The organism is Streptomyces sp. NPDC055243 (assembly GCF_044544025.1).
Classification (GTDB): Bacteria; Actinomycetota; Actinomycetes; order Streptomycetales; family Streptomycetaceae; genus Streptomyces.
In genome coordinates, this window is the sequence record NZ_JBITWR010000026.1 from 1 (window position 1) to 55,191 (window position 55,191).

The 55,191-nt window shown below is 70.3% G+C and carries 53 protein-coding genes and 2 pseudogenes (1 of these 55 only partly in view); 26 read left to right on the plus strand and 29 right to left on the minus strand.

Going from position 1 to position 55,191, the window contains the following annotated elements:
• Positions 1 to 158: 158 nt before the first annotated feature.
• From ACIGXX_RS41760 to ACIGXX_RS41770, 3 genes are read right to left on the minus strand one after another with little or no spacing between them, the layout of a single operon-like run.
• Positions 159 to 1,349, minus strand: a complete 1,191-nt coding sequence (locus tag ACIGXX_RS41760; protein ID WP_351163150.1) for a dipeptidase — start codon at positions 1,347 to 1,349, stop codon at positions 159 to 161.
• Between the two features lie 5 nt (positions 1,350 to 1,354).
• A complete protein-coding gene (gene purE / locus ACIGXX_RS41765) occupies positions 1,355 to 1,888 on the minus strand; it encodes a 5-(carboxyamino)imidazole ribonucleotide mutase (protein ID WP_351163147.1) in 534 nt (177 codons plus the stop codon).
• Complete coding sequence (locus ACIGXX_RS41770; RefSeq protein WP_351163285.1) at positions 1,885 to 3,084, minus strand: 5-(carboxyamino)imidazole ribonucleotide synthase; 1,200 nt, start codon at positions 3,082 to 3,084, stop codon at positions 1,885 to 1,887. Before ACIGXX_RS41770 ends, purE begins: the two co-directional genes overlap by 4 nt.
• Positions 3,085 to 3,242: 158 nt before the next feature.
• Here ACIGXX_RS41770 and ACIGXX_RS41775 point away from each other — a divergent pair, with 158 nt between their 5' ends.
• Positions 3,243 to 3,791 (plus strand): GtrA family protein, encoded by a 549-nt coding sequence (locus tag ACIGXX_RS41775; protein WP_351163143.1) that lies wholly within the window; start codon positions 3,243 to 3,245, stop codon positions 3,789 to 3,791.
• Here the strand turns inward: ACIGXX_RS41775 and ACIGXX_RS41780 are convergent.
• Together ACIGXX_RS41780 and ACIGXX_RS41785 are read right to left on the minus strand one after the other, a co-directional pair.
• Positions 3,788 to 5,065, minus strand: a complete 1,278-nt coding sequence (locus tag ACIGXX_RS41780; protein ID WP_351163141.1) for an ATP-binding protein — start codon at positions 5,063 to 5,065, stop codon at positions 3,788 to 3,790. The two genes, ACIGXX_RS41775 and ACIGXX_RS41780, sit on opposite strands and share 4 nt — an antisense overlap.
• A gap of 172 nt (positions 5,066 to 5,237) precedes the next feature.
• Positions 5,238 to 5,915: a response regulator transcription factor gene (locus ACIGXX_RS41785; protein ID WP_351163139.1), complete on the minus strand. Its 678-nt coding sequence runs from the start codon at positions 5,913 to 5,915 to the stop codon at positions 5,238 to 5,240.
• A gap of 472 nt (positions 5,916 to 6,387) precedes the next feature.
• Here ACIGXX_RS41785 and ACIGXX_RS41790 point away from each other — a divergent pair, with 472 nt between their 5' ends.
• Together ACIGXX_RS41790 and ACIGXX_RS41795 are read left to right on the plus strand one after the other, a co-directional pair.
• Positions 6,388 to 7,884: an oligopeptide:H+ symporter gene (locus ACIGXX_RS41790; RefSeq protein ID WP_351163137.1), complete on the plus strand. Its 1,497-nt coding sequence runs from the start codon at positions 6,388 to 6,390 to the stop codon at positions 7,882 to 7,884.
• 178 nt (positions 7,885 to 8,062) lie between these two features.
• Complete coding sequence (locus tag ACIGXX_RS41795) at positions 8,063 to 8,893, plus strand: alpha/beta hydrolase (protein ID WP_361471429.1); 831 nt, start codon at positions 8,063 to 8,065, stop codon at positions 8,891 to 8,893.
• A gap of 163 nt (positions 8,894 to 9,056) precedes the next feature.
• On the opposite strand, the gene ACIGXX_RS41800 is transcribed toward ACIGXX_RS41795, so the two are convergent.
• The 6 genes from ACIGXX_RS41800 to ACIGXX_RS41825 form a co-directional block, all read right to left on the minus strand.
• Positions 9,057 to 10,391 (minus strand): hypothetical protein, encoded by a 1,335-nt coding sequence (locus ACIGXX_RS41800; RefSeq protein WP_399984284.1) that lies wholly within the window; start codon positions 10,389 to 10,391, stop codon positions 9,057 to 9,059.
• Positions 10,391 to 11,560, minus strand: coding sequence for a hypothetical protein (locus ACIGXX_RS41805; protein ID WP_399984287.1), 1,170 nt, complete (start codon positions 11,558 to 11,560; stop codon positions 10,391 to 10,393). Before ACIGXX_RS41805 ends, ACIGXX_RS41800 begins: the two co-directional genes overlap by 1 nt.
• A gap of 29 nt (positions 11,561 to 11,589) precedes the next feature.
• The gene (locus ACIGXX_RS41810; protein WP_399984159.1) at positions 11,590 to 12,564 is read right to left on the minus strand and encodes a WxL protein peptidoglycan domain-containing protein; all 975 of its coding nucleotides are present in this window, start codon (positions 12,562 to 12,564) and stop codon (positions 11,590 to 11,592) included.
• Between the two features lie 128 nt (positions 12,565 to 12,692).
• Entirely contained in the window at positions 12,693 to 13,424 is a 732-nt protein-coding gene (locus ACIGXX_RS41815; protein ID WP_351163126.1) for an LPXTG cell wall anchor domain-containing protein, read from the minus strand.
• Between the two features lie 178 nt (positions 13,425 to 13,602).
• Entirely contained in the window at positions 13,603 to 14,121 is a 519-nt protein-coding gene (locus ACIGXX_RS41820; RefSeq protein WP_351163124.1) for an ATP-binding protein, read from the minus strand.
• Positions 14,122 to 14,399: 278 nt separating this feature from the next.
• Positions 14,400 to 14,768 carry an STAS domain-containing protein gene (locus ACIGXX_RS41825; RefSeq protein WP_351163122.1) on the minus strand — a complete coding sequence of 123 codons (369 nt, stop codon included), beginning with the start codon at positions 14,766 to 14,768 and terminating at the stop codon, positions 14,400 to 14,402.
• Positions 14,769 to 15,018: 250 nt separating this feature from the next.
• Between ACIGXX_RS41825 and ACIGXX_RS41830 the strand changes: the two genes are divergently transcribed.
• Positions 15,019 to 15,981 carry an RNA polymerase sigma factor SigF gene (locus ACIGXX_RS41830; RefSeq protein ID WP_351163120.1) on the plus strand — a complete coding sequence of 321 codons (963 nt, stop codon included), beginning with the start codon at positions 15,019 to 15,021 and terminating at the stop codon, positions 15,979 to 15,981.
• A 175-nt stretch (positions 15,982 to 16,156) separates the two neighbouring features.
• Here ACIGXX_RS41830 and ACIGXX_RS41835 read toward each other — a convergent pair whose 3' ends face one another.
• Both ACIGXX_RS41835 and ACIGXX_RS41840 read right to left on the minus strand, forming a co-directional pair.
• Positions 16,157 to 16,843, minus strand: a complete 687-nt coding sequence (locus ACIGXX_RS41835) for an aspartate/glutamate racemase family protein (protein ID WP_361471480.1) — start codon at positions 16,841 to 16,843, stop codon at positions 16,157 to 16,159.
• Between the two features lie 5 nt (positions 16,844 to 16,848).
• Complete coding sequence (locus ACIGXX_RS41840) at positions 16,849 to 17,553, minus strand: helix-turn-helix domain-containing protein (protein ID WP_351163117.1); 705 nt, start codon at positions 17,551 to 17,553, stop codon at positions 16,849 to 16,851.
• Positions 17,554 to 17,633: 80 nt separating this feature from the next.
• On the opposite strand from ACIGXX_RS41840, the gene ACIGXX_RS41845 reads away from it, so the two are divergent.
• A complete protein-coding gene (locus ACIGXX_RS41845; protein WP_399984166.1) occupies positions 17,634 to 18,584 on the plus strand; it encodes a zinc-binding dehydrogenase in 951 nt (316 codons plus the stop codon).
• Between the two features lie 40 nt (positions 18,585 to 18,624).
• Here ACIGXX_RS41845 and hutI read toward each other — a convergent pair whose 3' ends face one another.
• The 4 genes from hutI to hutU form a co-directional block, all read right to left on the minus strand.
• Positions 18,625 to 19,806, minus strand: a complete 1,182-nt coding sequence (gene hutI, locus ACIGXX_RS41850) for an imidazolonepropionase (protein ID WP_399984169.1) — start codon at positions 19,804 to 19,806, stop codon at positions 18,625 to 18,627.
• Positions 19,807 to 20,062: 256 nt separating this feature from the next.
• Positions 20,063 to 21,415, minus strand: a complete 1,353-nt coding sequence (locus ACIGXX_RS41855) for a formimidoylglutamate deiminase (RefSeq protein ID WP_351163111.1) — start codon at positions 21,413 to 21,415, stop codon at positions 20,063 to 20,065.
• Positions 21,412 to 22,614, minus strand: a complete 1,203-nt coding sequence (locus ACIGXX_RS41860; RefSeq protein WP_351163278.1) for an allantoate amidohydrolase — start codon at positions 22,612 to 22,614, stop codon at positions 21,412 to 21,414. The genes ACIGXX_RS41855 and ACIGXX_RS41860 overlap by 4 nt, the downstream gene beginning before the upstream one ends.
• 17 nt (positions 22,615 to 22,631) lie before the next feature.
• Positions 22,632 to 24,296, minus strand: coding sequence for a urocanate hydratase (gene hutU / locus ACIGXX_RS41865; protein ID WP_351163109.1), 1,665 nt, complete (start codon positions 24,294 to 24,296; stop codon positions 22,632 to 22,634).
• Positions 24,297 to 24,448: 152 nt separating this feature from the next.
• Between hutU and ACIGXX_RS41870 the strand changes: the two genes are divergently transcribed.
• The 6 genes from ACIGXX_RS41870 to ACIGXX_RS41895 all read left to right on the plus strand — a co-directional run bounded on the left by ACIGXX_RS41870 (position 24,449) and on the right by ACIGXX_RS41895 (position 29,733).
• The gene (locus tag ACIGXX_RS41870) at positions 24,449 to 25,894 is read left to right on the plus strand and encodes a diaminopimelate decarboxylase (RefSeq protein WP_399984174.1); all 1,446 of its coding nucleotides are present in this window, start codon (positions 24,449 to 24,451) and stop codon (positions 25,892 to 25,894) included.
• Positions 25,895 to 25,973: 79 nt separating this feature from the next.
• Positions 25,974 to 27,341, plus strand: coding sequence for an APC family permease (locus ACIGXX_RS41875; protein WP_351163105.1), 1,368 nt, complete (start codon positions 25,974 to 25,976; stop codon positions 27,339 to 27,341).
• Between the two features lie 274 nt (positions 27,342 to 27,615).
• Positions 27,616 to 28,029, plus strand: a complete 414-nt coding sequence (locus ACIGXX_RS41880; RefSeq protein ID WP_351163103.1) for a hypothetical protein — start codon at positions 27,616 to 27,618, stop codon at positions 28,027 to 28,029.
• Positions 28,030 to 28,034: 5 nt separating this feature from the next.
• Positions 28,035 to 28,805, plus strand: a complete 771-nt coding sequence (locus ACIGXX_RS41885; protein ID WP_399984290.1) for a transcriptional regulator — start codon at positions 28,035 to 28,037, stop codon at positions 28,803 to 28,805.
• An 82-nt stretch (positions 28,806 to 28,887) separates the two neighbouring features.
• Positions 28,888 to 29,283, plus strand: coding sequence for a roadblock/LC7 domain-containing protein (locus ACIGXX_RS41890; RefSeq protein ID WP_351163097.1), 396 nt, complete (start codon positions 28,888 to 28,890; stop codon positions 29,281 to 29,283).
• Between the two features lie 75 nt (positions 29,284 to 29,358).
• A complete protein-coding gene (locus ACIGXX_RS41895) occupies positions 29,359 to 29,733 on the plus strand; it encodes a hypothetical protein (protein ID WP_351163095.1) in 375 nt (124 codons plus the stop codon).
• Positions 29,734 to 29,779: 46 nt separating this feature from the next.
• Here ACIGXX_RS41895 and ACIGXX_RS41900 read toward each other — a convergent pair whose 3' ends face one another.
• Positions 29,780 to 30,613, minus strand: coding sequence for a MurR/RpiR family transcriptional regulator (locus tag ACIGXX_RS41900; protein ID WP_351163093.1), 834 nt, complete (start codon positions 30,611 to 30,613; stop codon positions 29,780 to 29,782).
• Complete coding sequence (locus tag ACIGXX_RS41905; protein WP_351163091.1) at positions 30,610 to 32,187, minus strand: aromatic amino acid ammonia-lyase; 1,578 nt, start codon at positions 32,185 to 32,187, stop codon at positions 30,610 to 30,612. The genes ACIGXX_RS41900 and ACIGXX_RS41905 overlap by 4 nt, the downstream gene beginning before the upstream one ends.
• 152 nt (positions 32,188 to 32,339) lie before the next feature.
• Between ACIGXX_RS41905 and ACIGXX_RS41910 the strand changes: the two genes are divergently transcribed.
• From ACIGXX_RS41910 to ACIGXX_RS41940, 7 genes and pseudogenes are all read left to right on the plus strand, one after another.
• The gene (locus tag ACIGXX_RS41910; protein ID WP_361470052.1) at positions 32,340 to 33,530 is read left to right on the plus strand and encodes an ABC transporter ATP-binding protein; all 1,191 of its coding nucleotides are present in this window, start codon (positions 32,340 to 32,342) and stop codon (positions 33,528 to 33,530) included.
• A complete protein-coding gene (locus ACIGXX_RS41915; protein WP_351163087.1) occupies positions 33,527 to 34,174 on the plus strand; it encodes an ABC transporter permease in 648 nt (215 codons plus the stop codon). The genes ACIGXX_RS41910 and ACIGXX_RS41915 overlap by 4 nt, the downstream gene beginning before the upstream one ends.
• A 1-nt stretch (position 34,175) precedes the next feature.
• Positions 34,176 to 34,847: an ABC transporter permease gene (locus ACIGXX_RS41920; protein WP_351163084.1), complete on the plus strand. Its 672-nt coding sequence runs from the start codon at positions 34,176 to 34,178 to the stop codon at positions 34,845 to 34,847.
• Between the two features lie 20 nt (positions 34,848 to 34,867).
• Entirely contained in the window at positions 34,868 to 35,803 is a 936-nt protein-coding gene (locus ACIGXX_RS41925) for an ABC transporter substrate-binding protein (protein WP_351163276.1), read from the plus strand.
• A 37-nt stretch (positions 35,804 to 35,840) separates the two neighbouring features.
• Positions 35,841 to 36,941, plus strand: a pseudogene (locus ACIGXX_RS41930) (purine-cytosine permease family protein); the annotation flags it as partial.
• A 26-nt stretch (positions 36,942 to 36,967) separates the two neighbouring features.
• Complete coding sequence (locus ACIGXX_RS41935) at positions 36,968 to 38,599, plus strand: recombinase family protein (RefSeq protein WP_399984185.1); 1,632 nt, start codon at positions 36,968 to 36,970, stop codon at positions 38,597 to 38,599.
• 1,173 nt (positions 38,600 to 39,772) lie between these two features.
• A complete protein-coding gene (locus ACIGXX_RS41940) occupies positions 39,773 to 40,150 on the plus strand; it encodes an ANTAR domain-containing protein (RefSeq protein ID WP_399984188.1) in 378 nt (125 codons plus the stop codon).
• A 31-nt stretch (positions 40,151 to 40,181) separates the two neighbouring features.
• Here the strand turns inward: ACIGXX_RS41940 and ACIGXX_RS41945 are convergent, their stop codons facing one another.
• Genes ACIGXX_RS41945 through ACIGXX_RS41955 form a run of 3 tightly spaced genes read right to left on the minus strand, consistent with a single transcriptional unit; the run spans position 40,182 to position 41,109 of the window.
• On the minus strand, positions 40,182 to 40,415 hold the full coding sequence (locus ACIGXX_RS41945; RefSeq protein ID WP_399984191.1) for a hypothetical protein: 234 nt from the start codon (positions 40,413 to 40,415) through the stop codon (positions 40,182 to 40,184).
• Between the two features lie 29 nt (positions 40,416 to 40,444).
• On the minus strand, positions 40,445 to 40,783 hold the full coding sequence (locus ACIGXX_RS41950; RefSeq protein WP_399984194.1) for a hypothetical protein: 339 nt from the start codon (positions 40,781 to 40,783) through the stop codon (positions 40,445 to 40,447).
• Positions 40,780 to 41,109 carry a hypothetical protein gene (locus ACIGXX_RS41955; protein ID WP_399984197.1) on the minus strand — a complete coding sequence of 110 codons (330 nt, stop codon included), beginning with the start codon at positions 41,107 to 41,109 and terminating at the stop codon, positions 40,780 to 40,782. Before ACIGXX_RS41955 ends, ACIGXX_RS41950 begins: the two co-directional genes overlap by 4 nt.
• 159 nt (positions 41,110 to 41,268) lie before the next feature.
• Here ACIGXX_RS41955 and ACIGXX_RS41960 point away from each other — a divergent pair, with 159 nt between their 5' ends.
• On the plus strand, positions 41,269 to 42,603 hold the full coding sequence (locus ACIGXX_RS41960) for an XRE family transcriptional regulator (RefSeq protein ID WP_399984200.1): 1,335 nt from the start codon (positions 41,269 to 41,271) through the stop codon (positions 42,601 to 42,603).
• Positions 42,604 to 42,607: 4 nt separating this feature from the next.
• Here the strand turns inward: ACIGXX_RS41960 and cutA are convergent, their stop codons facing one another.
• Together cutA and ACIGXX_RS41970 are read right to left on the minus strand one after the other, a co-directional pair.
• Positions 42,608 to 42,940: a divalent-cation tolerance protein CutA gene (gene cutA / locus ACIGXX_RS41965; protein WP_399984203.1), complete on the minus strand. Its 333-nt coding sequence runs from the start codon at positions 42,938 to 42,940 to the stop codon at positions 42,608 to 42,610.
• 125 nt (positions 42,941 to 43,065) lie between these two features.
• Entirely contained in the window at positions 43,066 to 43,728 is a 663-nt protein-coding gene (locus ACIGXX_RS41970; RefSeq protein WP_399984206.1) for a hypothetical protein, read from the minus strand.
• A 120-nt stretch (positions 43,729 to 43,848) separates the two neighbouring features.
• Here ACIGXX_RS41970 and ACIGXX_RS41975 point away from each other — a divergent pair.
• The 3 genes and pseudogenes from ACIGXX_RS41975 to ACIGXX_RS41985 all read left to right on the plus strand — a co-directional run.
• Positions 43,849 to 44,151, plus strand: a pseudogene (locus ACIGXX_RS41975) (cytosine permease); the annotation flags it as partial.
• An 80-nt stretch (positions 44,152 to 44,231) separates the two neighbouring features.
• Positions 44,232 to 44,654 (plus strand): hypothetical protein, encoded by a 423-nt coding sequence (locus tag ACIGXX_RS41980; protein ID WP_351163079.1) that lies wholly within the window; start codon positions 44,232 to 44,234, stop codon positions 44,652 to 44,654.
• Between the two features lie 168 nt (positions 44,655 to 44,822).
• Positions 44,823 to 45,422: a short chain dehydrogenase gene (locus ACIGXX_RS41985; RefSeq protein ID WP_361470045.1), complete on the plus strand. Its 600-nt coding sequence runs from the start codon at positions 44,823 to 44,825 to the stop codon at positions 45,420 to 45,422.
• A 351-nt stretch (positions 45,423 to 45,773) separates the two neighbouring features.
• On the opposite strand, the gene ACIGXX_RS41990 is transcribed toward ACIGXX_RS41985, so the two are convergent.
• Positions 45,774 to 47,165 carry a cystathionine beta-synthase gene (locus ACIGXX_RS41990; RefSeq protein ID WP_399984211.1) on the minus strand — a complete coding sequence of 464 codons (1,392 nt, stop codon included), beginning with the start codon at positions 47,163 to 47,165 and terminating at the stop codon, positions 45,774 to 45,776.
• Positions 47,166 to 47,335: 170 nt separating this feature from the next.
• Between ACIGXX_RS41990 and ACIGXX_RS41995 the strand changes: the two genes are divergently transcribed.
• The 3 genes from ACIGXX_RS41995 (at position 47,336) to ACIGXX_RS42005 (ending at position 50,866) form a co-directional block, all read left to right on the plus strand.
• The gene (locus ACIGXX_RS41995; protein WP_383819371.1) at positions 47,336 to 48,343 is read left to right on the plus strand and encodes an SGNH/GDSL hydrolase family protein; all 1,008 of its coding nucleotides are present in this window, start codon (positions 47,336 to 47,338) and stop codon (positions 48,341 to 48,343) included.
• 219 nt (positions 48,344 to 48,562) lie between these two features.
• On the plus strand, positions 48,563 to 49,783 hold the full coding sequence (locus ACIGXX_RS42000; protein WP_351163070.1) for an acetyl-CoA C-acetyltransferase: 1,221 nt from the start codon (positions 48,563 to 48,565) through the stop codon (positions 49,781 to 49,783).
• Between the two features lie 243 nt (positions 49,784 to 50,026).
• Complete coding sequence (locus tag ACIGXX_RS42005) at positions 50,027 to 50,866, plus strand: hypothetical protein (RefSeq protein ID WP_351163068.1); 840 nt, start codon at positions 50,027 to 50,029, stop codon at positions 50,864 to 50,866.
• Between the two features lie 34 nt (positions 50,867 to 50,900).
• Here ACIGXX_RS42005 and ACIGXX_RS42010 read toward each other — a convergent pair whose 3' ends face one another.
• On the minus strand, positions 50,901 to 51,182 hold the full coding sequence (locus ACIGXX_RS42010) for a hypothetical protein (RefSeq protein ID WP_399984215.1): 282 nt from the start codon (positions 51,180 to 51,182) through the stop codon (positions 50,901 to 50,903).
• A gap of 132 nt (positions 51,183 to 51,314) precedes the next feature.
• On the opposite strand from ACIGXX_RS42010, the gene ACIGXX_RS42015 reads away from it, so the two are divergent.
• The gene (locus tag ACIGXX_RS42015; protein WP_160505450.1) at positions 51,315 to 51,545 is read left to right on the plus strand and encodes a DUF4287 domain-containing protein; all 231 of its coding nucleotides are present in this window, start codon (positions 51,315 to 51,317) and stop codon (positions 51,543 to 51,545) included.
• 91 nt (positions 51,546 to 51,636) lie between these two features.
• Here the strand turns inward: ACIGXX_RS42015 and ACIGXX_RS42020 are convergent, their stop codons facing one another.
• The 3 genes from ACIGXX_RS42020 to ACIGXX_RS42030 form a co-directional block, all read right to left on the minus strand.
• Positions 51,637 to 52,554: a Bax inhibitor-1/YccA family protein gene (locus tag ACIGXX_RS42020; RefSeq protein ID WP_351163064.1), complete on the minus strand. Its 918-nt coding sequence runs from the start codon at positions 52,552 to 52,554 to the stop codon at positions 51,637 to 51,639.
• A gap of 66 nt (positions 52,555 to 52,620) precedes the next feature.
• Positions 52,621 to 54,018 (minus strand): MFS transporter, encoded by a 1,398-nt coding sequence (locus tag ACIGXX_RS42025; RefSeq protein WP_399984220.1) that lies wholly within the window; start codon positions 54,016 to 54,018, stop codon positions 52,621 to 52,623.
• A gap of 56 nt (positions 54,019 to 54,074) precedes the next feature.
• Positions 54,075 to 55,191 carry the 3' portion of a 4-hydroxybenzoate 3-monooxygenase gene (locus tag ACIGXX_RS42030; RefSeq protein WP_399984223.1) on the minus strand. Its footprint extends 59 nt past the window's final position, so the window shows 1,117 of its 1,176 coding nt (coding positions 60-1,176); the start codon falls outside the window, past its right edge — the gene reads right to left on this strand; it ends in the stop codon at positions 54,075 to 54,077.

Here is a 55,191-nt window from a genome sequence, read left to right on the forward strand (position 1 = left end):
GGTCGGGCGCGTCCGACGAGGGGGTGTAGTTGGTCTTCGCGGGCTCGCTGCGTTGCGCGCGCTGGTGCGTGGCCTTGTGCGTATGGGGGTGGCCTGTAACGGGGTGGGGGGGCGCGCCCCCCCGGCCGCGCCCCCGCTCTCTTGACCGTCTGCGGCCCTCAGCAGTCCAGCTGCTGAAGCGTCGCGTTCGACGGACCGCGACGGGACCGCACGTCGCGTGCCACGTCCTCCGCGGCGCCCAGGACGCGCACGGCGTTCCGCCACGTCAGCTTGGCCAGGTCGTCCTTCGACCAGCCGCGGGTCAGGAGCTCCGCGATCAGGTTCGGGTATCCCGCGACGTCGTCCAGGCCGTCCGGCGTGAACGCCGTGCCGTCGTAGTCGCCGCCGATGCCGATGTGGTCGATGCCGGCGACCTCGCGCATGTGGTCGAGGTGGTCGGCGACCGTCGCCGCCGTGGCCACCGGGCGCGGGGTCGACTCCTCGAAGGCCGCGTGGACCTTCATCGCCTCCGGCGTCGTCTCCAGGTGGTGGAAGCCGTGCGCCCGCATGTTCTCGTCGGCCGCCGCCGTCCAGTCGACCGCCGCCTGCAGCACGAACTTCGGCACGAAGGTGGCCATCGCGACGCCGCCGTTGGCGGGCAGGCGCTCCAGGACGTCGTCCGGGATGTTGCGCGGGTGGTCGCACACCGCGCGCGCCGAGGAGTGCGAGAAGATCACCGGCGCCACGGAGGTGTCCAGGGCCGCCCGCATCGTCGTCGCCGCCACGTGGGAGAGGTCCACGAGCATGCCGCTGCGGTTCATCTCGCGTACGACCTCGTGGCCGAACGGGGAGAGCCCGCCGACCCCCGGCTCGTCCGTCGCCGAGTCCGCCCACGCGATGTTGTCGTTGTGCGTCAGCGTCATGTAGCGGACGCCGAGCGCGTGCAACGCCCGCAGTGTCGCCAGGGAGTTGTTGATGGAGTGGCCGCCCTCGGCGCCCATCAGGGACGCGATGCGACCCTCCGCCCGCGCCTCCTCCATGTCCGCCGCCGTCAGCGCGCGCCGCAGGTCCGCCGGGTAGCGCGTGATCAACTGGTCGACGCAGTCGATCTGTTCGAGCGTCGCGCTCACCGCGGCGTCGCCCGTCAGGTCCGTGCGGACGTACACCGACCAGAACTGCGCACCGACCCCGCCCGCCCGCAGGCGCGCGATGTCCGTGTGGAGCCTGCCGGTCTGGTCGGCCGCGATGTCGAGGCGGTCGATGTCGTAACCGGCCTTCTCGCGCAGGGCCCAGGGCAGGTCGTTGTGGCCGTCGACCACCGGGAATTCGGCGAGCAGGGCGCGGGCGTCGGGAAGAGCGGGAGACGTCATGCCGCTCACTTTCCCGAGCCGAAGCCGAAGCCGGAACCCATGCTTTCGACCTTGGCGCGAAGTCGCTTGCCCTTCTCCGTGGCCTGTTCGTTCAGCTCCTGCTGGAACTCCCGCATCCGGGCCAGGAGTTCGGGGTCGTGCGTGGCAAGGATGCGCGCCGCGAGGAGGCCCGCGTTGCGCGCGCCGCCCACCGAGACCGTCGCCACCGGCACACCCGCGGGCATCTGCACGATGGACAGGAGCGAGTCCATGCCGTCCAGGTACTTGAGCGGTACGGGCACGCCGATCACCGGCAGCGGGGTGACCGACGCCAGCATGCCCGGCAGGTGCGCGGCGCCGCCGGCCCCGGCGATGATCGCCTTGAGGCCCCGGTCCGCCGCCTCCTCGCCGTACGCGACCATCTCGCGCGGCATGCGGTGCGCCGAGACGACGTCCACCTCGTACGGGATCTCGAACTCGTCCAGGGCCTTGGCCGCGGCCTCCATGACCGGCCAGTCCGAGTCCGAGCCCATGACAATGCCAACTACAGGTGCGGTCATTCGGTGATCGTTCCTCTGAGATAGCCGGCCGCGTGACGCGCGCGCTCGAGCACGTCGTCCAGGTCATCGCCGTAGGTGTTGACGTGGCCGATCTTGCGTCCCGGCTTCACGTCCTTGCCATACATGTGGATCTTCAGCTGCGGGTCGCGCGCCATGCAGTGCAGGTACGCCTGGTACATGTCCGGGTAGTCGCCGCCCAGGACATTGGCCATGACCGTCCACTTCGACCGAGGGCGCGGGTCGCCCAGGGGCAGGTCGAGGACCGCGCGCACGTGGTTCGCGAACTGGGACGTGATCGCCCCGTCCTGCGTCCAGTGGCCCGAGTTGTGCGGGCGCATCGCCAGTTCGTTCACCAGGATGCGGCCGTCGCGCGTCTCGAAGAGCTCGACCGCGAGGTGGCCGACCACGCCGAGCTCCTTGGCGACCCTGAGCGCCAGCTCCTGCGCCTGGCCCGCGAGCTCCTCCGAGAGGCCGGGCGCGGGTGCGATCACCGTGTCGCAGACGCCGTCGACCTGCTGCGACTCGACGACGGGGTAGGCCACGGCCTGGCCGTGCGGCGAGCGCACGACGTTCGCCGCGAGCTCCCGTACGAAGTCGACCTTCTCCTCGGCCAGGACGGGGACACCGGCCCGGAAGGGGTCTTCGGCGTCCTCGACGGAACGGACGAACCACACCCCCTTCCCGTCATAGCCGCCACGCACCGTCTTGAGGATCACGGGGAAGCCGTCGCCTTCGGCCGCGAAGGCCGCCGCGTCGGCCGGATCGCGCACGATCCGGTGGCGTGGACACGGCACGCCGATCTCCGTGAGCTTCTCGCGCATCACGCCCTTGTCCTGGGCGTGCACCAGCGCGTCGGGCCCCGGGCGCACGGGGATGCCGTCCGCCTCCAGGGCCCGTAGATGCTCGGTGGGTACGTGTTCGTGATCAAAAGTGATCACGTCGCAGCCCCTCGCGAACGCACGCAGCGTGTCGAGGTCGCGATAGTCGCCGATGACGACGTCGCTGACGACCTGCGCCGCGGAATCCTGAGGGGTGTCACTGAGGAGCTTGAATCTGATGCCTAGCGGGATGCCCGACTCGTGTGTCATACGAGCGAGCTGACCGCCGCCGACCATGCCGACTACCGGGAACGTCACACCCCCAGGGTATCGGCCTGTATCAGCCACGCGGGAACGGCCGGTTTCCGTGCACCGCACGGGCTCCGTCGTCACGGAGCCGCCACAGTGTGGAGAAGTCCGCGCGCGACCGGTGGGGGTCGCTGGTTAGCATGGCTGGGTTGACGCGACCGAATCACCACATACGTCGACGAGGACCGGACCGGAACGAATCGACGACGGGGGTTGGGGCGACCACCATGACGGAACGTGGCGCACTACGGGTGCGACTGGAGCAGCTCGCGCGCGAAGTGGCCAAGTTCGGCGCCGTGGGGGCGCTGGGCACGCTGGTGAATTTCGGCGTCTCCAACCTGCTGTGGCACACGACGGATCTCCAGGCCGTGCGCGCGAACGTGATCGCCACGGTCGTGGCCATCGCCTTCAATTACGTCGGTTTCCGTTACTTCACGTACAGGGACCGCGACAAGAGCTCCCGCACCAAGGAGCTCACGCTGTTCCTGATGTTCAGCGCGGTCGGCCTGGTGATCGAGAACGGCGTCCTGTACGCGGCGATCTACGGCTTCGACTGGGACAGCCCGCTGCAGCGCAACATCTTCAAGTTCGTCGGCATCGGCATCGCCACCTGCTTCCGCTTCTGGTCCTACCGCACCTGGGTCTTCAAGACGCTGCCCGCGCGGGAGGCCGTCGCCCGTGCGGAATCGTTCCTGGAGGACGGGACCGCGGCCCCGGCGGCTCCGGCGGCTCCGGCGGGCGAAGAGAAGCGGCCCGTCGTGCGGGGCACGCGCTAGCGCACCGTCTCCTCGTGCTCACGGTCGCGCTTGTGCGGCGGCGTGCGCGACAGGAACAGGCCGAACACCGGTGGCTTGGTCTGGAGCATCTCCAGGCGGCCGCCGTCGGCCTCGGCCAGGTCCCGGGCGACCGCCAGGCCGATCCCCGTCGAGTTGCGGCCACTGATGGTCCGCTCGAAGATCCGCGCGCCGAGATCGGCGGGGACGCCGGGACCGTCGTCCGTGACCTCCACGACCGTCTGGGTTCCCGTCACGCGGGTCCGCAGGGCCACGGTGCCGCCGCCGTGCATGAGCGAGTTCTCGATGAGCGCCGCGAGGACCTGTGCGACCGCCCCCGGCGTGCCCACGGCCCGCAGGTGCTGCTTGCCCGAGCTGACGATGGCGCGGCCCGCGCTGCGGTAGGCCGGGCGCCACTCCTCCAGCTGCTGCTTGATGACCTCGTCCAGGTCGAAGGAGACCGCGGAGCCGGTGCGCGGGTCGCGTGAGTTCGTGAGCAGCCGCTGCACGACGTCGGTGAGGCGCTCGACCTGCGCGAGCGCGATCGTGGCCTCCTCCTTCACCGTGTCCAGGTCCTCGGTGACGGTGATCTCCTCCAGGCGCATGGAGAGGGCCGTCAGCGGCGTACGCAGCTGGTGCGAGGCATCGGCGGCGAGCCTGCGCTCGGCGGTCAGCATCCGGGCGATCCGCTCGGCGCTGCCGTCCAGGACGTCCGCGACGCGGTCGAGCTCCGGCACCCCGTACCGCTTGTGGCGGGGCCTGGGATCGCCCGAGCCGAGGCGCTCCGCGGTCTCCGCGAGGTCGGTGAGCGGCGAGGCCAGGCGGTTGGCCTGCCGGACGGCGAGGAGCACGGCGGCGACGATCGCGAGCAGGGCCACCGCGGCGATGATCAGCAGGGTGCGGCCGACCTCCTGGGTGACCGCGGTGCGCGGCTCCTCGACGGTGACCTTCTCGCCCTCCTCGCCCCTGGCCGTGTCGTGGATGACGTCACCGGTGGGGCGGCTGCCGATCTCGATGGGGCGGCGGCCGGGGATCTCGATGAGGGCATAGCGGTCGGTGTCGACCGCGGCCACGTCCCGCAGGATCTCGGCGCTGATCCGCTCGTCGCTGATGAGACGGCTGTCGACGATGCTGGCCAGGCGGAGCGCCTCGGATGTGACCCGCTCCTGGGCGCTGCTGCTGATGGTCCTCGTCTCCACGATGACGAGGCTCACCCCGAAGACCGCGATGACGACGAGGACCACGGCGAGCGTGGAGTTGATGAGACGACGGCGCATGCCCCCAGTGTCCCGGATCACGAACCGGCAGGGGCCCCGTCAGGGGCGCGGGGAACTGCGCGGCCGGCCACGACGGGCCCGCGGACGCGTTTGCCCACGGCGGTCTTACGGCGAGTGCGGGTCTTCTTGAGTTGCTCGCGCAGTTCCCCGCGCCCCTGACGGGGCGCAGCCCCTAACTTTTCTCGAAGCGGAAGCCGACGCCCCGCACGGTGGCGATGTACCGGGGGTTGGCCGCATCGTCGCCCAGCTTCTTGCGCAGCCAGGAGATGTGCATGTCCAGGGTCTTCGTGGACGACCACCACGTCGTGTCCCAGACCTCCCGCATCAGCTGGTCCCGCGTCACCACCCGGCCCGCGTCCCGGACCAGGACCCGCAGCAGGTCGAACTCCTTGGCCGTGAGCTGGAGCTCCTCCTCGCCCATCCAGGCGCGGTGCGACTCGACGTCGATGCGCACGCCGTGCGTGGCCGGCGGCTGCTGCGGTTCGGCCGCGCCGCGCCGGAGCAGGGCCCGGACCCGGGCGAGCAGTTCGGCGAGGCGGAAGGGCTTGGTCACGTAGTCGTCGGCGCCCGCGTCCAGGCCGACGACGGTGTCCACCTCGTCGGCGCGGGCGGTCAGGATGAGGATCGGCGCCGTGTGCCCCTCCGCACGGAGGCGGCGGGCCACCTCGAGGCCGTCCATGCCGGGCAGCCCCAGGTCGAGTACGACGAGGTCGACGCTGCCCTGCAGCCCGGCGTCGAGGGCGGTCGGGCCGTCCTCACGCACTTCGACCTCGTACCCCTCCCTGCGCAGGGCACGGGCCAGCGGCTCCGAGATGGACGCGTCGTCCTCGGCGAGCAGTACACGGGTCATGGGGTGATGGTAGTCCGCGCCGGACGACCGTCGTGGGGTGATCGCCCGCTGATCGTCGACGCCTGCGGCTATGGGGTGCGATCCTGAGGATCACCTTCAAATGTGGGCCGTTGGTTCCATCACAACCTGTGATCCATCTCTCAAGTCCTTCCATATGCCGCACTGTCGTGGCGTATGGTGACCCAACGCCTGATGCACTATGCAAGGACCTTTGGCCCACTGTGCGGCCTTAGGTCTCTTTTATGTGCGGGCCGGCTTCTGCCAGCCTTGAAAGGAATGACCTGTGGTCGGGCCCTGAGCGTGATGACGCGCCAGGGCGTGGATCTCGGAGTCCCCGTACCAGCGCCTTCCCCCTACGGAGCGCGAACTCCCCCCGGGCGTGGGGGTGTGGACGGCAGGACCCCGGTGCCGACCGCCCCCCACCGGGCGCGCACACGCTCTTGCCGCGCGTCCCGAACACGAGGATCGACCCATGGCGTCCAGCCTGACGAAGGACTCCGCCGGTACCCCCGGCTCTGAGAAGACCTTCTTCGGCCACCCCCGCGGACTGGCCACACTGTTCATGACCGAGATGTGGGAGCGCTACAGCTTCTACGGCATGAAAGCTCTGCTCCCGCTGTACTTGATCGCTCCCGGCGGCATGAACATGTCGGCCACGACGGCGACGGCGATCTACTCCGTCTACATGTCGATGGTCTACCTGCTCGCCATGCCCGGCGGCTGGATGGCGGACCGCTTCTGGGGGCCGCGCAAGACGGTCGCCATCGGCGCCATCGTCGTCATCCTCGGCCACATCACGCTCGCCCTGCCCAGCTCGGCGACGTTCTTCGCGGGTCTCGGTCTCGTCGCCCTCGGCTCCGGCCTGCTGAAGGCGAACATCTCCGCGATGGTCGGCCACCTCTACGACGGTCCGGAGGACCCGCGCCGTGACGGCGGCTTCACGCTGTTCTACATCGGCATCAACGTGGGCGCCTTCCTCGCCCCGCTGACCATCGGCACCGTGGGCGAGAACGTCAACTGGCACTTCGGCTTCGCGCTCGCCGCGATCGGCATGGCGCTCGGCCTCGGCCAGTTCATGCTCGGCTCGCGCCACCTCAGCGCGGAGAGCAGCGTCGTCTCGCAGCCCGCGACGCCGCAGCAGCGCGCGTCCGCCCTGCGCAACGGCCTGATCTGGCTGATCGTCGCGGTCGCCCTCTACTCGTTCCTGGGTGTGACCGGCAACTTCGCCGACTGGGCCCTGATGCCCCTCACCATCGCCGGTCTGGTCATCCCGGTCACCGTCCTGGTCCGCATGAAGCGCGACAAGGAACTGACGGACCTGGAGCAGTCCAAGCTGTCGGGCTACGTCTGGTTCTTCATCGTCGCCGCCGTCTTCTGGATGATCTACGACCAGAACGGCTCGACGCTGTCGATCTTCGGCGAGCACTCGACGACGAACAACCTGCTCGGGTTCGACTTCCCGACCTCCTGGTACCAGTCGCTGAACCCGATCTTCATCATGGCGCTCGCCCCCGTGGTCGCCTCGGCGTGGCTCTGGCTGAACAAGCGGGGCAAGGAGCCGAGCACGGCGGTCAAGTTCGCCTCCAGCCTCACGCTGATCGGCATCTCCTTCCTCGTCTTCCTCATCCCGCTGATCGACACCGCCAACAACGGCGGCAAGGTCAGCCCGATGTGGCTGGTGGCGATCTACTTCATCCAGACCGTCGGCGAGCTCTGCCTCTCCCCGGTCGGCCTCTCCGTCACCACGAAGATGGCCCCGGCGAAGTACACCGCCCAGATGATGGGTGTCTGGTTCCTCGCGGTCACCGCGGGCGACTCCGTCACCGGTCTGCTGACATCGCCGCAGCTCGGCATCGACCTGAACAACTCGGGTGCGGTCGCCGTCGAGGCGGCCATCGCCGTCATCGCGGGCTTCGGCATCTGGATGAACCGCAAGAAGGTCAAGGAACTCATGGGTTCCGTCAACTGACGTCCGCCGCGCCCTCAGCGGGCCGGTGGACGAAGGGAAGGGCCGCCGCACCTGTGAAGGGTGCGGCGGCCCTTTTCGTACGTCCACTCGCGCGAACAGGGGATCGTTCGCTAACCCGTGGCGGTGACGCGGAACGTTTCTGTGCCGGTGGCGGGGCCGCGCGGTGGAGCATCTGGCCATGCGCCGTACATTGCCGGTCCTCGCCCTCTGTGTGGCGTTGCTGTCGTCCAGTGCCGCCGTCCAGGCGGCTCCCGAGCCGTCGCCGGGCCGGACCTTCTCGTACGGGGGGCACGCGCGGCAGAAGATCACCGTGTACGGCGACCGTTCCGGGCGCCCGGCCCTGCTGATCCTGCACGGCGGCTCCTGGGTGCGGGACACCGACTGGAGCGGGTGGGCGCGGTGGTTCGCGGCCCGCGGGTTCACCGTGTACGACACCGACTACCGGCTCGCCACGGACGCCGCCTGGCCCGCGCAGCGCGACGACGTGCTCGCGGCCCTGCGGTGGGTGAAGCGGCGCGGCGGCGGCGCTCCCGTGGTGCTCGGATCGTCCGCCGGCGGGCACCTCGCCGTCAGCGCCGGGGCCTACGGCGCGGGGCGGGGGCGGGTGCGCGGCGTGGTGGCCCTCTCCCCCGTGGCCTCGCCCTACCGCGCCTGGCTCGACGGCGGGACGCCCGGCGCCTCGCCGGCCCACCGCAAGCTGCGGCGCTCGGCGGAGCGGCTCGCGGGGTGCTCGCCGGACCGGGGCGAGCGGCGGTGCCTGCGGAAGTGGGACGACCTCGCCGCCATGTCGCACGCGTCGGGCACGGACGACCCGCCGATGTTCCTCACGCACTCGGCGGGCGACTTCGTGCCGACCGCGCACTCCAACGACCTCGCGGGCGCGGAGCGGCGGGCGGGCCTGCGCGACGTCACCGTGCGTGTCGAGCCGGGTACGGCTCATGGGGGCGAGCTCCTGAAGCGCCCCGGTCTCGCCCAGGCGGTCCTCCGCTGGCTGCGGCAGCACGCCTGAGGGCCCCTTGAGGGGCGCGGGGAGCTGCGCGAGCAACGCAAGGCGACCCGCACCCGCCGGTCGGACCGCCGCGGGCACACGCGTCTGCGGGGTACGCACCATCGGCCGGTGCGGGTCATCTCTGGTTGCTCGCGCAGTTCCCCGCGCCCCCTTACGGGGGGCCTCAGCGCACGCCACTCCTTCGCCTCGGGAGGAACGTGAAGACCGCGCCGCCCAGCAGGATCACCGTGCCCGCGACGAGGCCGAGCGCCCGCAAGGCCCCGTTGTCGTCGGCGCCGGTCTCGGCGAGGTCGCCGCCACCGCCCGCGGCGGAGCCACCGCCGGTTGCGGATCCGCCCGCAGAACCGTCGCCGGAACCACCGGCGGCGCCACCAGGCTGTGCCGCCGTGTCGATCTCCAGGGACACATCGGCCTTGGTCGGGGTGCAGGTCGTCGTCGTACCCAGCGCCTTGACCGTGAGGACGCCCGGCGAGAGCGTCGACTTGCCGTCGGCGCCCGGCTTGTACGTGCCCGTCAGGTCAGGGATGGTCATCGGGTCGCCGGACTTGATGGGCTCCTTGTTGGTGGGGCCCTCGACGTGCACCGTGCCCTTGTCCGCGCCGCCCAGCTTGACCTCCATCGACGGCTTCACCGAGTCCGCGGGGATGTCGGCGGGGCTGTCCATGACGGACTTCTTGAACTCGACGGTGAGGCCGTAGTCGCCGCCGTCCTTCTTGGCGTTGATCTGGACGGGGGAGGTGGCGTCCTTGTCGCCGATGGGCGTCTTGCACTTGTAGGGGGTCTGGACTTCCTTGCCGGGGAAGTCGGTCTCGCCGCCGCCACCGCCGGTGGAACCGCCCCCGGTGTCACCGCCGTTGGAGCCGCCGGAGGTGCTGCCTCCGGACGTGGTGCCTCCGGACGTGCTGCCGCCCGAGGTGCTGCCACCCGACGTACCGCCGCCCGAACCGCCGCCGCCCTCCGTCACCTTGATGGTCGCGCCCGCCTTGACCTCTTCCTTCGGCGTGCACTTGGTGTCGGTCGACATCGGCTTGCTGACGTTGATGTTGTACGCGCCCGGGGTGAGCGTGATGTCGCCCGCCTTGGTCAGCTTCAGCTTGCCCTTCATGTCGGACAGGATCATCGGGCTGTTCTTCTTGATCGGCGGATTGACCCGCTCGCCCGCCACCGCCAGGTCACCGCTCTGGCCGCCGCCCAGCTTGATGGTGCCGGTCGGCTTCACCGTGTCCTTGTCCAGGTCGAGGATGTCCGGGTTCTTGGACGCGGCCTGAGTGGTCTTCCACACGACCTCGACCTCGTCGCCCACCTTCGCGGTGGCGGGCGCGGTGATCTCCACCTTCGTGGTGCCCTGCACGGGCGGAAGGCCCGAGATCGACGGCGGTATGCACTCCGTCTTGTACGCCACCTCGGCCGCCTGCGCGGGGCTCGCGCCCAGCAGGATGCCCGCCCCGCCCAGCAGGAGCGAGACCGAGGCCGCGCCCGCTCTCCGTCGTGTGCTGATCACGTGTTTCCCTTCGTCGTCGGGCTGTTCTCTGACGGTGCGGAGAGCTTTCCGGCGGGTGGGGTCCCTGCGCCGGGGTCTGTGTCAGGGGTGAACCACGGGAGGGTGCCCGTGGTCGTGGCCCCGTCGTTGGCGGACTTGCCGGACCTGCCGGACCTGCCGGAATCGCGGGGCGGCTGCGTACGTGGCGTACGGGCCGTCTCGTCCGCCGCGACCGCACCCTGGGGCAGTCGCAATTTCGGCAGCCGGTCGGTGAGTTCGGCGATCCTGCCGGTGCGGTGGCGCCCCGCCGGGCGGGAGCCCCGGCCTCCTCGGCGGCGGTTGGGGCGGAGCTTGTCCACCACCGCCATGCCGATGCGGAAGACGGCGGCCGGCACGACGACGCAGAGCAGGATCCAGAAGACGGTGACGCCCCAGGGGCGGCCGACGCCCCAGGGCTGCTCGGCGAGCACCTTGCCGCCGAACTTCAGGGAGACGAGGTAGTCGCCGTGCGCTCCGGCCGAGAGCTCGACCGGCAGCTTGATCTGGGCCTTCTTGCCGGGGGCGATGGTGCCGCGCCACTGCTGCTCCTCCCACTGCGGGGCGAACACGCCGTGCGAGGTGCCCACTTGGAAGACGGGGTCCTTGACGGGAGCCGAGCCGACGTTGCCCACGGTGAAGACGAACGTGCGGGACGGCGGGGCGCCGAACCAGGTCAGTACGCCGCTGGAGCCTTCGAGCCGGGTGTCGGTGAGGACGGAGAGCCTGCCGCCGCCCTGCTGCTCGGGCAGGGGTTCCACGGGGTGGCCCGCGACCTTGAAGGCGGCGTCCGCCTGGGCCTTCTCCCCGGTCACCGTCGCCACGTGGACCACGCAGGGGCAGGCCTTGGGCGGCTCGGCCACGGGGAGCTTCTTGCTGAAGGTGCCCTTGCCGTCCGTGGTGACGGCGCGGCCGGTGTCGTTGGCGCAGGAGTTCGTGCCGCCGGGTACGCCCCTGGCCGGGGTGGCCTGACCGCAGACGAGCATCATGAGCAGGGCGCCGGGCCGCCATCCCTCGCCCTTGACGGTGATGTCGCCCCCTTTGCCGGCCTCGGCCTTGGAGAGGGTGACCTCCGGCTTGTCCGCGGCGGCGGCCTGCCCCGCAGGGAGCAGGAGCGCCACGAGTGCCGCAAGCACGGCGGCCGCGGCCATGGATGCCCTGCCGCCTCGTCGGTAGCCGTTCACAGTTGCTCGCCCCTTCCCGTGCCCGCTCCCGCCAACTCCAGCTCCGTACCGCCCTGTTCGGGTTCGTCCCGCGGTGGGTCCCCGGAGGCTCTGCGTCTGCGCACGGCCCACACCCCCGCCGCCACGAGCCCGAGCACCCCGGCGCCCGCCCCCGCCACCGCGCCCCACGGCACGAAGCGGGCCGACGCCTTCGCCTTGTCGTGGGCTCCGCCCGACGCCGTCACCGTGAGCGTGACCTGGACGGAGTCCAGCGCGGGTGCGTCGGACCACGGTTCCGTCAGGGAGACCCTGCGGCCGGGCAGGAGCTCCACCGGGAGCGGGCGCGGGCCCCGGTCGAGCAGCGGGCCGAAGAGGCCCTCCGCGTGGACCGTCAGCCTGGGGGTCAGGACCGTGTTGCCGCGGTTGACGACGTCGTACGAGATGCGCCCGCCCTCGGCCTTCACGCGCTCCACCGTCAGCGCCGAGAGCGTCGGACCGCTCACCCGCAGATGCACGCGGACCCCGGCGTCACGGCCGCCCTCCCGCGCGACGATCGCCCCGGGGTGGTCGCCCGGTACCGCGCCCTCGGGCACGCTCACGCTGAACGGCACCTCGGCGCGGGTGCGCGGCGGCACCTTGACCTTGCGCTCGGCGAACGTGATCCAGGAGCCGGTGTCCTTCGGCTTTCCCCGCTCCAGGGAGAACGCGCCACCCTTGGTGTTGTCCGCGTCCGCGCCGCTCAGCTCCACCGTGCGCGGCTTCGCCCCCGGATTGGTGACCGTCACCGTGTCCTCCAGGACGGAGCCCGGCGTGCCCTCCACGTAGAAGTAGGGCCGCCCGTCCTTCGCGGGCCGCGTCCCTCCTCCCGCGGAGGGCGCGAGCGACCACGCTTCGGCGTCGTCGGCGAACGCCTCAGGCGCCGGTGCCACGCCCGTCACCAGTAGGGCCACGGCCACGGTGAGAGCACGGGCAACGGACAGCAGCGACGGCATCGGCGGCTCCTGGATCTTCGTACGCGATGTGCGCGATGTGCGCGTCGTACACGGCGTACGCGTCGTACACGGTGGTCGGGGCAGGGGCGCGCGCGGTCACCGCGTCCCTGCGACGCCGCGCACCGCGCCTAGCGCGACCGGGCCGCCTGGTTCCTGCGGGTCAGCCAGAGCGCGCCGGCCGCGCCCGCGAGCAGCACCGTGCCGCCGAGGGTGCCGAGCGCGATCGCGGAGTCCGCGGGTCCGGTCTGCGGGAGCTCGTCGCCGCCGGAGGGGGCGCTCGCCGAGCCGCCGGAGCCGCCGTCGTCACTGGAGCCGCCGGAGCCGCCGCCCGTGGTGCCACCGCCGCCCGATCCCTTCACGTCGAGGGAGAGCGAGGGCTTGGGGCTGTTGGACGGCGTGCACGTCGTCGTCGTACCGAGCGCCTTGATCGTCAGGACACCCGCGGTGAAGGTGACCTTGCCGCTCTTCTTCGGCGTGTACGTCCCCGACAGGTCGCTGATCTTGATGGGGGTGTTGGCGGGGATCGCCTTGTCGTTGGGCGCCCCGGAGACCGGCACGGTGCCGCTCTCCGCGCCGCCGAGTTTGATGAGCGCGCTCGGCTTCATCGCACCCTTGCCCAGCTCCACGGGGCTGGAGGAGACGCCCTTCTGGAAGGACATGGTGAGTTTGTAGCCGCTGCCGCTCTTGACGCTCTTGATGTCGATCGGCGATACGGCGCCTTTGTTGCCGATGGGCGTCTTGCACTGGTAGTTGACGTCCTGGACCTCGGCCTGCGCGGCGGGGGCGGCCATCAGCACCGCCGAGCCGCCGGCCAGGACCGTGGCGAGCGCGAGTGCGGCGCTTCGTTTCTGGTGAGACACCTCAGGTTCCCCTCATGCCGGTCGTGGCGTGCCGCGGTGCGGATTTACTGACGGCACATCAGATTGGGCGCTCAAGGTACGCCCGGGGCCTTGTCGAGGGAAGACAAAGAACGCGCCGGATCTCAGTGATCCGGCGCGTGTACTAACCGTGGGTAACCCAAGGGGGGACTGAGCGGCCCTACACCGGCGCGCTCAGTTCCGCCCACACCGTCTTGCCCGAGACCCCCGGGGTGCGGACGACCCCCCAGTCCAGGCAGAGCCGCTGGACTATGAACATCCCGTGCCCGCCGGGCCGGCCGGCGCGGTGCGGTGTACGGGGCGCGGGCTGACCGGCGCCGCGGTCGGAGACCTCTATCCGCAGCACCTTGCTGTCGGAGGAGATCCAGAGCTCGTCCGGGCCCTCGGCGTGCAGGCACGCGTTGGTCACCAGCTCGGACACGACGAGGAGGACGTCCTCCGCGGCCGCCCGCTGATCCGCGCCCGCCGCGGGCAGCCAGCCCCACGCCTGAAGCGCCTGGCGCGCGAAGTCCCGGGCGAGCGGCACGATGCCGCTCGCGCCGCTCAGGCTCAGCCTGCGGACCTGGCGCCCCTGACGACCCGCGGCCGCCGGAGCGGCCTGGTCCGCGGGAGCGTCCGCGACGGCGGTCTCGTACTCCGGACCGCGGTCGCCCGGCGAGCAAGGCCGGGTGGTGCTCATCAGCGCTTCACCTCACCGACAAGGAGGACTCTGGACAAGGAACTGGACAAGTAGCGGGACTCCAAGAGGGATCATCGGCTGCTCGGCCGTTCCTGCTGTTGTTTTGGCAACGATTGATTTCGCGGACCGCTGTCGACGGATCCAGAGTGTCTCCTGCCCGGCCGAACCGTGAGAACACCCACTTATTCGACGTGACCCGTGTGACGCTGGTAACGCCGTGATCACATAGAGACAACCGGCACGTAACTCTTGAGCACGCTCCGTCAGCGGGCCGCCCGTCAGTCGGTCAACGCCGCTTCCAGCGTCTCGTGGACAGTGAAGACCGCCTCGGCTCCCGTGATCTCGAAGACTCGGGCCACCACCGACTGCATCGCGGCCAGATGCACTCCGCCCCCCGCGGCCTCGGCCTTGAGCCGGGCCCCCAGGAGGACATTGAGTCCGGTGGAGTCCATGAATTCCAGTCGCGAGCAGTCGACGACCAGTCGCGAGAAGCCGTCGTCGAGGCAGGCCTCGAGTGGTTCACGCAACAAATCGGCGGTGTGGTGATCCAACTCACCTGCCGGAGTCACGACGACGCTCGGGCCCTCGGCCCGGACTTCGACCAGAAGCCGGCCACCCTGCGCGCTACCGACTGTCCCGCGGTCCATTCCGTCACTCACTTCCGACCGTCGTGGCTGTTGATGACGCCCCCGAACATTACGCCTTCCACACGCGCTCGGGTACCCGAACATCCCCCCGAATTCGGACATTTCGCCGCACAACGCACTTGCGACCGGGCTGTGGAACCGGGTAGGGGTAGAAGAGACAGTAATCAACACGGACGGCTTTGGAGGCGCCGCACACCGCAGTGCACGTATTGGCATCGGCAGCCATATGCCGAGAACGATGGAGGACACCATGTCACCCCGGCTCGACGAATCGCGCACTGACCGAGCGACGTCGACACTCTCACCGAACCGTATCGAGACCGAGATCCCGGGTCCCCGCACGGAAGCCACGCCGGACGACTTTCCGGCCCTGACGGCCGTGCCGGAGACGGAGGCGGTCCCCGAGGGGCTCGCCGACCTGCCTGAGATCCCGCCGTTCGCCGAGGTGGGGCCGCTGGATGCGAGGGCTCTGTCCAAGACCCTCTTCGAACGCCTCGAGTCTCTCGAGGAAGGCACGCACGAGTACGCGTACGTCCGCAACACCCTCGTCGAACTCAACCTCGCCCTGGTCAAGTTCGCCGCCTCCCGGTTCCGCTCCCGCAGCGAGCCCATGGAGGACATCATCCAGGTCGGCACGATCGGCCTGATCAAGGCGATCGACCGCTTCGAACTCAGCCGAGGCGTCGAGTTCCCCACCTTCGCGATGCCGACCATCGTCGGCGAGATCAAGCGCTTCTTCCGCGACACGAGTTGGTCGGTGCGCGTCCCGCGCCGCCTTCAGGAACTCCGACTGGACCTCGCCAAGGCGGGCGACGAACTCGCCCAGCAATTCGATCGCGCCCCCACGGTGGGCGAGCTCGCCGAGCGCCTGGGCATCTCCAACGACGAGGTCGTCGAGGGCATGGCGGCGTCCAACGCCTACACGGCCAGCTCGCTGGACGCCCAGCCCGAGGAGGACGACTCCGAGGGCGCGCTGGCGGACCGGATCGGCTACGAGGACCACGGACTCGAAGGCATCGAGTACGTCGAGTCGTTGAAGCCGCTGATCGCCGAACTGCCGCCGCGCGACCGGAAGATCCTCTCGCTCCGCTTCGTCGCCAACATGACGCAGTCGGAGATAGGCGATGAGCTGGGCATCTCGCAGATGCATGTGTCGCGGCTGCTGTCGCGCACGCTCGTCAAGCTCCGCAAGGGATTGACCGTCGACGAGTGAGGGGTCTCGCCGCTCGGCGTTCTCGCGGACATCGAGGCCGCCGCTTCGCGACGGATCATCCCCACCCACCCGTTTGCCCCGCAGCTCGGGGCAGGCGGGTGGGTTCGTTCGTCTCGCGGCCCGGGGCGGGAGCCCTCATGGCATCGCTGCATCGCTGCATCGCTATTGAGTTGATCTACAGCGCCGCCGCCACGGCCGCCTCCGCGTGCAGCCTGGTCGTCGGGTAGACCGGCACCGGGCTGTGCTCCTGCCCGATGAGCAGCTCGATCTCCGTGCACCCGAGAATCACGCCCTCGGCACCGTCCCGTACGAGTTCGCCGATGACCTTCTGGTACCCAGCGCGAGACTCCGCACGCACCACCCCGAGGCACAATTCCTCGTAGATCACCCGGTGCACCAGCGCGCGCCCCTCCGCGTCCGGCACCAGCACCTCGAGGCCGCGCGCGGCCAGCCGGTCCCGGTAGAAGTCCTGCTCCATGGTGAACGCGGTGCCGAGCAGCCCTACGCGCCGTACGCCGCCTCGCAGCACCGCGTCGGCGGTCGCGTCCGCCAGGTGCAGGAGAGGCACGGAGAGAGCCGCCTGGACCTGTTCAGCGACCTTGTGCATGGTGTTGGTGCAGATGAGGACGAGGTCGGCACCGGCCGCCTCGACCCCCTTGGCGGCCCGCGCGAGCACCTCGCCCGCCCGCTCCCACTCCCCCGCGGCCTGGAGCCGCTCGATCTCGGCGAAGTCGACGGAGTACAGCACGCAGCGCGCGGAGTGCAGGCCGCCGAGCCGCTCCCGCACGAGTTCGTTGAGCAGCCGGTAGTACTCGGCGCTGGACTCCCAACTCATGCCGCCCAGCAGCCCGATGGTCTTCATCGCCCTCATGCCCGCACCCTACGGAAGACGGGCTCCTGCGCGGCCAGTTCGAGGAGCGCCGGGATCTCGCCGAACGCGGCGTCCATCCCCTCGACGAGGGCCGCGCGGCCTTGCTCACCGCCGGGGGCCGACCACTCCTTGAGCGCGCCGCGCCAGGCCGAGAGCATCAGCTCCAGGAGCAGCCGTACCCGCAGCGGGGTGATGTCCGTGCGGGGCTCCGCGCCGAGCCGCGCGACGGCGAGGGCGACGACCTCGTCGGTGACCTCCGCGCAGTGCCGCAGGCTGTGCGCGTTGAGCGCGGGCGTGGCATCGGCCAGCGCGCGGCTCGTCAGGAAGCGCCGCTCCCAGCCCTCATCCATGCTCGCCACGGCGGCGTACAGCGACCCCTCGAAGACGGCGAGCAGGGGCTGTCCGCCGAACGGCCGCTCGCTGATGTCGTCGACGTAGGCCCGCCAGAGCTCGCGCTCCGGCGCGAGCGCGACGTCCTCCTTGGAGGCGAACGTGCGGAAGAAGGTGCGCTTGGAGACCTCGACGGCCTCGACCAGCTCGTCGAGCGTGGCGGCCGCGAACCCCTTGGCGGAGAACAGTTCGAGGGCCGTCTCGGCCAGAGCCCGCCGTGTACGCAGCTTCTTCCGCTCCCGCAGCGGCAACTCGCCGCGGCCGCCGCCCTTCTTGCCGCCGTTCTTGCCGGTCTCCTTGCCATCCGTCATGTCGTCACTCTAACTCGGCCCGCCCCCCGAGAGCATTTGCCCCTTGCTGGCTTATGCCACTCAGTGGCACTATCACCGGCATGCGAGCACTCACGATCGATCACTCCGCCCCCGGCCACCTCGCCCTGAACGAGATTCCCGACCCAAAACCCGGCCCCCACCAGGCGCTCGTCCGCATCCACACGTTCTCCGTCAACCACGGGGAAGCCGCGTTCGTCGTACCGAGCGGTGAGGAAGGCACCGTCCCCGGATGGGACGCCGCGGGGGTCGTCGTGCGGGCAGCCGCCGACGGCTCCGGACCCGCGCCCGGTACCCGGGTCGTCACGATCGGACCCACCGGCGCCTGGGCCGAACTCCGGGCGGTCGACACGGAGTTCATGGGTACGGTGCCCGAGGGCGCGGAGCTGGGCGCGGCCGGTGCGCTGCCGGTGGCCGCCGGGTCGGCGCTGCGCGCGCTGCGGCGACTCGGGCCGATCCTGGGGCGCCGGGTCCTGGTGACGGGGGCGAGCGGCGGCGTGGGCAGGTTCGCGGTACAGCTCGCGGCGCGCGGCGGCGCGCAGGTCGTGGCGGCGACCAGCGACCCCGCCAACGGCGATGCGCTGACCCGTCTGGGCGCCCACGAGATCGTGGCGAACGACGCCCTGAAGTCCATACAGCCGGTCCACGGGGTGATCGACGTGGTCGGCGGGCCCCAACTGGTCGACGCCTACGACACGTTGGCGCCCCACGGGACCTTGGTGGCCGTCGGCCACAGCTCGGGCGCCGGCGAGGAGTTCCCGTTCGGCGCCCTGTTCGGGGACGGCGGGCGCCACGACCGCTCCCTCACCACGTTCTTCCTGCTGGACGACGCCGACGGCCTCGGCGCCGACCTCGGCTGGCTCGCTTCCCTCGTCGCCCGTGGCGAACTGGACCCCCAGATCGGCCGCCGCGACGACTGGAGCCGCACCGGCGAGTCCCTGGCCGCGCTGCTCGCCCGCGAGGTCGCGGGCAAGGCGGTCCTGGACATCCCGCTGGAGCCCGCGGGCCGCTAGAGCGGGCCGCCGGGCAGTGCGGTACGGCTCGCCCCGGACGTCAGGCCACCCGCGTACCCCGGCGCCAGACCTCGCTCACCAGCGGGACGCCCGGGCGGTAGGCCAGGTGGACGTGGCTCGGGGCGGCGAGGAGGGCGAGGTCGGCGCGGGCGCCCTCGCGGACGACGCCGATGTCCGTGCGGCGCAGGGCCGCCGCGCCGCCCGCCGTGGCGGACCAGATCGCCTCGTCCGGGGTCATGCCCATGTCCCGTACCGCCAGGGCGATGCAGAAGGGGACCGAGGACGTGAAGGACGAGCCCGGGTTGCAGTCCGTGGAGAGGGCGACCGTCGCGCCCGCGTCCAGGATGCGGCGGGCGTCCGGCCACTCGGCCCGGGTGGAGAACTCCGCGCCCGGGAGCAGCGTCGCCACCGTGTCGCTGTTGGCCAGGGCGTCCACGTCCGCGTCCGTGAGGTGCGTGCAGTGGTCCGCCGACGCCGCGTCCAGCTCTACGGCGAGCTGGACGCCGGGGCCGTAGGAGAGCTGGTTGGCGTGGATGCGGGGGTGCAGGCCCTTCGCCTTTCCGGCCGTCAGGATGGCGCGGGCCTGGTCGCCGTCGAAGGCGCCCTTCTCGCAGAAGACGTCGATCCAGCGGGCGTGGGGCGCGCAGGCCTCCAGCATCTCGCCGGTGACGAGGTCCACGTATGCCGCCGGGTCCTCGGCGTAGTCCGGGGAGACGATGTGCGCGCCGAGGAACGTCACCTCGTCGGTGTGGGCCGCCGCGATGCGCAGGGCTCGGGACTCGTCCTCGGTGTTGAGGCCGTAGCCCGACTTCGTCTCGAAGGTGGTCGTGCCCTGGGCGAGGGCCTCACGGAGGTAGTGGGTGAGGTTCGCCTCCAGCTCGGCGTCCGTCGCGGCCCGGGTCGCCGCGACCGTCGTACGGATGCCTCCCGCCGAGTACGCGCGGCCCGACATGCGGGCGTTGAACTCCTGGGTGCGGTCGCCCGCGAAGACCAGGTGGGAGTGGGAGTCGACGAAGCCGGGGATGGCCGCCTGGCCTTGCGCGTCGTGGGTCTCGTCCGCCGCGGGGGCCTTGGCGGCGGGGCCCACCCAGGCGATTCGTTCGCCGTCCAGGACGACGGCTGCGTTCGTGAGGAGGCCGAGGGGGGTTCCGTCGCCCTGGGAGGGGTCGTTCGTGACGAGGCTGGCGATGTTGGTGATGAGGGTGGTGAGGGTGGTGGGCATGGCTGGCTCCAGGGGGCTGAGGTTCGGACACTTTTTTCCCCAGCCCCGCCCCTTCCCGAAAACCGTGCCTGCGCCCCGGACCTACCTGGGGCTCCGCCCCAGACCCCGGACAAGATGCCCTCAAACGCCGGACGGGCTGGAAATCCAGCCCGTCCGGCGTTTGAGGACGAACTCGGCGGAGCCGGTGACGACAGCACCCAAGGCCAGGGCCGCCGCGCCAGCGGGTTTTCGGGAAGGGGTGGGGTTGGGGACAACTTCACTCTCTGAGCGCCGCGATCGCCTCCGTCAGAGCCGAGGCCACGTCCGGAACCAGCGCATGCTCCCCGTCCCGGACGACATGCCGGCCGCCCACCACCGTGTGGCGGACGTCCGATGCCGTGGCCGCGAAGACCGCCGTCTCCGCCGCGAGGCGTGGCAGCGGGCCCGCCGTGCGGACCGAGTCGAGCGCGACCGTCGCGAAGTCGGCCAGCGCGCCCGCCTCGATCACGCCCGCGTCCGCCCAGCCCAGCGCCGCGTGCCCGTCGGCCGTCGCCGCCCGCAGCAGCGCCGCCGCCGTCCAGTGGCCCCGCGTGTGCGAGCGCAGGCGCTCGTTCAGCTCCATCGCCCGCGCCTCTTCGAGGATGTCGATCACCGCGTGGCTGTCGCTGCCCAGGGAGAGCGGGCTGCCCGCCCGTTGCAGGCGGACCGCCGGGCCGATGCCGTCCGCCAGGTCCCGCTCCGTCGTGGGGCACATGCACGTGCCCGTCGTCGTGCGGCCGAGCAGGGCGATGTCCTCGTCCGTGAGGTGCGTGTTGTGCACACCCGTCGTGCGGGCGCCCAACACCCCGTGGTCCGCGAGGAGTTGCGTCGGGGTGCGGCCGTGCACCGCCTGGCACGCCTCGTTCTCCGCCGTCTGTTCGGAGAGGTGCACGTGGAGCGGTGCGCTGCGGGCCGATGCCCACTCCGCCACCGTGCCCAACTGCCGCGCGGGCACGGCCCGTACGGAGTGGATCGCCGCGCCGATGCGCGCGTGGTCGCGGTCCTTCAGCGCCGATGCCCGCTCCGCCCACGCCTCCGTCGTGCCGTCGGAGAAGCGCAGCTGGTGGCGGTTGGGGGGCTCGCCCCGCGACTCCGTCAGGAGACCGGACGCCACGTACGCCGTGTCCAGGAGCGTGATGCGGATGCCCGCGTCCGCCGCAGCCTGGATCAGCGCCTCGCCCATCGCGTTCGGGTCGGCGTACGGCGTGCCGCCCGGCCCGTGGTGCAGGTAGTGGAACTCGCCCACCGTGGTGATGCCCGCGAGGGCCATCTCCGCGTACACCGCGCGGGCCAGCGCGTGGTACGTCTGAGGCGTCAGGCGGTCCGCCACCGAGTACATGACCTCGCGCCACGTCCAGAACGTGCCCGAGCCCACCTGGACCGTGCCGCGCAGCGCGCGGTGGAAGGCGTGCGAGTGGGTGTTCGCCAGGCCGGGGACCGTCAGGCCGCGCAGGACCGTGGCACCGGGTGGCGGGGAGTCCACCCCCTTGCGGACGGCCGTGATCCGGTCGCCCGTCACCTCCACCGCCACGCCCGGCTCCACCGTCGGGTCGAGCCAGGCATGCTCCAGCCAGTAGGTCTCCGTCGTCACCTGCACGCCAGCCCTTCCAGTACGTCGGCCAGTGCGGTCACCCCGGTCAGGCAGTCGTCCTCGGCGGCGAACTCGGCCGGGGAGTGCGAGATGCCCGTGGGGTTCCGTACGAACAGCATGGCGGTGGGGATCGATTCGGACAAAATGCCCGCGTCGTGTCCCGCACCCGTCCCGAGGACCGGGAGCGGCCTCTCCGATCCGCTCCCCAGGATCGTGCCGAGCTCGTCCCGCAGCGCGTGCTCGAACTCGACCACCGGCGTGAAGGACTCGCGTACGACGTCGAGGTCGATGCCGTGCCGGTCCGCGTACTCGCGCGCGGCCTTCTCGATGCCCGTCACGACCGTGTCGAGCGTCGACTGGTCCGCCGCGCGGGAGTCCAGCCAGCCCCGGACCAGGGACGGGATCGCGTTGACGCCGTTCGGCTCGACCGCGATCTTGCCGAAGGTCGCCACCGCGCCCGCAAGTTCGGCCTCCCTGCGGGCCGCCAGGACCGTCTCCGCGTACGTGAGCATCGGGTCGCGGCGGTCCACCAGGCGGGTGGTGCCCGCGTGGTTGGCCTCGCCCCTGAAGTCGAAGCGCCAGCGGCCGTGCGGCCAGATGGCGGAGGCGATGCCGACCGGGTCGCCGGTCAGGTCAAGGGCGCGGCCCTGCTCGACGTGCAGCTCGACGAACGCGCCGATGCGGGCGAGGCGTTCGGGGTCCGGGCCGATGGCCTCGGGGTCGTACCCGGCCGCCTCCATCGCCTGCGGGAGCGTGATGCCGTCGGCGTCCGTCAGCGCACCCGCGGCCTCGACGGTCAGCTTGCCCGCCGTCAGACGCGAGCCCACGCAGGCCAGGCCGAAGCGGGCGCCCTCCTCGTCGGCGAAGTTGGTGATGGCGAGGGGACGGCGGAATGCCACCTTCCGCGCGCGGAGCTCGTCGAGCGCGGCGAAGGCGGAGACGACCCCGAGGGGGCCGTCGAAGGCGCCGCCGTCCGGGACGGAGTCCAGGTGGGAGCCGGTGACGACCGCGTCGCCCCGGGACGGGTCGCCGAGCCAGGCCCACTGGTTGCCGTTGCGGTCGACCTCGTAGTCGAGGCCGCGCGCCTCCGCCTGCGCCTGGAACCAGACGCGGCAGTCGGCGTCGGCGCCGGTCCAGGCGTAGCGGCGGTAGCCGCCGGAGGCGTCGCTGCGGCCGATGGGCCGCAGCGAACGCCACATGGCGAGGAAGGTGTCGCTCACGCGGTGCCGTCCTCGCGCATCGGAATCCGTACGCCCTTCTCGTCCGCCACCGACTCCGCGATGTCGTAGCCCGCGTCCACGTGCCGGATGACGCCCATGCCGGGGTCGTTCGTCAGGACGCGGCGGATCTTCTCGCCGGCCAGCGCGGTGCCGTCGGCGACCGAGACCTGGCCCGCGTGGATGGAGCGGCCCATGCCGACGCCGCCGCCGTGGTGGATGGAGACCCAGGAGGCGCCCGACGCGACGTTCACCATGGCGTTCAGGAGCGGCCAGTCGGCGATCGCGTCGGAGCCGTCGAGCATGGCCTCGGTCTCGCGGTACGGGGATGCCACCGAGCCGCAGTCGAGGTGGTCGCGGCCGATCGCGAGCGGGGCGGCGAGGGTGCCGTTGCCGACCATGTCGTTGAACATGTCGCCCGCCTTGTCGCGCTCGCCCTGGCCGAGCCAGCAGATGCGCGCGGGCAGGCCCTGGAAGTGGACCCGCTCCCCCGCCATCTTGATCCAGCGGTGCAGGGACTCGTTCTCCGGGAAGAGGTCCAGGAGCGCCTTGTCGGTCTTGTGGATGTCCGATGCCTCGCCGGAGAGCGCGGCCCAGCGGAACGGGCCCTTGCCCTCGCAGAAGAGGGGGCGGATGTAGGCGGGGACGAAGCCGGGGAAGGCGAACGCGCGGTCGTAGCCCGCCAGTTGGGCCTCGCCGCGGATCGAGTTTCCGTAGTCGAAGACCTCGGCGCCCGCGTCCATGAAGCCGACCATCGCCTCGACGTGCCTGGCCATGGACTCACGGGCGCGGGTGGTGAAGCCCGCCGGGTCCTTGGCCGCGAGGGTCTGCATGTCGTCGAAGTCGACGCCGGTCGGGAGGTAGGCGAGCGGGTCGTGGGCCGAGGTCTGGTCCGTGACGATGTCGATGGGAGCGCCCTCGGCGAGCATGCGCGGGAGCAGGTCCGCCGCGTTGCCGAGCAGGCCGATGGAGAGCGGACGGCGGGCGTCGCGCGCCTCGACGGCCAGCTGGAGCGCGTGCTCCAGGGAGTCGGCCTTCACGTCCAGGTACTTGTGCTCGATGCGGCGCTCGATGGCGCGCGGGTCGACGTCGATACAGATCGCGACGCCGTCGTTCATGGTGACGGCGAGCGGCTGGGCGCCACCCATGCCGCCGAGCCCGGCGGTGAGGGTGATCGTGCCCGCGAGGGTGCCGTTGAACTTCTTGGCGGCGACGGCGGCGAACGTCTCGTACGTGCCCTGGAGGATGCCCTGCGTGCCGATGTAGATCCAGGAGCCCGCGGTCATCTGCCCGTACATGGTGAGGCCGAGGGCCTCAAGGCGCCGGAACTCCTCCCAGTTCGCCCAGTCGCCCACGAGGTTCGAGTTGGCGATCAGGACGCGCGGGGCCCACTCGTGGGTCTGCATGACGCCGACCGGGCGGCCGGACTGGACGAGCATCGTCTCGTCCTGCTTGAGGGTCTTGAGCGTGCGGACCATCGCGTCGAAGGAGCGCCAGTCGCGGGCGGCCTTGCCGGTGCCGCCGTAGACGACGAGCTTGTCGGGGTGCTCGGCGACCTCGGGGTCGAGGTTGTTCTGCAGCATGCGCAGGGCGGCTTCCTGCTGCCATCCCAGGGCGCTCAATTCCGTACCGCGCGGTGCCCGTACGGGGCGGGGTCCTGACATGGCGATGCCTCCTCGCGTGAAGTTCTGCTGGTGGTGCTCCGGCGGTCACGTGCTGCTGTGACCTTGTTATTCACATCCTGCGATGCTGAATAGAGCTAGTCAATACGTTGACGGGGCAGCGATACCGCGTCGCGGGTGATTGGCTGGAACACATGAGCGATCAGGGCGCGGAGACCACACACGTATCCGAGGCGGCCACGGACCCGGAGGCCGCCACCCGGCGCCTCGCGACGGCCGACCCCGCGGGACCTCCCCCGGCGGATGCGGCGCCGGACGCCGCCGCCCGGCGCGACCAGGCCGTCCGCGCCGCCGTCGAGCAGGGCCTCGTCGACCCCGCGTCCCCCATCGTCGGCCTCCTGGACGTCACCGGCATCCGCTCGTCCGCCGCCGCCCTGCGCGCCGCCTTCGAGGCGGTCACGCCGCCCGGCACCCCCGTCCTGCACGCCTTCGCGGTCAAGGCATCGCCCCTGGTCCCGGTCCTGCGCCTGCTGCGCGACGCGGGCATCGGCGCCGAGGTGGCGAGCCCCGGCGAGCTGGCCCTGGCGCGGGCCGCCGGCGTGCCGCCCACGCACACCGTCCTGGACTCGCCCGCGAAGACCCCCGCCGAGCTGCGCGAGGCCCTGGCCCTCGGCATCGCCGTGAACGCGGACAACCCGCAGGAGCTGGCCCGCATCGACGCGATGACCCGCTCCGCGCCCACCCGCTCCCCCGTCGGCCTGCGCGTGAACCCGCAGATCGGCGGCGGCTCCATCGGCGCCCTCTCCACCGCCACGGCAACCTCCAAGTTCGGCGTCGCGCTGCGCGACGAGGGCGCCCGCGAGTGGATCGTCCAGGCGTATCTCGACCGCCCCTGGCTGACGCGGCTGCACGCCCACTCGGGGTCGCAGGGCATGCCGCTGGAACTGATGGTGCGGGGTGTGGCGGCGACGTACGAGCTGGCCGAGGAGATCAACGAACGGGTCGGCCGGCAGCAGATCGACACCATCGACATCGGCGGCGGCCTGCCCGTCAACTTCGGCTCGGACGAGGAGACCCCGACGCACTCGCAGTACGCGCGCCGCCTGAAGTCCCGCGTGCCCGGCCTGCTCGACGGGCGCTACGGCCTGGTCACCGAGTTCGGCCGCTCGCTGCTCGCCAAGCACGGCACGATCCTGGCCCGCGTCGAGTACGCCAAGACGGCGGGCGCCCGGCCCATCGCGGTGACGCACGCGGGCGTCCAGGTGGCGGCGCGCACGGTGTACGCGCCCGCGTCCTGGCCGCTGCGGATCGCCGCGTACGACGCGAAGGGGCGCGCCAAGAGCGGCCCGCCCGTCGGCCAGGACATCGCGGGCCCTGCCTGCTTCGCGGGCGACCTGCTCGCCGAGAACCGTCCGCTGCCGCTGCTCGAACAGGGCGACTACGCGGCGGTCCTCGACACGGGCGCCTACTACTTCGCGCACCACTACTCGTACAACAGCCTTGCCCGGCCCGGGATCTACGGCTTCGCGGCGGGCGCGGCCGGGTCCGTCGCCTTCGCCACCGTGCGGGAGCCGCAGACCCTGGAGGAGATCGTCGCCGAGTCGGGAGGCGCGCGGCGGGACGCGCTGCGCGAGCTCTGAAGTTCCTCAACTCCCGCATTCCCGCGCCACATCCGGGGCAGATGCTCCCCCCAGGCACACCCTCGGGGGAGATGATCCTGTGACGACATCCGGAAAAGCCACCAGCACACCGCCACCCGCCGAAGAACCCGCGCTGAACCGCGCGATCGGCCCCAAGCTCCTGATCCTCTTCGTGATCGGCGACATCCTCGGCACCGGCATCTACGCCACCACCGGCAAGGTCGCGGGGAAGGTCGGCGGCGCGCTGTGGGTGCCGTTCGCGATCGGCTTCGTCGTGGCGATCCTGACCGCCGCGTCGTACGTCGAGCTGGTGGGCAAGTACCCGAAGGCGGCGGGCGCCGCGCTCTACACGCAGAAGGCCTTCAAGGTCCCGTTCCTCACCTTCATCGTCGCGTTCATGGTGATGGCGTCGGGGCTCTCGTCCGCGAGCGCGGCGGCCCGCGCCTTCAGCGGCGACTACCTGAGCGAGCTGACGAGCGACGCGCTCCCGCCGACCCTGATCGCGATCCTCTTCATCCTCGCGCTCGCGGCGCTGAACCTGCGGGGCGTCGCCGAGTCGGTGAAGACGAACGTGGTCCTCACGATCGTCGAGCTGACGGGCCTGGTCATCATCCTCACCATCGGCGCGTACGCGGTCCTGAGCGGGGACGGTGAACCGTCCCGTCTGACGGAGTTCGAGGCCGGGGACGGCACTGCCTACGCCCTGATGACGGGCGTGCTCGGGGCGACCGCGCTCGGCTTCTTCGCCTTCGTCGGCTTCGAGGACTCGGTGAACATGGCCGAGGAGACGAAGGATCCGGTGCGCACGTTCCCGCGGGCGATCTTCATCGGAGTCGCGGTGACGGGCACGATCTACGTCCTGGTGGCGCTGGTGTCGTCGCTGCTCGTGGACTACAAGGTGCTCGAAGGGTCGAGCGGCCCGCTCCTTGAGGTCGTGAAGGCGGGCGGCATCGACTTCCCGCACAAACTCTTCGCGCTGATCGCCCTGTTCGCGGTCACCAACTCGGCCCTGATCAACATCATGATGGCCTCGCGGCTCTGCTACGGCATGGCCAACGAGCGCATCCTGCCGCGCGCGATGGGCCGGGTCCTGCCCCGGCGCCGTACACCGGTGGTCGGCATCGTCTTCGTGTCGCTGCTCGCGATCGGCCTGGTGTCGACGGGTGAGATCGAGGGGCTCGGCGACACCACCGCGTTCCTGCTCCTGTGCGTGTTCGCGGTGGTCAACGTGGCGGTCCTTGTCCTGCGCCGCGACCCCGTCGACCACGAGCACTTCCGCGCGCCGACGGTCCTTCCGGTGCTCGGCGCCATCACCGCCCTGATCCTCGCGAGCCCTCTCGCGGACCGTCCTGCCGAGGTCTACATCCGGGCGGGGGTGCTGATCGCCATCGGCATCGCGCTGTGGGGCGTGAACAAGGTGGTACTCAAGGCGCACGGCGAGGAGTGACGGGCCAGGGGTGAAGGTTCAGGGATGAAGGGTCGTGAAGAGCCAGGGGGGAACGGGGGCGGTCCGGTCGTCCGATCGCCACATTCGGTCAGTCATGGGCCGCCCCGGACCTCTCCTCGCACTGATCCCGTCGAGGTCGGGCATGTACCCCTGGAAAGTGCCCATTTCCCTGGAAACTCCACCACTTCTGCGTACCTTCCTCACACCGGGCGGCGCTGAGCCCCCGGTCGGGTGGTAGGGGCCACCCGGTTCAACCCTGGGGAAGGGGAGCCGCGTGCCCGGAATCGACGAGTGTCTGCTCGAAGCCATGACACTGCCCGGTGCGCGCGGCGCGGCGATCGTCGACTGGACCAGTGGGCTCGCCCTCGGTTCGGTCGGCGATCCTCCGGGCGGCGACCACGAGGCGACCGCGGCCGAGACCGCGGAGGTGGCGCGGTCGGCGGCCGAGTACCAGGCGTTCGCGCCCCGGCCCGACGCGCTGGACCCGGCGCGGACCGCGGACCGCAAGGGGCTCCCCGTCGAGGACCTCATGGTCACCACGCGGACCGAGTACCACCTGATCCGCTTCGTCGAGACGACCTTCGACAGCAGCGTCTTCCTCTATCTCTGGCTCGACCGGCACACCGGCAATCTCGCGCTCGCGCGCATGCGGCTGCGGGACCTCTCCGAGCGCCTGGTGCTGGTGTGAGCGCCATGCGGATAACGGCGCCCGCCACCTCGCCCATGCTGATGCGCCTGGCCGGTGAGCGGGCGACCGGCGCCCTGCTGCGCGACCAGGGCACCCTCTACCTCGTCGACGGCCGCGTCGTGCACGCGGAGAGCCCCGCGGCGCCCGGCATCGACGTCCTGCTCACGGCCGGCGGGGCGCTGCCCCCGCAGGGCTGGCAGGAGGCACTCTCGCTCGCGGGCACCCGGCACGAGGTGGGGCGGCATCTGATAGACAGCGGCCGGGTCACCGCGGGCGAGCTGGAGATGTGCCACACCGGCGCGCTGTTCGACGCCGCGTTCTTCGTCCTCGGCCCGGCGAGCGGGCCCACCCGGTTCCGATACGGCGTCGCGCACTGGCTCGGCCGGGTGCGGCCGGTGTCGGCCGAGACCGTGGAGCGCGAGACCCGGCGGCGCCGGGCCCTGCTGGACAGCGTCTGGCCCTGTCCGGAACTGGACACCTCCCCCGTCGTGCCGCGCGAGCCCGCGCCCGGCCAGACCGTCACCGGACGCCAGGACGCCCTGCTGCGGCTCGCCGACGGTGTCCGTACGCCGACGGCGATCGCCTGGGCGCTCGGCCGCCCTTCGTTCCACACCCTCATCGAGGTCAGACGGCTCGCCGCGGCCGGGCTCGTGGAGCCCCCGCGGACACCGGACCCGGCGCCGAGGATGCTCCACCTGCCGATCCCCGAGGACCACGCCGAGCCGGACATCGACCTCCTGCGCCGGGTCCGCGACGCGCTGGAGGCAAGTCTGTGAATCTCCGTGCCGCTCGGCGGATCCGGCCCCCGCACCCATGAAGTTCTTCGCGCTCTGGAAGCGCGCCGGGAGGAGACAGCTGATGGCCGTGGAAGCCGACGTACTGGGCGAACTGAAACGGCTGCGGACCAGGATTCCTCAGCTCAGGGGAGCCCTGACGGCCAGCGTCGACGGGCTCGTGCTCGCGCAGGACGCGGCGGACGTCGACGCGGAGGGCGTCTGCGCCCTGACGGCGGCGGCGCTCGGGGTGGCCCTGCGGCTGTCCGACGCGACGCATCAGGGCGGCTTCCGCGAACTGCTCATCCGCGGCGAGGACGGCTACGTGGCGACGTACACGGCCGGTTCCTCCGCCGTGCTGACCCTGCTCGCCGAGCCCCGCGTGAACGTGGGCCGGCTGCATCTGGAGGGCCGCCGTTCCAGCGCGCTCATCGGAGAGCTCGTCGACGCCGCCGTCGAAAAACGAGCGGAGGAAACCTGACCCATGTCCCCCACAACACCCTCATCGTCCCCGTCACCGCGGACGCCCAGCAGACGGAAAGGAAGTGCGAAATTCATGGCCAACACAGAGACAGCACTCAAGGAAGCGACCACCTCGATCGAGGGAGTCATCGGCGCCGCCCTGGTCGACTACACGAGCGGCATGGCGCTGGGCACGATCGGCGGCGGAAAGGACCTGGACCTGAACGTCGCCGCGGCCGGCAACACCGACGTGGTGCGGGCCAAGCTGCGCACGATGGAGCTCCTGGACCTCAAGGAAGAGATCGAGGACATCCTGATCTCGCTCAGCAGCCAGTACCACCTGATCCGGCTGATCAAGGGCCGCAACAACAACGGCCTCTTCCTCTACATCGCCCTCGACAAGGACCGGGCCAACCTGGCCATGGCCCGCCATCAACTCCGGCGCATCGAGGCGAATCTGGAGGTCTGAGCCGGGACGTGACACCCGGCGGGCCGGGCCTTTCGGGCCCGGCCCGCTACTCCACGAAGAGACCGCGCGCCGCGGCCCCCGCGTCGAACTCCTCCAACCGTGCCTGCGCGTCCGGCAGTCCGTCGCACATGGCCTCCAGGAGCACCCGGCCGAGCAGCATCGGCGCGCAGGCCGTGTCGAAGGCCAGGCCCGTGCCGACCGCCGCCGGGAGCAGGAGGTCGGAGTGGGCCGCCACGGGGGCGAACGCCGAGTCCGCGACCGTCACCACCGAGAGGCCCGCCGCCTGCGCGTAGGCCAGCGCGTCCACCACCTCCCGCGGATGCCTCGGCAGCGCGAAGCAGAGCAGGGCCGAGGCCCCCGCCCGCACCGCCGCGTCGATCCGGTCGGCCAGCATCGTGCCGCCCGCGTCGAGGAGGCGTACGTCGGGATGGACCTTCGCCGCGAAGTACGAGAAGCCGTACGCCTGGGACGCCGCCGCCCGCAGGCCGAGGACCGGCAGCGGGCGCGAGGAGGCGAGGAGCTGTCCGGCGCGCTCCACCGGCGAGGGGTCGGCGAGGACCTCCGCCAGATGCCGGAGGTTCGCGATCTCCGCCTCGACCGCCTGCTGGTACTCGTTGAGCGAGGCCTCGCCCGCCGCCTCCGCGGGTGCGAGCTCCCGCAGGTGCCTGCGCAGCGCCGGGTACCCGTCGAAGCCGAGCGCCACGGCGAAACGGGTCACCGAGGGCTGGCTCACCCCGGCCAGCTCCGCCAGCTCGACGCTGGAGAGGAAGGGGACGTCCCCCGCCCGCCGCACCATGCAGTGCGCGATGCGCCGCTGTGTGGGCGTGAGCCGGTGCCCCTCGAAGAGCACTTGCAGCCGCGCCGCAGGACTGTCACTCATACCGCTCCCGTTCCCCTCACAACACCCTTGCTCTCGAAGGCCGTTCCGCCCCCGGCCCCGAGGTCCAGCCACAGCTCCGTGAACCGGTCGAGCAGCCCGGCCGCCGCCGTCACATCATCCGTCAGCGGCCGGTCGGCCAGCTCCGCGTCGAGTATCGAGTCCGCGAGCTCGAAGGCCCGCCCCACGGGCAGGTCCGGGTCGAGCCGCATGTCCCGCTGCCGCAACGCCCTGACCGCCGCGACGAGTTCACAGCCCACGACCAGGCGGTAGGCGTCGCACGCCCGCAGCGTCTGCCGCGCCGCGAGCGAGGCGAAGCTGGCCTGCTCCTCCACGCCGCGCGAGAGCACCGCGTGGCCCAGGGACGCGGGCGCGGAGAAGGCGCGCAGGTCACCGAGGGCCGCCCCGGCCGCGTACTCCAGGATCATCACGCCCGACGACGCCGGTTCGCCGTCCGCGAGGAACGGGCGAAGGCGCGTGAAGCCCGGCTCGTTCAGGGTCGAGAGGCGCGAGGTCGACAGGCGCGCGGCCTGCGTCACCGCGAGCCTGAAGTGGTCCAGGGACAGGGCGAGTTGGGCCAGGTAGAAGCCGCCGTGATGGTACGCCGCCATGTCATCCGCCGAGATCAGCGGGTTCTCGGCGGCCGCGTTGATCTCCACCGTGAGGACGTCTTCAAGGGCGTCCGCCGCGTCGTGCGCGGGCCCGTGGATCTGCGGGACGCAGCGCAGGCCGTAGGGGTCCTGGATGCGGCCGAGCGGGGGCGTGGGGCGGTCGGGGGCGCCCAGGATCAGCCGCATGCGTTCGGCGACCGCGTAGGAACCCGCGTGGCGCCGCGCCTCGTGCACGGGCAGCGCGTACGCCTCGTACGAACCGTCGACCGCCATCAGGGAGAGCGCAGCCACCACCTGCGTGGCCGCGATGAGGCCGCGCAGCTCGTGCAGGGCGAGCGCGGACTGGCCGAGCGTGAGGGCGTTGCTGCTGATCAGGGCGAGGGCGTCGTTGTTGTCCAGGGGCTGCGGGGCGGGGGCCGCGCCCGATCCCTGCCAGGGGTGCTCGCCCGCGAGCGCGAGGCCCATCTGCGCGAGCGCGGCGATGTCGCCCGTGCCGACCGAGCCGAATTCGTTGACCTTCGGGTAGGCGCCCGTCTCCAGGGCCTCGCAGAGCGCGGTGACGACGGTCGGGCGCAGCCCCGCGCCACCGGCGAGCAGCTGGTTGGCGCGGACCGCGAGCATGGCGCGCACCTGCCGTGCGGGCAGCTCGTCGCCGATCGCGCCGGCGTGGCTGCGCAGCAGGCGCAGACCGTGGTCGGACGCCGCCTCGGTGGGCACGGACTCATTCCGGTTCGCGCCCACGCCGGTGGAGCGGCCGTAGACGCGACCCCAGGAGGCGATCTCCCGCGCGGCGTTCCAGGAGGCCTCCACACGCTTCATCCCGTCCGTGCCGGGAACGGGCTTTGCGGTGGATTCGGCCATACGTACGACATCTGCGACCATCAATCCGCGGCCGTCCAGGACGACGACCGAGCCGCTGTCGTCAGGTGCCCTGTCGGTCGCCCTGTCCGCGATACGAGACGACATCACTCGTAATTCCTCCTCAACCCGGACGCTCCGTCTTGCCCTGCGACCACTCGTTACCAGTGATTTACGCCGGGGCGTGGACAAGCTATTGACAATCTATTCAGTCAACGAGAACTCTGCATGACGATATACAGCCGGGCAAGGGACTCCTCATGATCCAATTCGATACGGTCCACAAGCGCTTCCCGAACGGCACAACCGCGGTCCACGACCTGACCCTTGAGATGCCGGAAGGGGGCGTGACCGTCCTCGTCGGATCTTCCGGTTGCGGCAAGACGACGACGCTCCGCATGATCAACCGGATGGTCGATCCGACCTCCGGGACGATCAGGGTCAACGGCAAGGACGTCCTGGAGCAGGACGCGGCCGAGCTGCGCCGCTCCATCGGCTACGTGATCCAGCAGTCCGGGCTCTTCCCGCACCGGACCGTCCTGGACAACATCGCGACGGTGCCGCTCCTGCTCGGCTGGGGCCGCAGGAAGGCGCGGACGCGGGCGGCGGAGCTCCTGGAGACGGTCGGCCTCGCCGCCGATGCCGGGAAGCGCTACCCGCACCAGCTCTCCGGCGGCCAGCAGCAGCGGGTCGGCGTGGCGCGCGCACTCGCCGCGGACCCGCCGGTGCTCCTGATGGACGAGCCGTTCGGCGCGGTCGACCCCGTGGTCCGCACCCAGCTCCAGGACGAACTCCTGCGCCTCCAGCGGGAGTTGAACAAGACCATCGTCTTCGTCACGCACGACATCGACGAGGCCGTACGGCTCGGCGACCGCATAGCCGTCTTCCGCACCGGCGGCCACCTCGTCCAGTGCGCGAGCCCCGCCGAGCTCCTGGCCCGCCCCGCCGACGACTTCGTCGCGGACTTCCTGGGCGCCGAGCGCGGCCTCAAGCTCCTCTCGCTCTCCACCCTCGCCGCGGTCCCGCAGGGCCCCGCCCCTGAGGGCGGCGCCTGGACGCTGCGCCTGGACTCGGCGGGGGCACCGCTGGCCTGGCGGCACAAGGACGGCGACGCGGCGGACATCCCCGTACGCCCGCTGCGGGACACGGACTCGCTGCTGTCGGCGCTGAACGAGTCGATAGCCGCGCCGAGCGGTCTGGTGGCCCGGGTCGACGCGGACGGCACCCTGACCGGTGTGACGTCGCGCGACGACATCCACGAGCACGCAGGCGTGGCGCACGAGCAGGGCCGCCGGGACAGGGGTGCCGCCGAAGGGGCGCGGGGAACAGCGCGAGCAACCCAGGACGACCCGCACCCGCCGACGGACCATCGGACGCAGACGCACCCGCGGGACGCCGAAGCCGAGGCCGAGGCAGTGGACCCGGTCAAGCCCGCGGAGCGACCCGCGTGAGCGTCGACTGGTCGTGGATAGCCGACCACACCGACGACCTCACCACCCTCACCCTCTCGCACCTTCAGGCCGCCCTCACCGCCGTACTCCTCGGCCTGCTCATCTCGCTCCCCCTGGCCGTCGTCGCGCACCGCGTGCGCCCCCTGCGCGGACTGCTCCTCGGCCTGTCGAACGTCCTGTTCACCATCCCCTCCATCGCGATCTTCGTGCTGCTCCTGCCGGTCAGCGGGCTCACCCGCACCACCACCGTCATCGGCCTGACGATCTACACGCTCGTCGTGCTCCTGCGGAACACCGTCGAGGGTCTGGACTCCGTCCCGGCCAAGACGAAGGAGGCGGCCAAGGCCATGGGCACCCGGCCCCTGCGCACCCTCCTCACCGTCGAACTGCCCCTCGCGCTCCCGGTGATCATGGCGGGCGTACGCATCGCGACGGTCATGGCGATCTCGCTCGTCTCCGTCGCCACGTACATCGGCGACGGCGGCCTCGGACAGCTCTTCACGGACGGGTTCCAGCGCAACTTCCCCACCCCCGTCATCGTCGGCGTCGTCCTGACCCTGCTCCTCGCACTCGTCGCGGACGCGCTGCTCGTCACCCTCCAGTACGTCCTGACGCCCTGGACCCGCCGCAAGAGGAGCGCGTGACATGTACGAACTCTTCAAGGACCTCGGCGCCTGGCTGGTCAGCGGCGAGCAGTGGGCCGGGTCCGACGGCATCGGCACCCGCCTCGCCGAGCACCTCCAGTACTCACTGCTCGCGACCCTCATCGCCGCCGCGATCGCGCTGCCGGTCGGCCTGCTCATCGGGCACACCGGGCGCGGCGCCTTCCTCGCCATCAACCTCTCCAGCTTCGGACGCGCGCTGCCCACGGTCGGGCTCGTCGTCCTGGTCTTCCTGGCCAGCGGGCTCTCGATGTGGCCCGTCTACATCGCGCTCGTCGCCCTCGCCGTGCCGTCCATCGTCACCAACACGTACGCGGGCATGACCGCCGTCGACCCCGAGGTGCGGGACGCGGCGCGCGGCCAGGGCATGCGCTGGCACCAGGTCCTGTTCCAGGTCGAACTGCCCCTCGCGCTCCCCCTGATCATGACCGGCCTGAGGCTCGCGCTCATCCAGGTCGTCGCGACGGCCACCATCGCCGCGTACGTCTCCTTCGGCGGGCTCGGCCGGTACGTCTTCGACGGGCTCGCCCAGCGCGACCTCGTGCAGGTGCTCGGCGGCGCCGTGCTCGTGGCCCTCGTCGCCGTCGTACTCGATCTCGCGCTCTCCGCGCTTCAGCGCGCCCTCTTCCGCCACCGCCCCGCCAAGTCGGCCTAGGAGAAACCCAGATGGCCCCCATGAACCGCAGAAACCTCCTCGGCGGGCTCTTCGCCGCCGCGTCCGTCCCCGCGCTCGCCTCGTGCAGCGGCGGCATCACCTCCCTCGACGGCGGCGGCTCCGGCGGCTCGGGCGGTGGCTCCAGCAAGAACGGCGTCACCATCGGCACCGCCAACTTCACCGAGAACCAGGTCCTCGGCTACCTCTACGCCGCCGCCCTCGAAGCGGCCGGCGTGACGACCAAGGTCCGCCCCAACCTCGGCACCCGCGAGATCCTCATCCCCGCCCTCAAGGGCGGCGACATCGACCTCCTGCCCGAGTACCAGGGCGCGCTCCTGCACTACCTCGACACCAAGGCGAAGGCCACCGAGGAGGGCGAGATGCAGAACGCCCTCGCCATGGCCCTGCCGCGCGGCCTGCAGATCCTGCCCTACGGCAAGGCCGAGGATTCCGACGCCTTCGTCGTCACCCGCGAGACCGCCGACGAGTACGGCCTCAAGACCCTCGCCGACCTCGCGAAGCACAACGGCAAGCTCGTCATCGGCGCCGCGCCCGAGGTCAAGAAGCGCACGGTCGGCTCGGTGGGCCTCAAGGACGTCTACGGCGTGGAGTTCAAGGAGTTCAAGTCCCTCGACTCCTCCGGCCCGTTGGTGAAGGGCGCCCTGCGCAAGGGCGACGTCGATGTGGCGAACCTCTTCACCACCGACACCGACATCATCGCCGAGAAGTGGGTCGTGCTCACCGACCCCAAGAACCTGATCCCCGGCCAGCACGTCGTCCCGCTCATCGCCGACCGCAAGGCCGACTCGACGGTGCGGGCGGCGCTCGCCCGCCTGGGCAACGCGCTGACCACCAAGGACCTCACCGAGCTCAACCGCCTGGTGGACAAGGACAAGAAGGACCCCGAGGACGTCGCGAACGACTGGGCGGCGAAGCGCGGCATCAGCAAGAAGTAGCTCACCACCGGCTCGGCAGCAGGGAGTTCACCGGATCATGGCAGACACTCTCGTGGAGCGGCGCTCCATCGACGTCGTCCCCGACGACGAACGGCACGGCACGGCGTTCAGCCAGTTCACCCTCTGGCTCGGCGCCAACCTCCAGATCACCGCGGTCGTCACCGGCGCGCTCGCCGTCGTCTTCGGCGGCGACGTGGTGTGGTCGGTGGTGGGCCTGCTGCTCGGCAATCTGCTCGGCGGCGCGGTGATGGCCCTGCACTCGGCGCAGGGCCCCAAGCTCGGCCTGCCCCAGATGATCCAGTCCCGCGCCCAGTTCGGGGTGCGCGGCGCGGTCGTCCCGCTCCTGCTGGTCATCCTCATGTACGTCGGCTTCTTCGCCAGCGGCAGCGTCCTGGCAGGACAGGCCACGGCCCGGCTCACGCACACGAACGACACCACCGGCATCATCGTCTTCGCGGTGGTCACGGCCGTGGTGGCGGCGGTCGGCTACCGCGTGATCCACGTCCTGGGCCGGGTGGCGAGCGTGATCTGCGCGCTCGCCTTCATCTACCTCGGCATCCGCCTCCTGGACCGCGTGGACATATCGGCACTGCTCGGCGACGCCCACTTCGACCTGCCGATGTTCCTGCTCGCGGTGTCGCTCTCGGCGTCCTGGCAGCTCGCCTTCGGTCCTTACGTCGCGGACTACTCGCGCTATCTGCCGCGTACGACGTCGGGGCGGGCCACCTTCTGGTGGACCCTGTCCGGCTCCGCGCTCGGCTCGCAGTGGTCGATGACGTTCGGGGTGCTCGTGGCGGCGAGCGCGGGCGACGCCTTCCTCGCCAACCAGGTCGGATACGTGGTGGGCCTGGGCGGCACGGGCCTGATCGCGTCGTTCCTGTACTTCGTGATCGCGCTCGGCAAGCTGACCATCAACGTGCTCAACACCTACGGCGGCTTCATGTCGATGGTGACCAGCATCAGCGGATTCCGCGGCCAGAAGACGCTCTCGCCGCGCGGCAGGGCGGCGTACATCACCCTGATCATGATCGCGGGCACGGTCGTGGCGCTGCTCGGCAAAGACAGCTTCCTGACGTCCTTCAAGGACTTCCTGCTGTTCCTGCTGACGTTCTTCACGCCCTGGTCGGCGATCAACCTGGCGACCCGTCAAACTACTTTGTTCTCATGGCAGTTCAGAGGAGCCGGAAGCCCCGGCGTGCAGGTGGCTACGTAAGGATCTCCGACGACCCGTTCGAGCAAGAGAAGGGCGTCACTCGACAGACGGAGGATGTACAAGCCCTGGCGACTCAGCTCGGGTGGACGGTCAGCAAGATCTATCCGGAGAACGACACCAGCGCCTACCGGAAGAAGCGCATACGGCTTCCGAACGGCCGGAGTGTGTGGCGGGTGATCCGCCCAGAGTTCCGCCAGATGCTCAAGGACTACGAAGACGGTGTGATCGATGGGATCATCGTCTACGACCTTGATCGACTGGCCCGCCAACCTCGCGATCTTGAGGACTTGATCGACTTAGTCGATCACTTCAAACGACCCGTTTCCGGAGTGACCGGCTCGCTGGACCTCATGACCGAGAACGGCAAAGCCATGGCCCGGGTGTTGGTCGCGATGGCCAACAAGAGCAGCGCCGACACCGGGCGACGAGTCGCACGCGAGCGGCTGCAACGGGCCCTCGAAGGACGAGGGTTACCGCCCAACCGGCCCTTCGGGTGGCAAGAGGACCGCGTCACCCTGAATCCCCAAGAAGCAGCGGTACTGCGGTCGGCGATCCTCGCGTTCATCGGCGGCGAGACATGGGCTAGCGCCGCACGACTCATCATCGATTCGGGCATCTCCCCCGTTGGCGGCAAGAACTGGCACCTCAAGTCAATCAAGCGCATGATGACCGCCCCGAGGATCGCGGGAATCGCTTCCTACAGCGGCGACCTTCACCTTTCCATGGCGCCTGGCGAAGAAGCGAGTGACCATCCAGAGGATGCCCCCGAGACAGCTGAGGGCGGCGACGTACACGCGCCCCCGTCAGTTAAGGAACTCGCCCTGCGGGACGCCGAAGGCTCCTACATTCAAGGGCAATGGGAAGCCATTGTCACGGTCGATGAATGGGAATCCCTCATTGCCGAGATGGAGCGCCGCCACGAAGGGGTGGAGTTCACCAGCGAAGGCACCCGCAAGTATCTACTTTCCGGACTTCTTCGGTGTGCACGCCCCGGTGAGGACGGAACTCCCTGCAATCAGAGAATGACCGGGATCGCCTTGAAGGCGTCGAAGAGGAACAGGGCACGAACTGTCTACAAGTGCCCCACCCCTGCTAACGGAGGCTGTGGCAACTCTCAGCGAGACATGGTCGAGTTGGACAGGCTGATAGAGGACCTGCTCTTCAAGCACCTGGAGGAGAACCGGCCGCCGGAGAGCGAGCGGATACCGGAGCCTCAGCAGGTGAGCCCCGAGGCAGCCAAGCTGGAGGACGTACAGAGCCGACTGTCGATGATGCGTACGGGTATGCGGGAAGGAACCACCAGCCCTGAATCCTTCTTCGCCATCGTTCCGGGACTTGAGACGCAGGAGAGGAAGCTTCTCGCCAGTGTGGGCAAGGCCCGCCGAGTCCAGGCCGACCGCGCTCAGCGGTCCAAATCCCCGGCGAGGGTTCGAGCCGAGTGGCATGACGCGACAGTCCAGGGAAAGCGCACGTTGCTCGGCCAGTACCTGCGAGCAATCATCGTTCACCCCTCACAGTCGCGAGGGCGCGCCGCTTTCGATCACACCACGATCGCGCCTGTGTGGAAGCCGATGCCGAAGTAGCCCGAAAACCGACCGTGAGCCCAGATGGCCTTTAAAGGTCATCGGGGCTCACGTTTATTCAGATTCGGCTCTATCCCGGCGCCGTAATATGGCTTGGGTTTTTCGCCACTGCTCGGGCGTTATTTTCGGCGCTCGCCCCACATGTAGGGACAGCCACTGCTCACGAGTCAGACGCGGGGCACGGGACGGACGATGCCGGAAAGGACGCGCAGCCACGGGAACTCTCCTCTTCCAGACAGACGATCAGGAAGGCGTCTCGTCTGGGGCCGTTCCCGGCGCGCCAAGCCGGGGCGGCGAACGTCTCGTCTCTGGATCTGAGGAAGAGTGCGAGAGGGAGAAGAGTGAGTTGATGAGGATGGCCCAGCAGCTCAACCACCCACTGTCCCGGCCAACGCCCGCACAGGTCCACTGAGTTCCCAGACGCGGCAGCACCAGCCCCCACCGAAGCTCTGCCCTCAAGCCTCGCGCGGAACGGATCGGCACCAGGCCACAATCGGGCACCCCGGTCAGCGCCAAGCCGCAGCCTCTCGGCGACCAGAGGAAGATCGAGCAGGCCGCCGAGCCGAATCGGAGTAACTTCCCTTTACTTACTCAAGGGCGCGCCTACGGCGCGCCGGGCGGCTTCGGCCGCACCGGCCGGGCGTGCGGCCTTCGGCCGGTCCCGTCCGCACGGCCACCGCCCCACACCCAGGCGACCCCGAGCGTGCGAACGTCACTCCGGCCCGATCGGCGAGGCTCTCCCCCTCTTCTCCCGAAGGGGGCGCGGACGCTGCCCGCTACCCCACTGCGGCTGGGGCCGACGGCCTTCGAGGCTTTAGGCAGCCACCATGGGGCGAGCCTCTAAGAACAGGGGGCCGATCGGGCTATTGCGGGCAGGCTCCAAGAGACTGCCCGATCCGCTGGCGAGCGTAAGGCCCCCTGTTCACTCGCCCCATGGCAGCTCCCGCCCAAAGCCTCTGCGGCCGGCGGCGCGATCACCGCGCACCATTACCCCGGCTAAGCCACACTCGCAGTCGAGGACCGAGCCGTAGCGCTTGGGCTAGGGCTACTGCTGGGGACTGCGCTGAGGCAAGCTTGTCCCATTCCTCTGTGCCGATCGGGAAAGGAAGAGCGTTGGCTTCTGGGGCAGTTCCAGATGAGCCGGTCTGGCAAGACCCGAACGCCCAACACCGCATGGAGCAGTACGTCAGATCTGTCGTCCTACAGGCTTGGGCCGCTGAGATGCGACAGCAGGCGGTCGAGATGCGGCTACGAGCAATTTCCATGCGAGTGTTCGCCCAAGACATGTACACGGCCCCGCCCCAGTCTTCCGTCATCCCGTCTGCTCCAGATCACGAAGGCACGGCGATCGATCGATGGGTGCGTGGCGCGGTGGTGATCGAACAGGCCACGGGTCTCCTCGCTGGCCGCTACCACTGCAGCATTCAGCAAGCGTCGTTCCTCCTGCGCGAGCACAGCCGTAGGACGAACGTGCCCTGTGCGGTCCTCGCCCGTCAGATCGTGCAGCGCAAGGGCCTTGCCCCGCCAGAGGAGTCGAACGGGCGGGACTGACGGAGTGAGGTCACGCCAGCCCCGCCCTGCTCTAGGTCGAGGTGCACCCCTCAACCGCTGCCGGATCAGTGACCACGGCACTGAAGAACTGGAACGCCGTCAGCTCGAAGCCGGTATGGCGCGTCATCCCCGCGTGCTTGAGACACCACAACTGCGCTTCCTCCGGATCAGCCGAATCCACCGAGTGCACACCACAGACGAGGCACTTGCCGACATGCCGCAGGCCCATGCCGGGCATGGCCGCCAGCGTCCATTCGAGCGGCACCAATCGGCCCCGCGGAACGCCGCCCCCGCTCATCCACTCGCCCCTGGGGAAGGCTGCGGCCCCTCATCGCCATCGTCGACATCCGGGTGGTCGAATGCGGCCAGGCGATCACCCCGGCTCTCCGCGATCCGCTGAACGTCCCGGAGTGATTCGGTCAGCCGAGACGCCACGAAGCGCAGTTCCTCAGGCGTGGCTTTGGAGTCGCCAACCACGTTGGCAGCGTGACCAAGAAGATCACCCGCCATGCCCAGTTGCACACTCTCCATGCTGTCGGCCAGCCGCGACACGAAGCCCGTACCCGGACCCACCAGGACGCAGGGCTTTCCTTCCAGCGTCGACCACGGCAGCACCCGCTTTTGAATGGTCACGGCGTCACCTCCACCCCATGGATCAGGCGCGGACCAATGTCCACGCCGTGCACGGCCAACCACAGCTCACGCCGCCGTGCCCTCTGCCGCCGCTCTTCTTGCCGCCGCTCGAAGGCGACCAGGTACGGACGCACCAACCCGATGTCCTCACCCCTCAGCACAGGCACGCGCGGCAACGGCCGGGTTGGCGCATCAATGCCGAGACCAGACACGGTCAGTTCAGAAGACCGATGGCGCCCCACAGCGGGAAGCAAGAGCCGTAACGACGACTCGAAGATGCGAGCGATACAGTCCGGCATGTCGACCTGCTTTCTCAGGTGGGCCATGCCCCCCCCGGCCGGTCGCACGGTCGCGGGGGGCTGAGCGCACAACTGTCGCGCTGCAAAGGCTTCCTGACTTCCCCAATGTGGGTATCCCCATCATGGGTAGGCTGACTGTTCGGCCGATGCGACACAGTGTCACCAGCAGGCTTTGCGGGGCTTCTCATGACGGCTTACGAACCACCAACCGCGCTACCGCGCGAACTGCTGGATCACGCATGCATGAGAGCTGCGATCGCAGCCCACGATTTCGGCGAGATCTTCCGCCTCGCACGCAGCGAGGCAGGCATCAGCTACTCAAAGATCGCTGCCGAATGCGACATCAAGCCGGAACGCGTCGGAGCCTTGGCACGCGGTATTGGGAGCGTGACGACCTTCGAGAAGATCGCGCGGATCGCCGATGCTCTGCGCATTCCCGGAGCCCGTCTGGGCCTCTCTCCTCGCACGTGGGAGACCGCACCGACCAAGCCTCGCGACCTGCCCCAGCCTGCACATTCCACCGCCCCCCAGAGAGACGGAGACGAAGTGCGGCGCAGGAAGTTCATCAAGGCATCGACCGGCACAGGGCTGGCTATCGGCATGCCCGATCTCACCCGCCCAGTCACCGGCCGACGAGTCGGAGGGGACTTCCCCCAACGGCTACGGGAACGCACAGCACGTCTGCGCCGCCTCGATGACGTCCTAGGCGGCGGAGATACCTACCGCGTCTACCTGGGCGAGTACCAGGCCACTAAGTCCGTACTCCGTGACTGCACCTACACCGAGGAGACCGGCCGATCCCTGCTCTCCGTACTCGCCGAGCAGGCACAGCAAGCAGGCTGGGCCGCATTCGACGGAGGCCGACACAACGACGCGACCAACCTCTACAAGAACAGCCACACGGCTGCCGTCGATGCGCAAGACACCGCCCTTGCCGGTAACGCCCTCGCTTTCCTTGCCTACCAAGCGGTGAACGGCGACAGGGCAGCCGGAATACAGATCGCCGCCCGCTCATGCTCCACGGCCGGGCCAGACGCAGCCCCAGGCGTCCGCGCCCTCTTGCACGAACGCCTTGCTTGGTCGTACGCCGTCGCCGGTCTCCCGACCGAGACTGAACGGGCCCTGAGCGCCGCGGAATCCGCACTCAATGAGATCGAGGAAGCCCCGCAACCCGACTGGGTCGCTTGGGTCGACCGAACCGAGCTGCAGATCATGAGCGGCCGATGCTGGACGGAGCTACGGCGCCCGTTGCGCGCAGTCCCCACCCTGGAAACTGCACTCGCGCAGTACGAGGACGTTCACGCACGGGACAAGAGTCTGTATCTGTCGTGGCTCGCAGACTCGTACATGACCGCAGGCGAGATCGAGCAGTCCGCCAAGACCGTCAGCCGCGCACTAGACTTATCGGCCGGAGTGGCATCCGTCCGCCCCCGCCAGCGCCTCTCCCCGATCCTGCGACGGCTCAGCGATCATCGTGCGCTGCCCGACGTCGCAGAAGCGCTGGAGAAGGCTCACGCCTGACGCACTACTCGGAGGAGATCGGCCCAGTAGTCGTGGCAACCCACCGCAAGTAGGCATCCGACCCCGCGACGATCTCCACGGCCGAGACCTCCGGGTTCTTCCACGGGTGGTGCTCCAGCAGATGCGCTTCCAACTCGGCGTACCGGTCGGCGTGCGTCTTCAGCAGAAGTTGCCACTCCTCACCGGTCCCGAACTCGCCTGCATGCCAGAAGGCAGAGACCACCGGCCCAACGATCTGCGCACCCGCAGCAAGTCGGCCCGTGACCACGGAACGCGCCAGCTCCACCGCTTGATCACGAGTCTCAGTCGCCGTGGACACCTGCATGAAGTCAGCCATGCTGGCGACCTTACTGCCCGGCCCATGAAGTTGAGTTGGGACTCTGGTCCAACGCTCTGTGGTCCCGTCCGCAGCGTGAATATCGATCTTCGAGCGATGAGAATGACCAGACGGCTCTTAGCTGCTCACCGTGTATGGCCAGCATCAGGGGGCAGGCCAGCGGATGGGGTCGGGTCCTCTGGGAATGCGGCTTGGTGGGCGGCCGTGCGGATGTGCAGTGCTGTTTGACGGGCACGCCGGGCCTGACTGCGGTGTTCTTCCGCGGTTGACGGCTTGCACTGGGCGAGATGTTCGTGGTGTTGGGCCACCATGTCGTGCGCGTCGGCCAGATTGTCTGAGGCGGTGACGTACTGCCCGTGGAGCTGCTGAACATAGAGGTCCAGATTGCTCTGCCGTGACGGACTTGCCGTGCCAAGCAATTGGTTCGAGATAGTGATCTCCTGCTCGATGCTCCAGTGCTCGCGCGCTAAGAGGACCTCCGCGCGAGCCAAGTTGGCGTCGGCACGTGCCAACCGGGCCTCGCTAGCTGCGAGCAGGGCCTGTGCCCTGTCGCTCGCTTCCCGGGCACGCTGCAAGAAGCTGGGGGCTGGCTGCCCGAGCTGGCGGGCCTGTGTGTCCGCAAGCTCCTCCCGAGCGCTCAGAGCCCGTTCTCTCGCATCGGCAACGGCCTCACGCTCATCGGCGATGGCCTCACGCTCATCGGCCTTTTGGTCGCGCTCACCAGCGGCGTCCGCCCATGAGCCGACGGCGTCACTGAAGCTTGACCCGTCTAAAGGTTCAATGCCCATTTTGCCAGTATTCAGGCACCGCGCTCGGCCATCAAGCCTCACCCGTCCTCCGCTTCGGAGTGTGCCGGTGACGTGCAGGGAGACGCCGCATCAATTCACGTAGTAATGCAGGCCTCTAGCAACCTGGTCGACTACTACCTGATCTCGCGGGAGCGCTACGACATCCCGGCGCTCTCGGACCCCCACGGCCGCTACGGAGCCTGGCGCTGGGACGCGCTCACGGTCTACGGAGTCGGCCTGCTCGCCCAACTCCCCTTCCTGGTCACGCACTTCTACACCGGCCCGCTCGTGGAGCCGCTGGGCGGCGCGGACATCTCCTGGATCGTGGGCCTGGTGGTCCCGGCGGTCCTCTACTGGCTCATCGCCCGCCGCGACACCTCGCACATCCCGACGGAACGGGAGCACGCCCTGAGCAAGGTCTGAGGACGGGTGCTGGGCCCCGCCGAAAAAAGGGGGGATAGCCCCACTGTCAGGCCCGCGACGGCTGCGTACCGTACGGAACCATGGAAGCCCGTGACGCCGAACTCAAGAAGGAACTCGACGCCACTCTGCACGCCCGCAGGGAACTAGGCGAAGAGTACGAGTCCGCGCTGGTCGACTCTTTCCTCGGAAAGGTCGAGCAGCGACTGGACGGCACCATCGACCGGCGGATGCGCCGGCACATGGCCGAGCAGCAGATGGTCGTCGCCCGCGGCTCCCGCGCGCCCAACGGCGCCGTGGACTCCTGGGGCGAGCGCTTCGGCTTCGGCATCGTCTCGCTGATCCTCGCCATCCCGCTCTCGGCGATCGGCGTGGTCAACGCGGACCTGCCCGGCCTCTTCGTCACCTGGGGCGGCATCGTCGGCGTGAACGCGGTGCACTCGATGCGGGGCATGAACTTCGGGCGCCGCGGCGACCGCGGGCGCAAGTCGGAGTGGGACGACTGAGGCTGCGGCTCACGGCATTCCGCCGCCGATCGCCACCCGGGGGGGGAGGGTCATCCCCGGTGGTTATGACGACAGGTATTGGACGCCGGTCGGACACTCCCCGAGCCTGAACGAGCACTGCTCACCCCGCAGGAATCTGTTGCTCACCGCTCGGGAATCGGGACCCTCATGAAGATCGTCGTCATCGGTGCCACCGGCACCATCGGATCCGCACTCGCCGACACCCTGGAGACGGGCGGGAGCCACGAGGTGGTCCGGGCGTCGCGGCGCGGTCCGGTCGTGGTGGATCTGGCGGAGCCGACGTCCATCGACGCGATGTTCGAGGCGGTCGGGGCCGTCGACGCGGTCGTCGCGGTGGCGGGAAGCGGGCAGATCGCGCGGATCGACGCCTCCTCCGACGCGGACTACTTCCGGGGCCTCGAAGGCAAGATGCTGGGCCAGGTCCACCTCACCCGCCGCGCCGCGCACCACCTCGCGGACGGCGGCTCGCTCACCCTCACCAACGGCATCTCGGCCTTCTCCGAGCCCGGCCTCTCCTTCGCCGCCCTCGTGAACGGGGGCCTCGCCCACTTCGTGCCGACCGCAGCGGAAGAGATGCCGCGCGGCATCAGGCTGAACTCCGTCAGCCCCGGATGGGTGGCGCAGACGCTGGAGAAGATGGGGCGCGACGGGTCGCAGGGGACTCCGGTCGCCGAGGTGGTCCGCGCGTACGTCGAGTTGATCGAGGGGACGGGGCGGGGCCTGGTGGTGTCGCCGGGAGCGGAGTGACGGCCCCTCACGTCTCCCGTCACGCCTGAAGAGGCGCGCGACAAGAGACGCCGCGACGTATACGAAGTTCATGCGCGGGGACCGCCGCACCCCCGGATACCCAGGGGGCGGGACGACGGCGGTCCCCGCGAGGGACGCCGGCCGGGTCAGGACCAGGCGACGTCCAGGCGTTCAGAGGTCCGGGAGCCGCTCCGGAGTTCCTGTACGCCGACAACAACCAATGTGCCGGAGCCGTGTTAAGCGGGTGCTGCGCGGACGTGTCGCGCTCGTACCACTTCCGCGAAGTTCGCCCCACGGCCCCACGGCACACGCCTCACGGCACACGACCCACGGCACACCCGGGGCCGGCTCCTACTGCCCCTGCTGCTCCGCCAGGAAGGCCAGCAGGTCCTGACGGCTCACCACACCGGTCGGCTTGCCCTCGACCAGGACGATCGCCGCGTCGGCCCCGCCGAGCACCGACATCAGGTCCGCGACCGGCTCGCCGGAGCCGACCTGCGGCAGCGGGTCCGACATGTGCTTCTCCAGCGGGTCGCCGAGCGAGGCGCGCTGCGTGAACAGGGCGTCCAGGAGCTCGCGTTCGACGACGGAGCCGATGACCTCGGCCGCCATCACGTCCGGGTGGCCCGCGCCCGGCTTGACGATGGGCATCTGCGAGACGCCGTACTCACGCAGTACGTCGATGGCCTCGCCGACCGTCTCCTCCGGGTGCATGTGGACGAGCGAGGGCAGTTGGCCACCCTCCTTGCGGCGCAGTACGTCACCGACGCGAGGCGCGTCGCCCGCCTGCTCCAGGAATCCGTAGTCGTTCATCCACTCGTCGCTGAAGATCTTGCTCATGTAGCCACGGCCGGAGTCGGGCAGGAGCACGACCACGACGTCGTCCGGACCGAGCCGCTCGGCGACCCGCAGCGCGGCCACGACGGCCATCCCGCAGGACCCGCCGACGAGCAGCCCCTCCTCCTTCGCGAGCCGCCGCGTCATCTGGAAGGAGTCCTTGTCGGACACCGCGATGATCTCGTCCGTCACGTTCCGGTCGTAGGCCGTCGGCCAGAAGTCCTCACCGACGCCCTCGACGAGGTAGGGCCGCCCGGAGCCGCCGGAGTACACGGACCCCTCGGGGTCGGCGCCGACGACGGTGACCGCGCCCTTCGAGATCTCCTTCAGGTACCCGCCGGTCCCGGAGATGGTGCCTCCGGTCCCGATGCCGGCCACGAAATGGGTGATCTTCCCCTCCGTCTGCTCCCACAGCTCGGGGCCGGTGGAGTGGTAGTGGGAGAGCGGGTTGTTCGGGTTGCTGTACTGGTCGGGCTTCCAGGAGCCGGGGGTCTCGCGCACCAGGCGGTCGGAGACGTTGTAGTACGAGTCCGGGTGGTCGGGATCGACGGCCGTGGGGCAGACGACGACGTCGGCGCCGTAGGCCCGCAGGACATTGATCTTGTCCAGGGAGACCTTGTCCGGGCACACGAAGATGCACTTGTAGCCCTTCTGCTGGGCCACGATGGCGAGCCCCACCCCGGTGTTGCCGGAGGTCGGCTCGACGATGGTGCCGCCGGGCTTGAGCTCCCCGCTCTGCTCGGCCGCCTCGATCATGCGCAGCGCGATGCGGTCCTTCACGGAACCGCCGGGGTTGAAGTACTCGACCTTGGCCAGGACGGTCGCCTGAATGCCCGTGGTCACGTTGTTGAGCCTCACCAGCGGGGTGTTGCCGACGAGACTGATCATCGAGTTGTGGAATTGCACCGTTGTCTCCGGGCTGCGATGTAGTGCGACGAATGGGTGCCGTCAGCCTAAGGGTCCCGTTCAGTCGTTCACCTCCGCATGCGATTGGCCGACCGTCCTTACGGGGCAATGAGTTGATGTAGGGCGGTATGACGACGAGGAGGTGGCTGCAGGGCATGTCGAGGGCGAGGGTGGCGCGGCGGATCGCCGCGGGCGCGGCTTACGGCGGCGGAGGTATCGGGCTGCTCGGGGCGGCGACCGTGGGAGTGGTCCTCGCCGAGGTGCAGCTGGCGAAGCGGACCGTCGGGAACAGCGGGGAGCATGCGGCTCCACCGCGGGCGGACGGTCGCTACGGCTGGGGGTACGCGGATCGGCCGGACGGTGCGGAACCCCTGCGGTTCGCGATGCTCGGCGATTCGACCGCCGCGGGCCAGGGGGTGCACCGGGCCCGGCAGACTCCCGCAGCCCTGCTGGCGGCGGGGCTCGCCGCGGTGGCCGAGCGGCCGGTGGAGCTGCGGAACGTGGCGCTGCCGGGTGCGCAGTCGGACGATCTGGACCGCCAGGTGACGCTGATCCTGTCCGACCCTTCGTCCTGGGTTCCCGACGTCTGCGTCGTGATGATCGGCGCGAACGACGTGACGCACCGGATGCCCGCGACGCGCTCCGTGCGCCATCTGGCGGCCGCGGTGCGCAGGCTGCGTACGGCCGGGGCGGAGGTCGTGGTCGGGACGTGCCCGGACCTGGGGACGGTCGAGAACGTCTACCAACCCCTGCGGTGGATGGCGCGGCGGGTGTCGCGGCAGCTGGCCGCCGCGCAGACGATCGGCGTGGTCGAGCAGGGCGGGCGGACGGTGTCGCTCGGCGACCTGCTGGGCCCGGAGTTCCTCGCGAACCCGCGGGAGCTGTTCGGCCCGGACAATTACCACCCTTCCGCGGAGGGGTACGCGACCGCGGCGATGGCGGTGCTGCCGACGCTGTGCGCTTCGCTGGGGCTGTGGCCGGAGGAGGAGCGCCCCGACGTGTCGCGGCGCGAGGGCTTCCTGCCGGTGGCCCGGGCCGCCGCGCAGGCCGCCTCGGAGGGCGGCACGGAGGTGGCGGCCGCGATGCCGACGGGGCCTCGCGGTCCCTGGGCCCTGCTCAAGCGCCGTCGCCGGCGGCGCATCCACCACGCACCGGACCCGTCCCCCTTGCCGCAGTAGCCCTGCGGGGGCCGAGGGGGGGCGGGGTGTCCAAGCCCTCCGAGCCCCCCGAGGCCCCTCGCAAGGCCCCCGCAAGGCCCCCGACGCACCCCCGCCAGGCTGAGCAAGCGCTTAGAAAAATGCGGCCCGCATCACAGTCCCCGCCCGATGACCTATGGCGATACGTGCAGGTAACTTCCCAAGGAGTCCTGCCTGCCCCCTCGTCACTGGAGTGCCTCGATGCCCGAAGCCGTGATCGTCTCCGCCGCCCGCACCCCGATCGGCCGCGCCTTCAAGGGCTCCCTGAAGGATCTGCGCCCGGACGACCTGACCGCCACGATCATCGAGGCCGCCCTCGCCAAGGTCCCCGAGCTCGACCCGAAGCTCATCGACGACCTGATGCTCGGCTGTGGTCTGCCGGGCGGCGAGCAGGGGCACAACCTCGGCCGCATCGTGGCCGTGCAGATGGGCATGGACCACCTGCCGGGCTGCACCATCACCCGGTACTGCTCCTCCTCCCTGCAGACCTCCCGCATGGCCCTGCACGCGATCAAGGCCGGGGAGGGCGACGTCTTCATCTCCGCCGGCGTGGAGATGGTGTCGCGCAGCATCAAGGGGTCCAGCGACGGACTTCCCGACACCCACAACCCCCTCTTCGCCGACGCCGAGGCCCGTACCGAGGCCGTGTCCAAGACCGAGGGCACCGACTGGCACGACCCGCGCGAGGACGGCCTGATCCCGGACGCCTACATCGCGATGGGGCAGACCGCCGAGAACCTGGCCCGCGCCAAGGGCGTCACCCGCAAGGACATGGACGAGTTCGGGGTGCGGTCCCAGAACCTCGCCGAGGAAGCCCTCAAGAACGGCTTCTGGGAGCGTGAGATCACCCCGGTGACCACCCCCGACGGCACGGTCGTCAGCAAGGACGACGGCCCCCGCGCCGGCGTCACCCTGGAGGGCGTCGAGGGCCTCAAGCCCGTCTTCCGCCCCGACGGCCGCGTCACCGCCGCCAACTGCTGCCCGCTCAACGACGGCGCCGCCGCCCTCGTGATCATGAGCGACACCAAGGCCCGCGAGCTCGGCCTGACCCCGCTGGCCCGCATCGTCTCCACCGGCGTCACCGGCCTCTCCCCCGAGATCATGGGCCTGGGCCCGGTCGAGGCGTCGAAGCAGGCCCTCTCCCGCGCCGGTCTCACCGTCGACGACATCGACCTCTTCGAGATCAACGAGGCCTTCGCCGCCCAGGTGATCCCCTCCTACCGCGACCTGAACATCCCGCTCGACAAGCTGAACGTCAACGGCGGCGCCATCGCCGTCGGCCACCCCTTCGGCATGACGGGCGCCCGCATCACCGGCACGCTCATCAACTCCCTCCAGTTCCACGACAAGCAGTTCGGTCTGGAGACGATGTGCGTCGGCGGCGGCCAGGGCATGGCGATGGTCATCGAGCGCCTCAGCTGACCCCTTCCGCCCCTGCGGACGCCTCACGTCTCCATTGATTCGTGACTCAATCTCCCCCAGGATGTGACCTATCTCCTGGGGGAGATGCATATCCCCAGGTCAGAGCATGTCTGTGGATAAACACCGGGCCGAAAGACCTGTCCAATTCGTGACGTAATGCACTGACAGGTGGATCGTGCAGGCTTCAAGCTGATGTAGGAAGTCGGGGGTCGACTTGAAACCGGGAGTACGTCAGTGAGCGCCATGCCTATTGCCTTGCTGCTCTCCACGGCCGCTGCCACGGCCGTGGGTGCCGCCGCCCTGCACGCCGTGCACGGGCTTCGGAAGCAGATCACGACGTTGCGCACCGAGCTGGCCCAGAGCCGCTCGGCGACCGCACACGCCGTCGTGCCCGCCGCCCGCACCACTCCGGACACCGACGAGATACGCACGGCTGTCGCCGAGGCACTCGCCGAGGAACGGGAGCGCGAGCTGGCCGAGGCACGGGCCTTCTGGGCCGCCCAGGAAGCCCGTGACGCCTCGGACGCGCCCTCGTTGCTGAGCGGCCTGCCCGGCCTCTCCGACATGGCCGACGAGCTGTTCCTGCCCCGCCAGGCGGACTTCTCGGGCCTGGAGCAGGACAGCCTGGAGCCGGTCGTCGAGCCGTACGGCGATCCGGCCGACGAGTTCGCTGGGGGCACCTCCCTGGACGGAGTCCATGGGGGAGATTCGCCGGAGCTGGCCGCGGCCCGCCGCCGCCACCCCTCGCACCCGGACTTCGTGCCGGTCCAGTCCCCCGTCAACGGCGACCACGAGCGCACGGTCGCCTGTCTTGAGGAACTGGCCGACGCCCGCACGGCGCTCGCCGACGTGCGCCCCGGACCGCTCGGCACGCTGGACGTCTACGTCTTCGCCGACGGCACGACGCTCTGCATGACCCCGGGCCACCGCGAGACCGCGGAGCTCCTGTCCGACGCCCTGCGCGACGGCCACACCCCGGTCCTGCTCGGCGGCTCCGGAGTCTCCGGCGCCTACGCGCTGACCTTCGAGTGCGGCACCGAGAACGTCTACATCCTGGCCGACCGCGTCATCGCCTCGGTCTGACCGGAGCGACCCCGGCACACGCCGGGGTCACACGTCACACCGCGGCGCGCTTCTGCGCCTTCTCCACGAGCGTCAGCGCCTCCGCGAGCTGACCGGAATCCTCCAGCACAAGGGCCAAATCCCGCCCCGCGACCGTGATCTGGTCGGCCGCCGCGAACATCCCGGCGTCCGGCATCTCCCGCGGCTCCGCGTCCGGTACCTCGATCCGCTGCGCCCACGCCGCCAGTTCCCTGGCCAGAGCGAGCGCCTCGGTCGCCGCCCCCCGCTGCAGGCGGCTCTGCGGGGCGGCCCGCAACCGGTCGGCGAATTGGTCCACTGCGGCCGTCAAAGGCGTCGTATCAAGCACCCGGCGACCTTATGCGCCCGGGCGGGACTGTTGCCAACGCCCCAACGCTCAGGCACGGTGGCGTGAAGGACGGAACACATCGCGACGCGTCCGGAGGCGCCGATGTCACAAGTCTTCTCCGAGGAGACCCACCGCAATCTGATCGCCCGCATCCCCCACTGCACCGGTCGTGAGATCTCCGACTGGCTTCGCGCCGTGGACGAAGGCCCCTCGCTCTTCCGCTTCGAGGAGAAAGTCAGCTGGCTCCGCGCGGAGCACAACCTGGCTTATGGGCACGCAAAGGCCATCATTCACGAGTACGACTTGCGCCGGGCCGCGCGCAAGCTGCTCTGACTCCCCTGTTCCCTCTCACTCACTCACACACGACGAAGGGCCCCGCGGAACTTCCGTTCCGCGGGGCCCTTCGGTGAGCTGATCAGCCGCGTCAGTCGTTGCCCTGAAGGATGGCGATCAGGCGCAGGAACTCGAGGTAGATCCAGACGAGCGTCATCGTCAGACCGAACGCCGCGAGCCAGGCCTCTTCCTTCGGCGCGCCGTACGCGATGCCGTCCTCGACCTGCTTGAAGTCCAGGGCCAGGAAGCACGCGCCGAGCAGGATGCCGACGATGCCGAAGACGATGCCGAGGCCGCCGCTGCGGAAGCCGAGGCCGTCGCCGCCGCCGAAGACCGCGAACAGCAGGTTCACCGCGGTCAGCAGCAGGAAGCCCATCGCCGCGGCCATCACGAAGCCGTAGAAGCGGCGGTTGACGCGGATCCAGCCCGCCTTGTAGGCGACGAGGACTCCGACGAAGACCGCCATCGTGCCGATCACGGCCTGCATGGCCGCGCCATCCGCGATGCGGTTGTCGACGACGCTCGAGACGACGCCGAGGAAGACACCTTCCAGGGCGGCGTACGTCAGGATCAGCGCGGGCGAGGCCTTGCGCTTGAAGGCCTGCACGAGGCCGAGCACCATCGCGATGAGGCCTGCGCCGATCGCGATGCCGTACGACTTGCCGATGTTGGCGTCGTCCACGGGCAGCAGCGCCCATGCGAGCGCCGCCGTGACCAGGAGCGTGCCGAGCGTGGTGGCCGTACGCATGACGACGTCGTCCATCGTCATCCGGCCGGCGGTGGTTACGGGCGCCTGGGGGGCGCCGTGCTGCAGGTCCTGCTGGGCGTAGGGGTTCGTCGCGTACGGGTTGGCCGGGGCCTGCTGGCCCGCGGTGCCCGCGTACGGGTTGCCCTGCTGGGTCTGCGTCCCGGCGGCGGGTCCCCCGGCCTGCGGCTGCGTGCCGAAGCCCGCGTAGCCGTTGTCGCGGCTGAACCCCCGTCGCGAGAAGACCGGGTTGCTGCTCCTCATTTCACTCCTCCATGGCCACCGTGCGTGGCTTTGGCTCAAGAGTAATGCGTAGGCAAAAGGAAGACCCTAGTGCTTGGGGAGGATCTTTCCCTCCTTGTGACCAAGAACGTACGGCCCGGTGCTCTCTGTTCCCGGTGAGGCCGGGGATACACCCTCGTCGGCCGGGGTCCGCCGGCTGCGCCGGACGAGTGGCACGAGCGAGATCGCGACGGCTCCGAGCACGGCGGCCACGGCGAACGTGGTGAATCCGAGTGACGCGTTCCCGCCGGAGACGACGGCGCCTCCCAGCCACGGTCCGACGACCGCGCCGGTGCGCCCGACGCCGGTGATCCAGCCGAGCCCGGTGGCGCGCTGGGCGGGCGTGTAGACGGACGGGGCGGAGGCATAGACCATCACCTGCGCCGAGAAGAGCCAGATGCCGGTGACGAAGACGATCACGTACGCGACACCGAGCGGCAGCTCCGCCTTGAGCAGGAAGGCGCCGCAGGCGGTGAGCAGGAACCAGATGGCGGAGATCCGCACGGCGCCGAACTTGTCCGCCATCCGCCCCGCGACGAGCATGCCGACGATGCCGCCCGCGTTGATCACCATGAGGAAGGTGACGGAGGAGGAGAGCGAGTAGCCGGAGGCCCGCATCAGCTCGGGGAGCCAGGTGGAGACCCCGTAGACGAGGAGCAGTCCGGCGAAGGACGCGAGCCACAGGAGCGGGGTCGCCAGGCGTTGGCCCGGCGTGAAGAGCGAGGCGACGGCGGCGAAGCGGCCCTTGGCGCCCGCCTCGGGGGCTTCGGCGAGCGTCGGGGACGGCAGCAGGTAGCGGGCGGCGACGGCATCGGCCTCGCTCGCGCGCCCCTTGGCGAGCAGCACGCCGGGCGATTCGGGCAGCCACTTCAGTACGAGGGGGATGGCGACGACGGCGGGGATCACGCCCGCCCAGAAGACGACGCGCCAGCCGTGGTCGGGCCCGAGCCAGAGCCCGAGGCCCGTGGCCGCCATGCCGCCCGCGTGGTACGAGGTCATCATCAGGCCGGTGGCGAGCGCGGCCCTGCGCCGCGGCGCGAACTCGGCGACGATCGCGAGGCTGATCGGCATCAGGCCGCCGAGCCCGAGCCCGGCGATGAACCGGCCGCCGCCGAAGACGGCGGCGCTGGGCGCGAGCGCGCAGACCGCGGAGCCCAGGGAGAAGAGCGCGACGCTGCCCGTCACCATCGGCTTGCGGCCTGCCCAGTCGGTGAGCGTGCCGCAGCCGAGGGCGCCGATGAGCATGCCGAAGGTGGTCCAGGAGCCGATGGTGCCCGCGGTCGACGCGGTGAAGCCGAAGCCCTCGTCGTCGATGAGGTGCGGCATCACGGCGCCGTAGATGTTGACGTCCATGCCGTCGAAGAAGACGACGAGCCAGCACAGGGCTATGACGGGGGCGACGGATTTGAAGGTCCGCTGGGGCGCGGCGCCTTGGGGAGCGGTCACGGGGCTCTCACTTCTTTGTGGAGTGGGGATTTTTTGGGGGGTGCGGCGGGATGGGCTCAGTCGAGGGGGAAGCCCGTGTAGCCCTCGGCGAGGTCGGTCTCGGCCGGGCGTGCGGTGGTGATGCGGTCCAGCTGAGCGAGCTGGATGCGGTCCTCGAAGCCGGTGGCGTCGGGGGCGCGGTGCAGCATCGTGGTCATCGCGTACGAGAAGCGCTCGGCCTGCCAGACGCGGCGCAGGCAGGTCGCGGAGTACGCCTCCAGGCGGGCGTCGGAGCCCGTCTCGCGGAGTTCGACGAGCGCGCGGGCGAAGGTGACGACGTCGCCGACGGCGAGGTTGAGGCCCTTGGCGCCGGTGGGCGGCACGATGTGGGCGGCGTCCCCGGCGAGGAAGACGCGTCCGTACCGCATGGGCTCGTGGACGTAGCTGCGCATGGGGGTGACGGACTTGGCGGTGATGGGGCCGCGCTTCAGCGTCCAGGCGTCGTCGGTCTCCAGGCGCCGGTCGAGCTCGTCCCAGATCTCCTCGTCGCCCCAGTCGGCGGCGTCCGTGCCCGCGGGGACCTGGAGGTAGGCGCGGGTCACCGTGGGCGAGCGCATCGAGAGGAGCGCGAAGCCCCGGTCGTGGCGGGCGTAGACCAGTTCGTCGTGCGAGGGCGGTACGTCGGCGAGGATGCCGAGCCAGCCGAAGGGGTACGTCCGCTCGAAGACCTGGGAGACGTCGGCGGGCACGGCCTTGCGGGCCACGCCCCAGGAGCCGTCGCAGCCCACCACGTAGTCGCATTCGAGGACGTCCTCGCGGCCCTGGTGGCAAAAGCGGATGCTGGGGCTCTCGGTCTCCGCGCCCTCGACGGCGAGCGCCTCGGCCTCGAAGAGCAGCGGGCCACCGGCGGCGAGCTGGAGGGCTATGAGGTCCTTGCAGACCTCGGTCTGGGCGTAGACCATCACGGACCGGCCGCCGGTGAGGGCGGGGAAGTCGACGCGGTGCCTGCGGCGGTCGAAGCGCAGCTCGATGCCGTCGTGCGGAATGCCCTCGCGGTCCATGCGGGCCGCGGCGCCCGCCGCGCGCAGGACGTCGACGGTGCCCTGCTCCAGGATTCCGGCGCGCTGGCGCTGCTCCACGTAGGCGCGGTCCCGGCTCTCCAGGACGACGGAGTCGATGCCGGCGTTGTGCAGC

What these genes read in the sequence shown, in the direction of transcription:
- ACIGXX_RS41920 (WP_351163084.1), top strand. Translation starts at nt 34,176, where the DNA reads ATGTACGAACTCTTCAAGGACCTCGGCGCCTGGCTGGTCAGCGGCGAG.
- ACIGXX_RS41900 (WP_351163093.1), bottom strand. Translation starts at nt 30,613, where the DNA reads ATGAGTGACAGTCCTGCGGCGCGGCTGCAAGTGCTCTTCGAGGGGCAC.
- ACIGXX_RS41805 (WP_399984287.1), bottom strand. Translation starts at nt 11,560, where the DNA reads ATGGCCGCGGCCGCCGTGCTTGCGGCACTCGTGGCGCTCCTGCTCCCT.
- ACIGXX_RS41785 (WP_351163139.1), bottom strand. Translation starts at nt 5,915, where the DNA reads ATGACCCGTGTACTGCTCGCCGAGGACGACGCGTCCATCTCGGAGCCG.
- ACIGXX_RS42020 (WP_351163064.1), bottom strand. Translation starts at nt 52,554, where the DNA reads ATGAGGAGCAGCAACCCGGTCTTCTCGCGACGGGGGTTCAGCCGCGAC.
- hutU (WP_351163109.1), bottom strand. Translation starts at nt 24,296, where the DNA reads ATGTCAGGACCCCGCCCCGTACGGGCACCGCGCGGTACGGAATTGAGC.
- ACIGXX_RS41935 (WP_399984185.1), top strand. Translation starts at nt 36,968, where the DNA reads ATGGCAGTTCAGAGGAGCCGGAAGCCCCGGCGTGCAGGTGGCTACGTA.
- ACIGXX_RS41775 (WP_351163143.1), top strand. Translation starts at nt 3,243, where the DNA reads ATGACGGAACGTGGCGCACTACGGGTGCGACTGGAGCAGCTCGCGCGC.
- ACIGXX_RS41790 (WP_351163137.1), top strand. Translation starts at nt 6,388, where the DNA reads ATGGCGTCCAGCCTGACGAAGGACTCCGCCGGTACCCCCGGCTCTGAG.
- ACIGXX_RS41760 (WP_351163150.1), bottom strand. Translation starts at nt 1,349, where the DNA reads ATGACGTCTCCCGCTCTTCCCGACGCCCGCGCCCTGCTCGCCGAATTC.
- ACIGXX_RS41925 (WP_351163276.1), top strand. Translation starts at nt 34,868, where the DNA reads ATGAACCGCAGAAACCTCCTCGGCGGGCTCTTCGCCGCCGCGTCCGTC.
- ACIGXX_RS41940 (WP_399984188.1), top strand. Translation starts at nt 39,773, where the DNA reads ATGGAGCAGTACGTCAGATCTGTCGTCCTACAGGCTTGGGCCGCTGAG.
- ACIGXX_RS41905 (WP_351163091.1), bottom strand. Translation starts at nt 32,187, where the DNA reads ATGTCGTCTCGTATCGCGGACAGGGCGACCGACAGGGCACCTGACGAC.
- ACIGXX_RS41870 (WP_399984174.1), top strand. Translation starts at nt 24,449, where the DNA reads ATGAGCGATCAGGGCGCGGAGACCACACACGTATCCGAGGCGGCCACG.
- ACIGXX_RS41955 (WP_399984197.1), bottom strand. Translation starts at nt 41,109, where the DNA reads ATGGCCCACCTGAGAAAGCAGGTCGACATGCCGGACTGTATCGCTCGC.
- ACIGXX_RS41890 (WP_351163097.1), top strand. Translation starts at nt 28,888, where the DNA reads ATGGCCGTGGAAGCCGACGTACTGGGCGAACTGAAACGGCTGCGGACC.
- hutI (WP_399984169.1), bottom strand. Translation starts at nt 19,806, where the DNA reads ATGCCCACCACCCTCACCACCCTCATCACCAACATCGCCAGCCTCGTC.
- ACIGXX_RS41780 (WP_351163141.1), bottom strand. Translation starts at nt 5,065, where the DNA reads ATGCGCCGTCGTCTCATCAACTCCACGCTCGCCGTGGTCCTCGTCGTC.
- ACIGXX_RS41830 (WP_351163120.1), top strand. Translation starts at nt 15,019, where the DNA reads ATGTCACCCCGGCTCGACGAATCGCGCACTGACCGAGCGACGTCGACA.
- ACIGXX_RS41810 (WP_399984159.1), bottom strand. Translation starts at nt 12,564, where the DNA reads ATGCCGTCGCTGCTGTCCGTTGCCCGTGCTCTCACCGTGGCCGTGGCC.
- ACIGXX_RS41845 (WP_399984166.1), top strand. Translation starts at nt 17,634, where the DNA reads ATGCGAGCACTCACGATCGATCACTCCGCCCCCGGCCACCTCGCCCTG.
- ACIGXX_RS41970 (WP_399984206.1), bottom strand. Translation starts at nt 43,728, where the DNA reads ATGGGCATTGAACCTTTAGACGGGTCAAGCTTCAGTGACGCCGTCGGC.
- cutA (WP_399984203.1), bottom strand. Translation starts at nt 42,940, where the DNA reads ATGGCTGACTTCATGCAGGTGTCCACGGCGACTGAGACTCGTGATCAA.
- ACIGXX_RS42000 (WP_351163070.1), top strand. Translation starts at nt 48,563, where the DNA reads ATGCCCGAAGCCGTGATCGTCTCCGCCGCCCGCACCCCGATCGGCCGC.
- ACIGXX_RS41840 (WP_351163117.1), bottom strand. Translation starts at nt 17,553, where the DNA reads ATGACGGATGGCAAGGAGACCGGCAAGAACGGCGGCAAGAAGGGCGGC.
- ACIGXX_RS41885 (WP_399984290.1), top strand. Translation starts at nt 28,035, where the DNA reads ATGCGGATAACGGCGCCCGCCACCTCGCCCATGCTGATGCGCCTGGCC.
- ACIGXX_RS41960 (WP_399984200.1), top strand. Translation starts at nt 41,269, where the DNA reads ATGACGGCTTACGAACCACCAACCGCGCTACCGCGCGAACTGCTGGAT.
- ACIGXX_RS41895 (WP_351163095.1), top strand. Translation starts at nt 29,359, where the DNA reads ATGGCCAACACAGAGACAGCACTCAAGGAAGCGACCACCTCGATCGAG.
- purE (WP_351163147.1), bottom strand. Translation starts at nt 1,888, where the DNA reads ATGACCGCACCTGTAGTTGGCATTGTCATGGGCTCGGACTCGGACTGG.
- ACIGXX_RS42015 (WP_160505450.1), top strand. Translation starts at nt 51,315, where the DNA reads ATGTCACAAGTCTTCTCCGAGGAGACCCACCGCAATCTGATCGCCCGC.
- ACIGXX_RS41985 (WP_361470045.1), top strand. Translation starts at nt 44,823, where the DNA reads ATGAAGATCGTCGTCATCGGTGCCACCGGCACCATCGGATCCGCACTC.
- ACIGXX_RS41910 (WP_361470052.1), top strand. Translation starts at nt 32,340, where the DNA reads ATGATCCAATTCGATACGGTCCACAAGCGCTTCCCGAACGGCACAACC.
- ACIGXX_RS41980 (WP_351163079.1), top strand. Translation starts at nt 44,232, where the DNA reads ATGGAAGCCCGTGACGCCGAACTCAAGAAGGAACTCGACGCCACTCTG.
- ACIGXX_RS41860 (WP_351163278.1), bottom strand. Translation starts at nt 22,614, where the DNA reads ATGTGGCGTTCGCTGCGGCCCATCGGCCGCAGCGACGCCTCCGGCGGC.
- ACIGXX_RS41820 (WP_351163124.1), bottom strand. Translation starts at nt 14,121, where the DNA reads ATGAGCACCACCCGGCCTTGCTCGCCGGGCGACCGCGGTCCGGAGTAC.
- ACIGXX_RS41835 (WP_361471480.1), bottom strand. Translation starts at nt 16,843, where the DNA reads ATGAAGACCATCGGGCTGCTGGGCGGCATGAGTTGGGAGTCCAGCGCC.
- ACIGXX_RS41825 (WP_351163122.1), bottom strand. Translation starts at nt 14,768, where the DNA reads ATGGACCGCGGGACAGTCGGTAGCGCGCAGGGTGGCCGGCTTCTGGTC.
- ACIGXX_RS42005 (WP_351163068.1), top strand. Translation starts at nt 50,027, where the DNA reads ATGCCTATTGCCTTGCTGCTCTCCACGGCCGCTGCCACGGCCGTGGGT.
- ACIGXX_RS41795 (WP_361471429.1), top strand. Translation starts at nt 8,063, where the DNA reads ATGCGCCGTACATTGCCGGTCCTCGCCCTCTGTGTGGCGTTGCTGTCG.